The 55865-nt window shown below is 61.2% G+C and carries 57 protein-coding genes and 1 riboswitch (2 of these 58 only partly in view); of the genes, 29 read left to right on the top strand and 28 right to left on the bottom strand.

Translation table 11 applies throughout. The annotated features are described in order from the left end of the window. From hemW to PSH64_RS28300, 9 genes are all read right to left on the bottom strand, one after another. Positions 1–486: the 5' end (the start) of a radical SAM family heme chaperone HemW gene (gene hemW / locus PSH64_RS28340; protein WP_305479304.1), read on the bottom strand. The gene continues 717 nt to the left of window position 1, outside the view; 486 of the gene's 1203 nt are visible here — the first part of the coding sequence; the start codon lies at positions 484–486; its stop codon lies off the left edge, out of view. Next, positions 483–1079 carry an RdgB/HAM1 family non-canonical purine NTP pyrophosphatase gene (gene rdgB / locus PSH64_RS28335; protein ID WP_007939349.1) on the bottom strand — a complete coding sequence of 199 codons (597 nt, stop codon included), beginning with the start codon at positions 1077–1079 and terminating at the stop codon, positions 483–485. Before rdgB ends, hemW begins: the two co-directional genes overlap by 4 nt. Beyond that, positions 1076–1510 (bottom strand): DUF4426 domain-containing protein, encoded by a 435-nt coding sequence (locus PSH64_RS28330; protein ID WP_305479302.1) that lies wholly within the window; start codon positions 1508–1510, stop codon positions 1076–1078. The genes rdgB and PSH64_RS28330 overlap by 4 nt, the downstream gene beginning before the upstream one ends. Before the next feature lie 26 nt (positions 1511–1536). Further along, entirely contained in the window at positions 1537–2157 is a 621-nt protein-coding gene (metW, locus tag PSH64_RS28325; protein WP_105340807.1) for a methionine biosynthesis protein MetW, read from the bottom strand. A gap of 7 nt (positions 2158–2164) precedes the next feature. After that, a complete protein-coding gene (locus PSH64_RS28320; RefSeq protein WP_105340808.1) occupies positions 2165–3304 on the bottom strand; it encodes a homoserine O-acetyltransferase in 1140 nt (379 codons plus the stop codon). A gap of 184 nt (positions 3305–3488) precedes the next feature. Next, complete coding sequence (locus PSH64_RS28315) at positions 3489–3782, bottom strand: DUF167 domain-containing protein (protein WP_105340809.1); 294 nt, start codon at positions 3780–3782, stop codon at positions 3489–3491. A gap of 4 nt (positions 3783–3786) precedes the next feature. After that, positions 3787–4377 carry a YggT family protein gene (locus PSH64_RS28310; RefSeq protein ID WP_105340810.1) on the bottom strand — a complete coding sequence of 197 codons (591 nt, stop codon included), beginning with the start codon at positions 4375–4377 and terminating at the stop codon, positions 3787–3789. A gap of 10 nt (positions 4378–4387) precedes the next feature. After that, positions 4388–5206: a pyrroline-5-carboxylate reductase gene (gene proC / locus PSH64_RS28305; RefSeq protein WP_305479301.1), complete on the bottom strand. Its 819-nt coding sequence runs from the start codon at positions 5204–5206 to the stop codon at positions 4388–4390. Positions 5207–5240: 34 nt separating this feature from the next. Beyond that, a complete protein-coding gene (locus PSH64_RS28300; protein ID WP_105340812.1) occupies positions 5241–5927 on the bottom strand; it encodes a YggS family pyridoxal phosphate-dependent enzyme in 687 nt (228 codons plus the stop codon). A 57-nt stretch (positions 5928–5984) separates the two neighbouring features. Between PSH64_RS28300 and PSH64_RS28295 the strand changes: the two genes are divergently transcribed. Beyond that, positions 5985–7019: a type IV pilus twitching motility protein PilT gene (locus PSH64_RS28295; protein WP_105340813.1), complete on the top strand. Its 1035-nt coding sequence runs from the start codon at positions 5985–5987 to the stop codon at positions 7017–7019. Positions 7020–7162: 143 nt separating this feature from the next. Here the strand turns inward: PSH64_RS28295 and PSH64_RS28290 are convergent, their stop codons facing one another. After that, positions 7163–7780 (bottom strand): C40 family peptidase, encoded by a 618-nt coding sequence (locus PSH64_RS28290; RefSeq protein ID WP_105340814.1) that lies wholly within the window; start codon positions 7778–7780, stop codon positions 7163–7165. A gap of 250 nt (positions 7781–8030) precedes the next feature. On the opposite strand from PSH64_RS28290, the gene PSH64_RS28285 reads away from it, so the two are divergent. Continuing rightward, the gene (locus PSH64_RS28285) at positions 8031–8462 is read left to right on the top strand and encodes a TM2 domain-containing protein (protein ID WP_105340815.1); all 432 of its coding nucleotides are present in this window, start codon (positions 8031–8033) and stop codon (positions 8460–8462) included. 112 nt (positions 8463–8574) lie between these two features. Here PSH64_RS28285 and PSH64_RS28280 read toward each other — a convergent pair whose 3' ends face one another. The 7 genes from PSH64_RS28280 to gshB all read right to left on the bottom strand — a co-directional run bounded on the left by PSH64_RS28280 (position 8575) and on the right by gshB (position 14615). Continuing rightward, the gene (locus tag PSH64_RS28280) at positions 8575–9846 is read right to left on the bottom strand and encodes a dihydroorotase (protein ID WP_105340816.1); all 1272 of its coding nucleotides are present in this window, start codon (positions 9844–9846) and stop codon (positions 8575–8577) included. Continuing rightward, positions 9843–10847, bottom strand: a complete 1005-nt coding sequence (locus PSH64_RS28275; protein ID WP_007939362.1) for an aspartate carbamoyltransferase catalytic subunit — start codon at positions 10845–10847, stop codon at positions 9843–9845. Before PSH64_RS28275 ends, PSH64_RS28280 begins: the two co-directional genes overlap by 4 nt. 27 nt (positions 10848–10874) lie before the next feature. Continuing rightward, positions 10875–11378, bottom strand: coding sequence for a bifunctional pyr operon transcriptional regulator/uracil phosphoribosyltransferase PyrR (gene pyrR, locus PSH64_RS28270; protein ID WP_086944407.1), 504 nt, complete (start codon positions 11376–11378; stop codon positions 10875–10877). A gap of 98 nt (positions 11379–11476) precedes the next feature. Continuing rightward, a complete protein-coding gene (gene ruvX, locus PSH64_RS28265) occupies positions 11477–11923 on the bottom strand; it encodes a Holliday junction resolvase RuvX (RefSeq protein ID WP_105340817.1) in 447 nt (148 codons plus the stop codon). Next, positions 11923–12495, bottom strand: coding sequence for a YqgE/AlgH family protein (locus PSH64_RS28260; protein ID WP_105340818.1), 573 nt, complete (start codon positions 12493–12495; stop codon positions 11923–11925). Before PSH64_RS28260 ends, ruvX begins: the two co-directional genes overlap by 1 nt. A 189-nt stretch (positions 12496–12684) precedes the next feature. Then, entirely contained in the window at positions 12685–13584 is a 900-nt protein-coding gene (locus PSH64_RS28255; RefSeq protein ID WP_105340819.1) for an energy transducer TonB, read from the bottom strand. Positions 13585–13661: 77 nt separating this feature from the next. Continuing rightward, positions 13662–14615 (bottom strand): glutathione synthase, encoded by a 954-nt coding sequence (gshB, locus tag PSH64_RS28250; RefSeq protein WP_305479300.1) that lies wholly within the window; start codon positions 14613–14615, stop codon positions 13662–13664. Between the two features lie 233 nt (positions 14616–14848). On the opposite strand from gshB, the gene pilG reads away from it, so the two are divergent. The 17 genes from pilG to madM all read left to right on the top strand — a co-directional run bounded on the left by pilG (position 14849) and on the right by madM (position 33428). After that, the gene (pilG, locus tag PSH64_RS28245; RefSeq protein WP_038980984.1) at positions 14849–15253 is read left to right on the top strand and encodes a twitching motility response regulator PilG; all 405 of its coding nucleotides are present in this window, start codon (positions 14849–14851) and stop codon (positions 15251–15253) included. A gap of 57 nt (positions 15254–15310) precedes the next feature. Then, a complete protein-coding gene (gene pilH / locus PSH64_RS28240; protein WP_007897961.1) occupies positions 15311–15676 on the top strand; it encodes a twitching motility response regulator PilH in 366 nt (121 codons plus the stop codon). A 10-nt stretch (positions 15677–15686) separates the two neighbouring features. Next, positions 15687–16241: a chemotaxis protein CheW gene (locus tag PSH64_RS28235; RefSeq protein WP_305479299.1), complete on the top strand. Its 555-nt coding sequence runs from the start codon at positions 15687–15689 to the stop codon at positions 16239–16241. A gap of 157 nt (positions 16242–16398) precedes the next feature. Continuing rightward, positions 16399–18456, top strand: coding sequence for a methyl-accepting chemotaxis protein (locus tag PSH64_RS28230; RefSeq protein WP_105340822.1), 2058 nt, complete (start codon positions 16399–16401; stop codon positions 18454–18456). 36 nt (positions 18457–18492) lie between these two features. Next, on the top strand, positions 18493–24396 hold the full coding sequence (locus PSH64_RS28225; RefSeq protein WP_305479298.1) for an Hpt domain-containing protein: 5904 nt from the start codon (positions 18493–18495) through the stop codon (positions 24394–24396). Beyond that, a complete protein-coding gene (locus PSH64_RS28220) occupies positions 24389–24844 on the top strand; it encodes a chemotaxis protein CheW (protein ID WP_019650236.1) in 456 nt (151 codons plus the stop codon). The genes PSH64_RS28225 and PSH64_RS28220 overlap by 8 nt, the downstream gene beginning before the upstream one ends. 114 nt (positions 24845–24958) lie before the next feature. Beyond that, the gene (locus PSH64_RS28215) at positions 24959–25588 is read left to right on the top strand and encodes a nucleotidyltransferase domain-containing protein (RefSeq protein ID WP_305479297.1); all 630 of its coding nucleotides are present in this window, start codon (positions 24959–24961) and stop codon (positions 25586–25588) included. 205 nt (positions 25589–25793) lie between these two features. Continuing rightward, positions 25794–26015: a hypothetical protein gene (locus PSH64_RS28210; RefSeq protein ID WP_064620940.1), complete on the top strand. Its 222-nt coding sequence runs from the start codon at positions 25794–25796 to the stop codon at positions 26013–26015. 153 nt (positions 26016–26168) lie between these two features. Then, on the top strand, positions 26169–27839 hold the full coding sequence (gene mdcA / locus PSH64_RS28205) for a malonate decarboxylase subunit alpha (RefSeq protein ID WP_305479296.1): 1671 nt from the start codon (positions 26169–26171) through the stop codon (positions 27837–27839). Next, positions 27839–28714, top strand: coding sequence for a triphosphoribosyl-dephospho-CoA synthase (locus PSH64_RS28200; RefSeq protein WP_305479295.1), 876 nt, complete (start codon positions 27839–27841; stop codon positions 28712–28714). The genes mdcA and PSH64_RS28200 overlap by 1 nt, the downstream gene beginning before the upstream one ends. Then, positions 28714–29013 (top strand): malonate decarboxylase subunit delta, encoded by a 300-nt coding sequence (locus tag PSH64_RS28195; RefSeq protein ID WP_007941972.1) that lies wholly within the window; start codon positions 28714–28716, stop codon positions 29011–29013. Before PSH64_RS28200 ends, PSH64_RS28195 begins: the two co-directional genes overlap by 1 nt. After that, entirely contained in the window at positions 29006–29857 is an 852-nt protein-coding gene (locus PSH64_RS28190) for a biotin-independent malonate decarboxylase subunit beta (protein ID WP_305479293.1), read from the top strand. The genes PSH64_RS28195 and PSH64_RS28190 overlap by 8 nt, the downstream gene beginning before the upstream one ends. Further along, the gene (mdcE, locus tag PSH64_RS28185) at positions 29854–30657 is read left to right on the top strand and encodes a biotin-independent malonate decarboxylase subunit gamma (protein ID WP_105340828.1); all 804 of its coding nucleotides are present in this window, start codon (positions 29854–29856) and stop codon (positions 30655–30657) included. Before PSH64_RS28190 ends, mdcE begins: the two co-directional genes overlap by 4 nt. Next, entirely contained in the window at positions 30651–31271 is a 621-nt protein-coding gene (locus PSH64_RS28180; protein ID WP_305479291.1) for a malonate decarboxylase holo-ACP synthase, read from the top strand. Before mdcE ends, PSH64_RS28180 begins: the two co-directional genes overlap by 7 nt. Next, entirely contained in the window at positions 31268–32179 is a 912-nt protein-coding gene (gene mdcH, locus PSH64_RS28175; protein ID WP_305479290.1) for a malonate decarboxylase subunit epsilon, read from the top strand. Before PSH64_RS28180 ends, mdcH begins: the two co-directional genes overlap by 4 nt. A gap of 66 nt (positions 32180–32245) precedes the next feature. Beyond that, positions 32246–32662: a malonate transporter subunit MadL gene (gene madL / locus PSH64_RS28170; protein ID WP_105340831.1), complete on the top strand. Its 417-nt coding sequence runs from the start codon at positions 32246–32248 to the stop codon at positions 32660–32662. Between the two features lies 1 nt (position 32663). After that, entirely contained in the window at positions 32664–33428 is a 765-nt protein-coding gene (gene madM, locus PSH64_RS28165) for a malonate transporter subunit MadM (protein ID WP_105340832.1), read from the top strand. Between the two features lie 126 nt (positions 33429–33554). On the opposite strand, the gene PSH64_RS28160 is transcribed toward madM, so the two are convergent. Further along, positions 33555–34469 (bottom strand): LysR substrate-binding domain-containing protein, encoded by a 915-nt coding sequence (locus tag PSH64_RS28160; RefSeq protein WP_105340833.1) that lies wholly within the window; start codon positions 34467–34469, stop codon positions 33555–33557. Positions 34470–34626: 157 nt separating this feature from the next. On the opposite strand from PSH64_RS28160, the gene PSH64_RS28155 reads away from it, so the two are divergent. Next, the gene (locus tag PSH64_RS28155) at positions 34627–35244 is read left to right on the top strand and encodes a hemolysin III family protein (RefSeq protein WP_105340834.1); all 618 of its coding nucleotides are present in this window, start codon (positions 34627–34629) and stop codon (positions 35242–35244) included. A 5-nt stretch (positions 35245–35249) separates the two neighbouring features. Here PSH64_RS28155 and PSH64_RS28150 read toward each other — a convergent pair whose 3' ends face one another. Beyond that, positions 35250–36158 carry a LysR family transcriptional regulator gene (locus PSH64_RS28150; RefSeq protein WP_305479289.1) on the bottom strand — a complete coding sequence of 303 codons (909 nt, stop codon included), beginning with the start codon at positions 36156–36158 and terminating at the stop codon, positions 35250–35252. A gap of 107 nt (positions 36159–36265) precedes the next feature. On the opposite strand from PSH64_RS28150, the gene PSH64_RS28145 reads away from it, so the two are divergent. Then, a complete protein-coding gene (locus tag PSH64_RS28145) occupies positions 36266–37510 on the top strand; it encodes a D-amino acid dehydrogenase (RefSeq protein ID WP_305479288.1) in 1245 nt (414 codons plus the stop codon). 27 nt (positions 37511–37537) lie between these two features. Next, positions 37538–38440 (top strand): transporter substrate-binding domain-containing protein, encoded by a 903-nt coding sequence (locus PSH64_RS28140; protein WP_305479287.1) that lies wholly within the window; start codon positions 37538–37540, stop codon positions 38438–38440. A gap of 137 nt (positions 38441–38577) precedes the next feature. Here PSH64_RS28140 and PSH64_RS28135 read toward each other — a convergent pair whose 3' ends face one another. Both PSH64_RS28135 and PSH64_RS28130 read right to left on the bottom strand, forming a co-directional pair. Then, positions 38578–39297 (bottom strand): 16S rRNA (uracil(1498)-N(3))-methyltransferase, encoded by a 720-nt coding sequence (locus PSH64_RS28135; protein WP_064620925.1) that lies wholly within the window; start codon positions 39295–39297, stop codon positions 38578–38580. 210 nt (positions 39298–39507) lie between these two features. Further along, a complete protein-coding gene (locus PSH64_RS28130; RefSeq protein ID WP_105340838.1) occupies positions 39508–40914 on the bottom strand; it encodes an adenosylmethionine--8-amino-7-oxononanoate transaminase in 1407 nt (468 codons plus the stop codon). A gap of 223 nt (positions 40915–41137) precedes the next feature. On the opposite strand from PSH64_RS28130, the gene PSH64_RS28125 reads away from it, so the two are divergent. Then, positions 41138–43006, top strand: a complete 1869-nt coding sequence (locus PSH64_RS28125) for a flavin monoamine oxidase family protein (RefSeq protein WP_305479286.1) — start codon at positions 41138–41140, stop codon at positions 43004–43006. Positions 43007–43050: 44 nt separating this feature from the next. On the opposite strand, the gene PSH64_RS28120 is transcribed toward PSH64_RS28125, so the two are convergent. Next, positions 43051–43998 carry a YncE family protein gene (locus PSH64_RS28120; protein ID WP_105340840.1) on the bottom strand — a complete coding sequence of 316 codons (948 nt, stop codon included), beginning with the start codon at positions 43996–43998 and terminating at the stop codon, positions 43051–43053. A gap of 284 nt (positions 43999–44282) precedes the next feature. On the opposite strand from PSH64_RS28120, the gene PSH64_RS28115 reads away from it, so the two are divergent. Together PSH64_RS28115 and PSH64_RS28110 are read left to right on the top strand one after the other, a co-directional pair. Further along, the gene (locus PSH64_RS28115) at positions 44283–44834 is read left to right on the top strand and encodes a cytochrome b (protein ID WP_305479285.1); all 552 of its coding nucleotides are present in this window, start codon (positions 44283–44285) and stop codon (positions 44832–44834) included. A gap of 32 nt (positions 44835–44866) precedes the next feature. Further along, positions 44867–45460, top strand: coding sequence for a YceI family protein (locus PSH64_RS28110; RefSeq protein WP_305479284.1), 594 nt, complete (start codon positions 44867–44869; stop codon positions 45458–45460). Positions 45461–45602: 142 nt separating this feature from the next. Here the strand turns inward: PSH64_RS28110 and PSH64_RS28105 are convergent, their stop codons facing one another. The 4 genes from PSH64_RS28105 to ahcY all read right to left on the bottom strand — a co-directional run bounded on the left by PSH64_RS28105 (position 45603) and on the right by ahcY (position 51083). Beyond that, on the bottom strand, positions 45603–47459 hold the full coding sequence (locus tag PSH64_RS28105) for a DEAD/DEAH box helicase (RefSeq protein WP_105340843.1): 1857 nt from the start codon (positions 47457–47459) through the stop codon (positions 45603–45605). A 223-nt stretch (positions 47460–47682) separates the two neighbouring features. Beyond that, positions 47683–48498, bottom strand: coding sequence for an ABC transporter substrate-binding protein (locus PSH64_RS28100; RefSeq protein ID WP_105340844.1), 816 nt, complete (start codon positions 48496–48498; stop codon positions 47683–47685). 169 nt (positions 48499–48667) lie between these two features. Then, positions 48668–49513: a methylenetetrahydrofolate reductase [NAD(P)H] gene (gene metF / locus PSH64_RS28095; protein WP_305479283.1), complete on the bottom strand. Its 846-nt coding sequence runs from the start codon at positions 49511–49513 to the stop codon at positions 48668–48670. A gap of 160 nt (positions 49514–49673) precedes the next feature. Continuing rightward, positions 49674–51083 (bottom strand): adenosylhomocysteinase, encoded by a 1410-nt coding sequence (ahcY, locus tag PSH64_RS28090; protein ID WP_105340846.1) that lies wholly within the window; start codon positions 51081–51083, stop codon positions 49674–49676. 23 nt (positions 51084–51106) lie between these two features. Continuing rightward, a riboswitch (S-adenosyl-L-homocysteine riboswitch) is annotated at positions 51107–51205 on the bottom strand. Between the two features lie 198 nt (positions 51206–51403). Between ahcY and PSH64_RS28085 the strand changes: the two genes are divergently transcribed. Then, positions 51404–51808: an acyl-CoA thioesterase gene (locus tag PSH64_RS28085; protein ID WP_305479281.1), complete on the top strand. Its 405-nt coding sequence runs from the start codon at positions 51404–51406 to the stop codon at positions 51806–51808. A gap of 193 nt (positions 51809–52001) precedes the next feature. Then, positions 52002–52889 carry a formate/nitrite transporter family protein gene (locus PSH64_RS28080; RefSeq protein ID WP_305479280.1) on the top strand — a complete coding sequence of 296 codons (888 nt, stop codon included), beginning with the start codon at positions 52002–52004 and terminating at the stop codon, positions 52887–52889. A 147-nt stretch (positions 52890–53036) separates the two neighbouring features. On the opposite strand, the gene PSH64_RS28075 is transcribed toward PSH64_RS28080, so the two are convergent. Beyond that, positions 53037–54206 (bottom strand): MFS transporter, encoded by a 1170-nt coding sequence (locus tag PSH64_RS28075; RefSeq protein ID WP_105340849.1) that lies wholly within the window; start codon positions 54204–54206, stop codon positions 53037–53039. Between the two features lie 221 nt (positions 54207–54427). On the opposite strand from PSH64_RS28075, the gene PSH64_RS28070 reads away from it, so the two are divergent. Next, a complete protein-coding gene (locus tag PSH64_RS28070) occupies positions 54428–55261 on the top strand; it encodes an EamA family transporter (protein WP_105340850.1) in 834 nt (277 codons plus the stop codon). 50 nt (positions 55262–55311) lie between these two features. After that, positions 55312–55698, top strand: coding sequence for an MAPEG family protein (locus tag PSH64_RS28065; protein ID WP_018928745.1), 387 nt, complete (start codon positions 55312–55314; stop codon positions 55696–55698). Positions 55699–55838: 140 nt separating this feature from the next. Here the strand turns inward: PSH64_RS28065 and PSH64_RS28060 are convergent, their stop codons facing one another. Further along, a protein-coding gene (locus PSH64_RS28060; RefSeq protein WP_305479279.1) for a murein transglycosylase A crosses the window boundary here: on the bottom strand, positions 55839–55865 show its final stretch. The gene runs 1158 nt beyond the window's last position; the window shows 27 of its 1185 coding nt (coding positions 1159–1185); the start codon falls outside the window, past its right edge; its stop codon occupies positions 55839–55841.

The following is a 55865-nucleotide window of genomic DNA, read 5'->3' as shown; positions in this document are numbered from 1 at the left end:
GTTGTGAATCCGCCCCAGGGCCTTGAGTTTTTCTTCCTGGAAACTCTGGATACCGATCGACAGGCGATTGATGCCCAGCGCCCGGTAAGCGCGGAATTTCTCCTGCTCGAACGTCCCGGGGTTGGCTTCCAGGGTGATTTCGATGTCGCTGGCAAACGGAATACGTTGCTCGACACCCTTGAGCAAACGGCCCAACGCCTCGGCGCTGAACAGGCTCGGCGTACCGCCACCAAAGAAGATCGAGCTCAGCTCGCGGCCATAGACCGCATGCAGGTCCTGATCGAGGTCGGCGAGCAAGGCGTCCACATACTCTTGTTCCGGCAGCACCGGGCTGGCGGTGTGGGAGTTGAAGTCGCAATAAGGGCATTTGCGTACACACCACGGAATGTGGATGTACAGCGCCAGGGGCGGCAGCACAGGCAAAGCGGCCCGAGGCGATTGCGCGCCGCCGAAGATCAGCGGCGACGCGGACGATTCAATGGTCATTTCAAGCCCAGACGCTGGCGCAGCAGATCCATTGCACGGGCGCGGTGACTGATCTGGTTCTTGTCGCTGGGCTTAAGCTCGGCACTGGAGCACTCGCGTTCCGGCACCCAGAACAGCGGATCGTAGCCAAAGCCGTGTTCACCGCTGGCCTGGGTCAGGATGCGCCCATGCCACAGGCCTTCGCAGAGGATTGGCAACGGATCGTCGGCATGACGCACCAGCGCCAATACGCAGACGAATTGCGCGCCGCGCTCGGCTTGTGGCACGTCTTTCATGACATCGAGCAGTTTGGCGTTGTTCGCCGCATCGCCTTTGCCGTCAGCGTAACGGGCCGAATAGATACCCGGCGCACCGCCGAGGAAGTCCACCGCCAGCCCCGAATCGTCGGCCAAGGCCGGCAGGCCGGAAATGCGCGAGGCATTGCGGGCCTTGAGAATGGCGTTTTCGACGAACGACAGGCCGGTTTCTTCAGGCTCGACGCTGCTGAACTCGCCGATCGAGCGCAAGTGCACCGATTCGCCGAGCATGGCCTGGAGTTCCTTGAGTTTGCCGGCGTTATGGCTGGCCAATACGAGTTGCGTGAAATTGATCATTCGCCGGGGAAGAGCTCTTGGTTGAAATTGATGGTGTTGATTTTGTCGCCGGTCTGCACCTTGATTTCAAAGGTGCGGATTTCCTGCTGTGGCACCGGGTACTGGGCGATGTAGTAGACCGCGCCGGTTTCGGTGATCTGTTTGAACTTCAACGGGACGCTTTGGCTGGTCAGGTCTTTGACCGTCCCGCTGACTTGCGCCGTTTGCGGTTTGCCGTCCTTGATCACCGACACGTTGATCACGCCCTGGTTCTTGCTGCGGATCAGCTCGGCAGCCTTGGCGATGTCCGGTGTCAGATAAGTCGAGTTGAAGGTGTTGTAGTGCACTGTCACATCGCCAAATGTTTCCTGGCGCTCGCCTTTGATGACGTCGGCGGCCATGGCGGTGACGCTCAGGCAGGCAGTAAGTACAAACAGCGCTAGACGACCCATGATCGTTCTCCTCGAAGTGTCGTGATTCAGACCGCGACCTTGTGGTCCGGCAGACCGGGGCTGCTGACGCGATAGATGCCGATCTCACCTAACAGATTAGGCCATAGCTTACTGGCCCACCCGTGTCGATGCTGTTGATCCACGGCAAGTCGATCAATGACCCTGGCTTCACGTTCGCGACACAGCGCTTCAAAGTCTTCGAAGGTGCAGAAGTGAATGTTTGGCGTGTTGTACCAGGTGTATGGCAGAAACTCCGAAACCGGCATCCGGCCCTTGCTCGCCAGGTACCAGCGGCAGCGCCAGTGACCGAAGTTGGGGAAGGTGATGATGCATTGGCGCCCGACCCGCAGCATTTCGTCGAGGATCTTGTCCGGGTAATGCACGGCTTGCAGGGCCTGGGTCATGACCACGATGTCGAAGCTGTTGCTGGCAAAGTTGCCCAGACCCTTGTCCAGGTCCTGCTCGATGACGTTGATGCCTTTGGCCACGCACTCGGCAATGTTGTCCGGGTCGTTTTCCAGGCCGTAGCCGGTGACCTGCTTGTGGTCGCGCAGCCAGGTCAGCAACTCGCCGTCACCGCAGCCGAGGTCGAGCACGCGGCTGCCGGCGGGGATCCATTCCTGGATGATTTCCAGATCGGCTCTCATGTCTTCCTCAAAGCGCTATACGGTTCATGTAATTGCTGAAGGCCTGCAAGTAACGCGGGATCGGAATCAGGAAGGCGTCGTGGCCTTGCGGAGCATCGATCTCCAGGTAGCAGACGTCTTTCCTGGCCGCCATCAGTGCGTCCACCAGCTCCCGCGAGCGGGCAGGGGAGAAGCGCCAGTCGGTGGTGAAGGACATCACGCAGAACTTGGCCTTCGCGCCTTCGAAGGTTTTCGCCAGGTTATCGTCGAAGTTCGCCGCCGGGTCGAAGTAATCCAGCGCCTTGGTCATCAGCAGGTAGGTGTTGGCGTCGAAACGCCCGGAAAACTCTTCACCCTGATAGCGCAGGTAGCTTTCGACCTGGAACTCGACGCTGTGGAAGTCGTAGTTGAGCTTTTCGCTCTTGAGGCCGCGACCGAATTTCTCGCCCATGGAGTCATCGGACAGGTACGTGATGTGCCCGACCATCCGCGCCAGCATCAGCCCGCGCTTGGGGATCACCCCGTATTCCTGGAACGAACCGCCGTGGAACTCCGGGTCGGTGAGGATCGCCTGACGTGCGACTTCGTTGAACGCGATGTTCTGCGCCGACAGTTTCGGCGCCGAGGCGATGGCCAGGCAGTGCCGCACGCGGTCCGGGTAGGTGATGGTCCACTGCAGGGCCTGCATGCCGCCCAGGCTGCCGCCGATCACCGCCGCCCATTGGTCGATGCCGAGCAGGTCGGCCAGGCGCGCCTGGCTGTGTACCCAGTCTTCCACGGTCAGTACCGGGAAGTCGGCACCGAACGGCTTGCCGGTTTCCGGATTGATGCTGCTGGGGCCGGTGGAACCGTTGCAACCGCCAAGGTTGTTCAGGCTGACCACGAAGAACTTGTTGGTGTCGATCGGTTTGCCGGGGCCGATGCAGCTGTCCCACCAACCGGGTTTGCGGTCGTCGGGGCTGTGGAAGCCGGCGGCGTGATGGTGGCCGGACAAGGCGTGGCAGATCAGCACGGCATTGTTCGCCGTGGCGTTCAGCGTGCCGTAGGTTTCATAGATCAGGTCATAAGCTGGCAGCGAACGGCCACAGGCCAGGGCCAGGGGTTCACTGAAGTGCGCCAGTTGCGGCGTCACCAGACCAACAGAATCGGGGGGGAAGGCAGCTGGCATCGACCCTGCTCTCGTTGAAATGAGGCGTAAGTCTAAAGACCGCTGTGGCTAGCGGCAAGCAAAGGCCGGGCCTGATTTCATTCAGTGCGACCAAGGTGCGCCATTCGCGAGCAAGCCCGCTCCCACAGGGGAACGCATTCCAATGTGGGAGCGGGCTTGCTCGCGAATGCAGCGCCTCGGTAGATCAGTTCTGTCGCACCAACCCAGGCAACTCCGGCAGCTTCTTCGGCGAACAGATCCGCACCCGTTTCTGCCGGTTCAGCTCTCCGCTGATCAAGCTGACCTGGCTCTTGGAAACCCCGAACGCCTTGGCCAGAAACGCCATCAGGTACGCGTTGGCCTTGCCTTCGACAGGCGGTGCGGTCAGGCGGATCTTCAGGCGATCACCGTGCAGCCCGCAGAAATCATCGCTGCGGGCTGCCGGTTGCAGGTGACACTCCAGAATCAGGTCATCACCGTCCCAGCGAAAGTAGCTCACCGGGTCAGATCAGCAGACGCAGGATTTGCGGCATCATGGTCAAGGCCGCGAGGTTGTTGATCACCAGCATGTCGATCAGTTTGATCACCATGAATGCCAGGATCGGCGAGATATCCAGGCCGCCGAGGTTTGGCAGAATCTTGCGAAACGGCGCCAGGGCCGGCTCACAGATCTGGTTCACCAGTTCGGCACCAGGGTTATGGCTGCCCGGTGCGACCCAGGACAGGATCACGCTGATGATCAGGGCATAGAAGAAGATATTCAGGAACAGCGCAGTCACGCCGATCATGGACCAGATCAGCAATTGAAGCGGGTTGCCGGTGGTGCCGAAGGTCAGCAGCAGGGTCAGGGCCATCAACGCCAGTTGCACGAGGATCGCCAGCACCAGCGAGGACATGTCCAGGCCGAACAGGCTCGGGATGATCCGGCGCAGTGGCTTGAGCAGTGGCTGGGTGGCTTTCACGGCGAACTGGCACAGCGGGTTGTAGAAGTTCGCGCGCACCAGTTGCAGCACGAAACGCAGCAGCACGATCAGCAGATACAGGCTGCCGAGGGTTTGCAGCACGTAGACCGCTGCAGTGTTCAATCCAATCATGAATGGCTCCTTATTGACCCAATTGTTCGGCCATCTCGGCCGAGCGGTGCGCGGCGGCGCCGAGTGCTTTTTCCACCAGGGCTTCGAAGCCGCCGGCCTGGAACGCTTTGATCGCCGCTTCCGTGGTGCCCGCAGGCGACGTCACGCGGCGACGCAGTTCAGCGGCGTCGACATCACTGGCGACTGCCATGTGCGCGGCGCCCAGCGCGGTTTGCAGGGTCAGTTGTGCTGCGGTTTCGCGTGGCAGGCCGAGCTTCACGCCAGCGGCGGTCATGGCTTCGATCAGCAGGAAGAAGTAGGCCGGGCCGCTGCCGGAAACGGCGGTGACCGCGTCCAGTTGCTGTTCTTCGTCCAGCCACAACGCGATGCCAACCGCCGACAGCAACTCTTGCGCCTGCTGGCGTTGCTCGGCGCTCACTTGGGCCGTGGCGTACAAACCGCTCACGCCCTGGCGCACCAGCGCCGGGGTGTTGGGCATGCAGCGCACGATGGGCTGGGCGCCCAGCCAGTTGTTCATGCTGGCGCAGGTGATGCCGGCCGCAATCGACACCACCAGCTGATTTGGCTTGAGGCTGGGGCGGATGGCTTCGCAAACGGCTTTCATCGCCTGGGGCTTGACCGCCAGCACGACCACGTCCACGCCGTCGATGGCTTGGGCGTTGTCGGCAAACACTTCGATGCCGTGTTCGGCATGCACGCGGGCACGGGTTTCTTCACCCGGATCGCTGGCGCGGATCTGCGCGGCGTCCAGACCTTTGGCGCGCAGGCCGCCGATCAGGCTGGCGGCCATGTTGCCGGCTCCGATAAAGGCAATACGAGTCTTGCTCATGTCAGGTCCTTATAGAGAGGTGAGTCAGCCATGTTCATGGTCGACTGTAATCGCGGGCGCCAAACAGGGCCGTACCGATACGGACCCAGGTGGCGCCCTGGGCGATGGCCGACTCGAGGTCGTGGCTCATGCCCATGGAAAGTGTGTCGAGTGGCAGGTTCAGGCTGGCTTGCAGGCTCTGCACGGCAGCAAAAGCAGCGTCCTGGGCGGCGCGATCTTCAGTCGGCTCGGGAATCGCCATCAGCCCGCGCAGTTTCAAACGCGGCAGCGCGCTGATGGCATTGGCCAGGGCGGGCAGGTCGGCCGGGGTGCAGCCGGATTTGCTGGCTTCACCACTGACATTGACCTGGATGCAGATGTTCAAGGGCGGCAAATCGGCAGGGCGTTGTTCGGACAGGCGTTGTGCGATTTTCAAGCGATCCACGGAATGCACCCAGTCGAAGTGCTCGGCGATAGCACGAGTCTTGTTCGATTGAATGGGGCCGATGAAGTGCCAGATCAAGGGCAGGTCGGCCAATTCGAGCTGTTTGCCCAAGGCTTCCTGCAAGTAGTTTTCGCCGAAGTCGCGGATCCCGGCGGCATAGGCTTCACGCAGGGCCTCGGCGGGCTTGGTCTTGCTCACGGCCAGCAGCTGGATGTTGTGTTCGTCACGCTTTGCGGCGAGGGCGGCAGCGTGGATGCGTGAACTAACCTGAGCGATGTTGTCTGCTATCGTGGACATTCAAGAGGCGCCAGCGGGTCTGAGGTTCGCGGCATTCTACTGGAATTGAGGAGCGCTATGGATATCACTGAGCTGCTGGCTTTCAGCGCCAAACAAGGCGCGTCCGACCTGCACCTGTCCGCCGGCCTGCCACCGATGATCCGTGTCGACGGTGATGTGCGGCGTATCAACCTGCCGGCCCTGGACCACAAGGAGGTGCATGAGCTGATCTACGCCATCATGAACGACCTCCAGCGGGTGGACTTCGAGAAGCATCTTGAAACCGATTTTTCCTTCGAGGTGCCCGGGGTGGCGCGCTTTCGGGTCAATGCCTTCAACCAGAATCGTGGTGCGGGCGCGGTATTCCGGACCATTCCGTCCAAGGTTCTGAGCATGGACGACCTCGGCATGGGGGAAGTGTTTCGCAAGATTACCGAATCCCCTCGAGGCCTGGTGCTGGTGACCGGCCCGACCGGCTCCGGCAAGTCCACCACCCTGGCGGCGATGATCGATTACCTGAACAGCCATCGCCATCACCACATCCTCACCATCGAAGACCCCATCGAGTTCGTCCACGAATCGCGCAAATGCCTGATCAACCAGCGGGAAGTCCATCGCGATACCCGCAGCTTCGCCACAGCCCTGCGCTCGGCCCTGCGTGAAGACCCGGATGTGATCCTGGTGGGGGAAATGCGTGATCTGGAGACTATTCGGCTGGCGTTGACCGCCGCGGAGACCGGCCACCTGGTGTTTGGCACGCTGCACACCACCTCGGCGGCGAAAACCATCGACCGGGTGGTGGATGTGTTTCCGGGCGACGAAAAATCAATGGTGCGCTCGATGCTCTCCGAATCGTTGCTGGCGGTAGTGTCCCAGGCACTGATCAAGAAAATCGGCGGCGGGCGGGTTGCCGCTCACGAAATCATGCTCGGCACCTCGGCGATCCGTAACCTGATCCGTGAGGACAAGGTGGCGCAGATGTACTCGTCGATTCAGACCGGCGGGTCGCTGGGCATGCAGACGCTGGATATGTGCCTGAAGGATCTGGTGACCAAGGGCCTGATCAGCCGCGAGCATGCGCGGGAGAAGGCGCGGTCGCCGGATAATTTCTGAGGAAGATTTGTAGCGTTTTCCAGGACGCCTTCGCGAGCAAGCCCGCTCCCACAGGGGGGCGCATTCCAAATGTGGGAGCGGGCTTGCTCGCGAAGGGGGCGTCATGTTTCAAGCGGATTTCGGGTCAGCCCCGGAAACTGAAATCAGCGTTGAACAACCCGCAGCGCGTTCGGTTCTTTCGGCAGAACCCGCTTGGCAACCACATAGTGGTTTTCCCAATACGGTTTCTTCAGGGTGTCGATGCTCACCGACTTGCCACGGCGTGGTGCGTGGATGAAGCGGTCGTTGCCCAGGTAGATGGCAACGTGATTGACCCGACGGCTCTTGATATTGAAGAAAATCAGGTCGCCTGGCTTCAGATCGTTACGGTCGACTTTCTCGCCGTGACCGCTGGCCATGGCGTTGGAGGTACGCGGCAGGTCGAACGTGGCGTCATTGAACGCGTATTTCACCAGGCCGCTGCAATCGAAGCCTTTACTGGGGCTGCTGCCGCCCCAACGATAAGGCGTACCGAGGACGTTCACCGCGCGGCTCAGCACGTTGCTGCTTTCCCTGGTCGCCATCGGCGGGACCGACTTGCCGTTGGCACTGCTCAGCTGGGGAGAGCGAAGGGCCTGATTGTTTTTGCTCGAAGGAGCAGAAGCATGGGATTTGGGGGTGTAACCATTAACGTTGGGAAGACGTTGCTCACGATTGGTGGCGTGGGCGGCCAGGGGCAATAATAGGCAAATGGTTAGCCATGTCTTGAAAAATGGACGCATTAGGCAAGGCTCATATGGGTTGGCGCGCAACTTTATAACAGCTTTTTTGGCCCTTCCGAGGCCGTTGGTCGATTCAACCTTGGGGTCAACGGAACCAAATAAGCGGAAAAAGGACGCAATTGTCGGACACAAGTCAGGCGGTACAGGGCTTTGACGGAAGTGAAGGTAGCATTTGCCGTATGTCGGCTGCCTGTAAAAAAGTCACAAAGAATTCAAGAATATTTCTCTATCGCGTGAATCGAGGTCATCCATGAACACCTATCGACAACCCGTTTCACCGCAAGACACGCACAGTAAAGTAATCGGTTACCTGCTGTGGATTTTCGGTTTTACCGGAGCTCACCGCTTCTATTACGGCAGGCCGGTGACCGGAACGATCTGGTTTTTTACCTTCGGCTTGCTGGGTATTGGCTGGTTGATCGACGTGTTTCTGATTCCGGCCATGGATCGTGAGGCGGACCTGCGGTTTACCGCCGGACCTATCGAATACAACGTTGCGTGGATTCTGCTGACGTTTCTGGGGGTGTTCGGCGTACACCGGATGTATCAGGGAAAGTGGATCAGCGGGTTGCTGTACCTGGTGACGGGCGGGTTGTTCTTTCTGGGGGTGTTGTATGACTTCTGGACGTTGAATGACCAGGTTTCGATTCGCAACGCGCAGAACAGAGGCGCCTTCCAGTAAGCTTTCGCGAGCAAGCCCGCTCCCACATGTGATTTCGGTCGTACACAAATTCTGTGTTCGCTGAAGGTCAAATGTGGGAGCGGGCTTGCTCGCGAAGGCAGGCAACGCGGTTCTACGCCTGGTGGCTGATCCGCCCATCCACCAGGGTGTAACGCACCACGCCCGGCAGGCTGTGGCCAATGAATGGGCAGTTTTCGCCCTTGGACAGCCAGGTTTCACCGGCCACGGTCGAGGCCGCCGGGTCGAACAGCACGATGTCCGCCGCACCACCCACCGCCAATTTACCCGCCGGCAGGCGCAACGCCTCGGCAGGACCGGCACTGAGGCGTGCAAGCAGGGTCGGCAGGTCGAGCAAGCCGTCTTCCACCAAGGTCATCGCCAGCGGCAGCAGCAACTCAACACTACTGATGCCCGGTTCGGTCGCTCCGAACGGTGCCAGTTTGGCATCGCGCTCATGGGGTTGGTGGTGGCTGGAAATGGCCGAGACCACCCCGGATTTCACCGCTGCCCGCAGGCCGTCGCGGTCGGCGCGGGTGCGCAGCGGCGGCTGGACGTGATAGAGGCTGCTGAAGTCGATCAGCGCTTCATCGGTGAGGATCAGTTGATACAACGCCACATCCGCCGTGACCTTCAGCCCGCGGGCCTGGGCCTGAGCGATCAGCGCTACGCCGCGCGCGCTGGTGAGCTGGCTGAAGTGCGCACGCACGCCGCTTTGTTCGACCAGCAGCAGGTCCCGGGCCAGGGCCACGGTTTCAGCGGTTTCCGGAATGCCCGGCAGGCCGAGGAAACTCGCGGTCGGGCCTTCATGGGCCAGGCCACCTTCGGCCAAGTCGTGATCCTGCGAGTTGAAAATCACCGTCAGGTCGAACGTCGCCGCGTATTCCAGCGCCCGGCACAGGGTGCGGGTGTTGCGGAAGCTCTCCAGACCGTTGCCGAAGGCCACGCAGCCGGCATCGCGTAGCGCAACGAGTTCTGCAAGCTGTTCGCCATCCAGGCCTTTGCTCAGGGCGCCGATCGGGAACACTTTGGTGTTGCCGGCCTCGCGGGCGCGGTCGAGGATCAATTCAGCCACGGCCGAGGTGTCCAGCACCGGTTTGGTTTTCGGCGGGCAGCACAGGCTGGTCACGCCGCCGGCGGCGGCGGCGCGGGTTTCGCTGGCGATCGAGCCTTTGCGGCTGTAGCCCGGCTCGCGCAGGGCGACGTTCAGGTCAACCAGGCCCGGGGCGGCCACCAGGCCCTTGGCGTCGATGGTGTCGACGGCGACAAAACCGGCCGGAGCGGCGCCCAGGGCGACGATCTTGCAGGCTTCAACATGGATGTCAGTCACTTGATCCAGGCCGCTGGCCGGATCGATAACGCGTGCGCCGAGAATGCTGAGCTTCACTGGGCGTTCTCCTGCTCGAATTGGCGCTGGGCTGTTTGCCCGCTCATGGCCATGGACAGCACGGCCATACGAATCGCGATCCCGTAGGTCACCTGGTTGAGGATCACCGAGTGCGGACCGTCGGCCACCGCCGACTCAATCTCTACCCCACGGTTGATCGGCCCCGGGTGCATCACGATGGCATCGGGTTTGGCACCGGCCAGGCGCGCGGTGGTCAGGCCGAACAGGCGGTAGAACTCGCCTTCGCTCGGCAGCAGGCCGCCGGTCATGCGTTCACGCTGCAGGCGCAGCATGATCACCACGTCGACGTCTTTCAGGCCTTCGGTCATGTCGGTGTAGACCTTCACGCCGTATTGCTCGATGCCGATCGGCAGCAGGGTTTTCGGCGCGATCACACGGATGTCCGGGCAGCCGAGGGTTTTCAGGGCCAGCATGTTCGAGCGCGCCACCCGCGAGTGCAGGATGTCGCCGACGATGGCCACTGAAAGGTTTTCGAAGCCGCCCTTGTGCCGACGAATGGTGAGCATGTCGAGCATGCCCTGGGTCGGGTGGGCATGACGGCCGTCGCCGCCGTTGATGATCGCCACTTGCGGGCAGACATGCTCGGCGATGAAGTGCGCCGCGCCGGAATCACCGTGACGCACGACGAACATGTCGGCGGCCATGGCTTCGAGGTTGCGCAGGGTGTCGAGCAGGGTTTCGCCCTTGCTTGCCGACGACGTTGACACGTTCAGGGTGATCACGTCCGCAGACAGCCGCTGGGCCGCGAGTTCAAAGGTGGTGCGGGTGCGGGTGGAGTTCTCGAAGAACACATTGCACACGGTCTTGCCGCGCAACAACGGGACTTTCTTCACCGCCCGGGCGCCGACTTCGAGGAACGAGTCGGCGGTGTCGAGGATTTCCGTCAGCAACTCGCGGCGCAAACCGTCGAGCGAGAGGAAGTGGCGCAGCTGGCCCTGATCATTGAGCTGCAGCGGGCGCTTGGTTTCTAGAGGCGTCATCGCGAGGGGGACTCTCAATAGGGCGAATTAAAGGGCGAGGTCTTGCAGTTCGAGCTTGAGCTCCGGACCGGACAGCTTCACCCGTTCGTGGGCCGCCAGCGACAGGGTCGCGCCAACCACGTTCGGGCGGATCGGCAGCTCGCCGGCGTCCAGGTCCAGCAGGCACACCAGCGTTACGCTGGCCGGGCGGCCGTAGTCGAACAGTTCGTTCATCGCGGCACGGATCGTCCGACCGCTCATCAGTACGTCGTCGATCAGCACCAGATGCTGGCCTTCGATCTCGAAGGGCAGCGCCGACGGGCGTACTTGCGGGTGCAGGCCGCTCTGGCTGAAGTCGTCGCGGTAGAAGGACACATCGAGGGTGCCCAGCGGTGCGTCGCTGCCCAACTCCTTGAGCAACGCCTGAGCGACCCAGATGCCACCGGTCCGAATCCCGATGTAACGCGGTTCGCTGATGCCACGGTTTTCCAGATAAGCCTTGAGACGGATCGCCATCTGGCTGATCAGTTCGGCGGGATTAGGCAGGCTCATGGTTTGCTCCTTCTTGGTCCCGAGCCCGCTTTGTGGGTATGGCGCGTGGGTAGGGCTCGGGTTGTAGCTAAGGGAGCCGCCGTAGCGACTCTTCGGAATCAGGTGCTTGAGGATTCGAACAGTGCGGTGTTTTCGTCGAGCCAGCCTTGCAGCAGCAGGGCGGCGGCGATGGCATCGACCGGGTTGTCACGGTAACTGCCCTTCTGGCCGCCACGGACCAGGCGCTCGCCCTTGGCCTCGAAGGTGGTGAGGCGCTCGTCGTGAGTATAGAAGGGCACGTTGTAGCGGCCGTTCAGGCGTCGGGCGAATTTTTCCGCCCGCAGGCACATGTCGCTGGGTGTGCCGTCCATGTTCAGGGGCAGGCCGACCACCACGGCGTCGGGTTTCCACTCTTTGATCAGGGCTTCGACCTGATTCCAGTCGGGAATGCCGTTTTGCGCCTTCAAGGTGCACAGCTCGCGGGCTTGGCCGGTAATCACCTGGCCGACCGCAACGCCGATCTGTTTGGTGCCGTAGTCGAAACCCAGAATCAGCCGCAGGGCCATCAGGCGTGCCCCGCCTGGCTGGTGAGCAGGCTGAGGTTGATGCCCAGGTGCTTGGCCGCCGCTTCGAGGCGCAATTCACTGCTGGTGTTGAACAGGATGTCGGCGTCGAATGGGCACGTCAGCCAGGCGTTGTCGGCCAGTTCGGCTTCCAGTTGCCCGGCTTCCCAACCGGCGTAGCCGAGGGTAATCACGCTTTTCGCGGGGCCAACGCCGTCGGCGATGGCGAACAGCACGTCCTGGGAGGTCGACAGCGACAACTCACCTTCCAGATCAACGGTGGCCTGATAGGTTTTTCCCGATGGGTGCAGGACAAAGCCGCGATCGGTTTGCACCGGGCCGCCGATGAAGATCGGCACATGCTGGCAGAGCACCGACGGTTCGATATCGGGGCGCAATTGCTCGAGGATATCGGCCAGGTTCAGGTCCTGCGGACGGTTGACCACCAGCCCCATGGCTCCATTGGCCGTGTGCTCGACGATGTAGGTCAAGGTATGCGCAAAGTTCGGGTCGGCCATGTGAGGCATGGCGATCAGGAAGTGATGCTTGAGGTAGCTGGGGCTGACGTTCTTCATGAGCGCTAGTGTGGCGTTGGAGGGACAAACTGACAAGCCGATGATGCACAGGAAATGCCCCGAATTCCCCTGACAACACGGATCAAGTGTGGGAGCGGGCGTGCTCGCGAAGAGGGCGACACATTCAACATTGATGTCGACTGACCCGACGCCTTCGCGAGCAAGCCCGCTCCCACAGGGTTGCGTTGGTCAATTACTGAACAGCTGATCCCCACGGGCGAATTTCCAGGTGCGGATGATTTCCAGGCGGTCGATGTCCGACAGATCCCCGGTAAACGGTGCGAACGGCGCGGCCAGCCGGACGATGCGCTGCGCGGCCTGGTCCAGCAGTGGTTGGCCGGAGGATTCCAGCACCAGCACTTCATACAGCGAGCCGTCGTGGTTGATCGAGACCATCAGGCGCAAATTGCCGTAAATCTGTTTGCGCCGGGCCTCGTCGGGGTAGTTGAGGTTGCCGATGCGCTCGACCTTCTTGCGCCATTCGTCCTTGTACCAGGCACCCTTGTCACGCATGGTCGAGGCGGCGCTCAAGCGGTGGATGCGCGGGCGCTTGGCGTACAACTGTTGTTCGTTGGCCAGTTCCGCTTCCAGGCTGGCGATGTCGCTGGACAACTGTGAGCTGTCGAAGGTCGGTGCCTCGACCTTGGGCTTGATCTGGGGCTTGACGTCTTCCTGCTTGGTCGCGGCTTTTTTCGGCTTCGGCGCGACGGTCGTCACGGCGGCCTTGGGCGCGGCTTCCTGCACTTGAGGCTTGGCGGTGGGGGGCGGGGTGACCTTCTGTACCTTGTTGTCCTGGAAGGGCGCGACCTCAGTGGTCTTGGGAATCGCCTTTTTCTCCAGGGTGCCGCTGCCTTGCTGATTCTCCTGGGCGAGGAAATCGGCCTTTTTCGGCTTGGTTTCACTTTTGAAGGTGGCGAGGGTGATCTCCAGGGTTTTGCTGATTTGCTTGGGTTCGACCATGGTGAACCCGACGCCCAACAGCAAGGCCAGGTGAATCAGCGCCGCGAGAAACAGGGTAAAGCCGAGGCGATCGGCCGGGCGCACGCCACGATGGGCGAGTTCAGCGGGCAGATCGGACGGGAGTGTCATGACAAGAAAACCAACATCGCGTTTTTTACAAGCCGGCGATGATAACGCAATGTTGGTTGTCTCTTGGCTGTTCTCGATCAACGAGCCTTGAGCTTCTGATCGATGGCATCCATCAACTGGCCACCAATGTCGGTGCCGAACGCGTTATCGATCTCGCGAATGCAGGTCGGGCTGGTGACGTTGATTTCGGTCAGGTGCTCGCCGATCACGTCGAGACCGACGAACAGCAGGCCTTTTTCACGCAGGGTCGGGCCGACCTGCGCGGCGATCCAGCGATCTTTCTCGGTCAGCGGTCGGGCTTCGCCACGGCCGCCGGCGGCGAGGTTGCCACGGGTTTCGCCTGCTGCCGGAATGCGTGCCAGGCAGTAATCCACAGGCTCACCGTCGATCATCAGGATGCGCTTGTCGCCATCAACGATCGCCGGCAGGTAACCCTGGATCATGATCTGCTGCTTGCCATGCAGGGTCAGGGTTTCGAGGATCACCGACAGGTTCGGGTGGCCAGAGGTGTGGCGGAAAATCGACGAACCGCCCATGCCGTCCAGCGGCTTGAGGATCACGTCACCGTGATGGTCGGCGAATTCACGCAACACGTCCGGGCGACGGCTGACGATGGTCGGTGGCGTGCACTGCGGGAACAGCGTGGCGAACAGCTTCTCGTTGCAGTCACGCAGGCTTTGCGGCTTGTTGACCACCAGCACGCCGGCGCGCTCGGCTTGCTCCAGCAGGTAAGTGGAGTAGACGAACTCCATGTCGAACGGCGGATCCTTGCGCATCAGGATCACGTCCAGATCGCTCAGCAGCGTGTCGCTTTCGGTGCCCAGTTCGAACCACTTGTGCGGGTCGGCGAAGACTTTCAGCGGACGCATCCGCGCGCGGGCCTCGCCCTCGGCCTGATACAAATCGCGCTGTTCCATATAGAACAGTTCCCAGCCACGCTTTTGCGCGGCCAGCAGCATGGCCAGCGAGCTATCCTTTTTATAGGAGATGCCGGCGATAGGATCCATGACAATCCCGACGCGAACGCTCATGGGGTTTTCCTCGAAATTGGGGTGGAAAGTGTTGTGAAAAAGTGGCGTCAGAGTGGCGCTGAGTGTGTTCCCGGTCAAGGAAAAACCACCGCCAGGGTCGCCCGATAGATTGGATGGGGAGACTGTGCTAAAAAGGCTGCCATGCCGTCTTGGCCCTTGAGTATCAAGGGTTTCGGGCCACCGATGAGCGGCAAACGGACAAATTGATTCACAAAGGCGACGGTAGAGCCACTATGGAACAGCATTCCAGCGCCTTGAAGGTCATGGTGATCGATGATTCGAAAACGATTCGTCGCACCGCCGAAACGTTGTTGAAAAACGTGGGCTGTGAAGTCATCACCGCAATCGATGGTTTCGATGCCCTGGCCAAGATTGCCGATAATCACCCCGGCATCATCTTTGTCGACATCATGATGCCGCGTCTGGATGGCTATCAGACCTGCGCGTTGATCAAGAACAACAGTGCGTTCAAGTCCACGCCAGTGATTATGCTGTCGTCCAAGGACGGGTTGTTCGACAAGGCCAAGGGGCGGATCGTCGGTTCCGACCAGTTTTTGACCAAACCTTTCAGCAAGGAAGAACTGCTGAACGCGATTCAGGCCCATGTACCGGGCTTTGCCGCCGTTTCGCCGCAGTAGGACACGCACAGTGATGCTCGGCCATGGGGCCTGGTGTCGACAAGAATGGGGAAGACCATGGCACGTATTCTGATCGTCGATGATTCGCCGACTGAGATGTACAAATTGACCGGCATGCTCGAAAAACACGGGCATGAGGTGTTGAAAGCCGAAAACGGCGCCGACGGCGTGGCCCTGGCCCGCCAGGAAAAACCCGATGCGGTGCTGATGGACATCGTCATGCCCGGCCTCAATGGCTTCCAGGCGACCCGTCAGCTGACCAAAGACCCGGAAACCGGGCATATCCCGGTGATCATCATCACCACCAAGGATCAGGAAACCGACAAGGTCTGGGGCACGCGCCAGGGCGCCAAGGACTACCTGACCAAACCGGTCGACGAAGACACCCTGATCAAGACCCTGAACAACGTGCTGGCCGGTTGATCGCCCGGCCATGAGCGAGTCGCTGACGGCCTTCGAACTGCTGCTGCAGATTGACCAGCGCTGTCGTCTGCTGGCAGCGGACCTGCCGTCCCAGCCGACTCGACAGGACAGCTGGAGCGGCATCGGTTTTCGCTTGGGCGAGCATTGGTACGTCGCACCCATGGGTGAAGTCAGCGAAGTTCTGCACGAACCGCGTGTTACCCAATTGCCGGGGGTCAAGCCCTGGGTCAAGGGCGTGGCGAACCTGCGGGGGCGGCTGCTGCCGATCATGGACGTGTACGGTTTCTTTTATGGTTATGAGGCCGGCCATGAACTATCGGCCCTGCGCAAGCAGCGGCGGATTCTGGTGGTGGAGCACAAAGATGTGTTTGCCGGGCTGCTGGTCGATGAAGTCTTCGGCTTGCAGCACTTTGCCCAGGACAGCCTGGAACCGGTGCCGACGGACGCGCTGCAGGGGCCGATCGCGCCGTTTGTCAAAGGCCGGTTTCAGCGTGAGCAGAATTGGCAGGTGTTCAGCCCGTTCGCGTTGGCGCAGTCGCAAGGCTTTATGAACGTCGCCGTGTAACTGGCGCGACACAGATCCAATGTGGGAGCGGGCTTGCTCGCGAAGAGGCCGGCACATCCAGCAATGATGTCGACTGTGACACTGCTTTCGCGAGCAAGCCCGCTCCCACAGGTTTCCCGGCAAGTCCATACAGGATGCTGTTAACAGGCGAGGACCGATGATTAAAGCAAAAGCAGGTACGCCGGAAGGGTCGCGCAGCCGGTCGCAGATCATCGTGCTGTTCATCGCGCTGATCATCTTCATCATGCTGCTGTTCGCCAACTTCGCGTACCTCAACACCCAGGCGAATTACGACAAGCAGTACATCGGCCACGCCGGTGAGCTGCGGGTGCTGTCGCAGCGTATCGCCAAGAACGCCACCGAAGCCGCCGCCGGCAAAGCCGCGGCGTTCAAGCTGCTCAGCGATGCGCGCAACGACTTCGCCCTGCGTTGGGGCTATCTGAAGAAAGGCGATCCCTCCACCGGCCTGCCGCCGGCACCGTCCACCGTGCGCCCGGAAATGCGCGCCGTGCAGCTGGATTGGGAGCGCCTGTTGAAAAACACCGACGCCATTCTCTCCAGCGAACAGACCGTGTTGTCCTTGCATCAAGTCGCCGCGACCCTGGCCGAAACCGTGCCGCAGTTGCAGGTCGAGTATGAAAAGGTCGTCGAAACCCTCCTGCAACGTGGCGCCCCGGCCGCTCAGGTGGCGATGGCCCAGCGTCAGTCGCTGCTGGCCGAGCGGATTCTCGGCGCGGTGAACACCGTGCTGTCCGGCGACGAAAACTCGCAGCAGGCCGCTGATGCCTTCGGTCGCGACGCGGCGCGTTTCGGCCAGGTACTCAACGGCATGCTTCAAGGCAATGCGGCCCTGAAAATCAGCCAGGTCGAAGACCGCGATGCCCGTGCCCGGTTGACCGAGATTTCCGAACTGTTCGAATTCGTATCGGGTTCGGTGGACGAAATCCTCGAAACCTCGCCGGAATTGCTCAAGGTCCGCGAATCGGCCTCCAACATTTTTACCCTGTCGCAAACCCTGCTCGATGAAGCCTCGCACCTGGCCAGCCGTTTCGAAAACCTCGCCGGCGGACGCAATACCGATACCATCGGCGGTTATGTGCTGGGCTTGCTGGCGCTGATGTCGATCATCCTCATCGGCCTGGTGATGGTGCGCGAAACCAACCGACAGCTGCGTGAGACCGCCGAGAAGAACGAGCGCAACCAGAACGCGATCATGCGCCTGCTGGACGAGATCGAAGACCTGGCCGACGGCGACCTGACCGTGACCGCCTCGGTCACCGAAGACTTCACCGGGACCATCGCCGACTCGATCAACTATTCCGTCGACCAACTGCGCGATCTGGTGGCGACCATCAACCTCACCGCCGGCCAGGTCGCCGCCGCCGTGCAGGAAACCCAGGCTACCGCCATGCACCTGGCCCAGGCCTCGGAGCATCAGGCGCAGCAGATCTCCGAAGCGTCCACGGCGATCAACGACATGGCCCAGTCCATCGATCAGGTCTCGGCCAACGCCGCCGAATCCTCAGCGGTGGCCGAACGCTCGGTGGAAATCGCCAACAAGGGCAACGAAGTGGTGCACAACACCATCCACGGCATGGACAATATCCGCGAGCAGATCCAGGACACCGCCAAGCGCATCAAGCGCCTCGGTGAGTCTTCTCAGGAAATCGGCGACATTGTCAGCCTGATCGATGACATTGCCGACCAGACCAACATCCTCGCCCTCAATGCGGCGATTCAGGCGTCCATGGCCGGTGACGCCGGGCGCGGTTTTGCGGTGGTGGCCGACGAAGTGCAACGCCTGGCCGAGCGTTCGTCCGCGGCGACCCGGCAGATCGAAACCCTGGTGCGGGCGATTCAGACCGACACCAACGAAGCGGTGATTTCCATGGAGCAGACCACCACCGAAGTGGTGCGTGGCGCGCGTCTGGCGCAGGATGCCGGAGTGGCCCTGGAAGAAATCGAAGGCGTATCGAAGACCCTCGCGGCACTGATCCAGAGCATTTCCAACGCCGCGCAGCAGCAGACCTCTTCGGCCGGCCAGATTTCCCTGACGATGAACGTGATCCAGCAGATCACCACGCAGACCTCGTCCGGCTCCACCGCCACTGCCGAGAGCATTGGCAACCTGGCGAAAATGGCCAGCCAGCTGCGGCGCTCGGTGTCCGGTTTCACCTTGCCGGCCAAGCCTGCGCAGGCTGCGGACAACGCTTGAACCGCCTCAGGGCGTATGCATTTGATTGGAGTAGTTATGGGTGATCGGCACGACTATGTGGCCCTCGAATGGGTCAAAGGCGAGATTGCCGAAACGCTGAAGCAGGCTCATCAGGCGATCGAAACCCTGATCGACGACCCGCAGGCAACGCACGCCCTGAGTGAGTGCCTGGCCTGTGTCCATCAGGTTCACGGCAGTTTGCAGATGGTCGAGTTCTACGGCGCGGCCCTGCTTGCCGAAGAGATCGAGCAGTTGATCACCGCCTTGCAGCAGAACCGCGTCAACCATCGCGACGAGGCCATCCACCTGTTGCTGCAGGCCTTGGGGCAGTTGCCGACCTACCTCGACCGGGTGCAAGGCGCCCGTCGCGATTTGCCGCTGGTGGTGTTGCCGTTGATCAACGACCTGCGCAGCGCCCGTGGCGACAGCCTGTTATCGGAAACCAGCCTGTTCAGCCCGCAACTCCCTGAACTGCCGCCCCTGAGCGAAGAAGCCCTGGCGCTGCTGGAGCCGTCCGACTTGCCGAACGTGCTGCGCAAATTGCGGCAGATGTTGCAGATGGCGCTGGTCGGCTTGCTGCGCGAGCAGGATGCCGACACTCATTTCGCTTATCTGGCCAGAGTTTTTACCCGTCTCGAAGGACTGTGCGGCAATGCGCCCCTGAGCCCGTTGTGGCAAATCGCTTCGGCGCTGGTCGAAGGCCTGCGCAATGGCTCGATCGCCAACAGCCCCGCGTTGCGCAGTCTGTTCAAGGACGCCGACAAAGAACTCAAGCGTGTACTCGAACAAGGCATGCCCGCGATCAATCAACCGGCACCGCCAGAGCTGCTCAAGAGTTTGTTGTTCTATATTGCCAAGGCCGAACACCCCACCGGGCAGATGCTGACCATGAAAGATCGTTACTCACTGGACGACGCATTACCCGACAGCGCGATGGTCGATGCAGAACGGGCACGGCTGGCCGGCCCTGATCGCGACGCCATGCGCTCGGTATTGGCGGCGTTGTGCGAAGAGCTGGTGCGGGTCAAGGAGCGCCTGGACCTGTTCGTGCGCAGCGACCGCCAACACATCTCGGACCTGGATAGCCTGCTGGCGCCCCTACGGCAAATCGCCGACACCCTCGCGGTGCTGGGTTTCGGCCAGCCGCGCAAGGTCATCATCGATCAACTGGCGGTGGTGCTGAGCCTTGCCCAGGGCCAGCGCGAGCCCAACGACGCAACCCTCATGGACGTCGCCGGGGCCTTGCTCTATGTCGAAGCGACCCTGGCCGGCATGGTCGGCACCGTGGAGCCGCAAAGCCAGGAAGACAGCCGTCTGCCGACCACGGACCTGACGCAGATTCATCAGATCGTGATCAAGGAAGCGCGCATCTGCCTGCAACAGGCCAAGGACATGATCGTCGACTACATCGACGCCGACTGGGACCGCCAGCATCTGCAACCCTTGCCGGCGTTGCTGACGCAAGTGCGCGGGGCGCTGGCGATGATTCCGTTGGCCCGCGCGGCGAGCCTGGTCGAGGCGTGTAACGGCTTCATCCGCGAGCATCTGCTGGTGGACCCGGGCCAGCCCGGCTGGCAGCAACTGGACAGCCTGGCCGACGTCATCACCAGCATCGAGTATTACCTGGAGCGCCTCAGCGACGACCCTGAAGCGCCGGGGGAACAACTGCTCGATGTCGCGGAAAAAGGCCTGGCCGCACTCGGCTGCTTCCCCAGCGAACAGCATGTGCCGATGCTTGAGGATGTGCTCAGCCCCAGTGAAGCCCTGGTGATGCAGGACATGCAGGAACTGGACGATCCCCAGACCGTCCAGTCGTTGGCCGATGTGCTGGCCAGCCCGGTGTCGTCCGTCAACCCGCCGGCACTGACGATGCCGGGCAGTCTGTTGCCGCCACCGGCGGGTGAAGAACCGGTGGACGACGAGCTGCGGGACGTCTTCCTCGAAGAGACCGATGAAGTACTGGACATCCTCCGGGAGTACCTGCCGCGCTGGTCGGCCAATCCAGACAGCACCTCGGCGCTGAGTGAATTGCGCCGCGCGTTCCACACCCTCAAAGGCAGTGGCCGGATGGTCCGCGCGCTGGTGCTGGGCGAACTGGCCTGGGCAGTGGAAAACCTGCTCAACCGCGTGCTTGAACACAGCGTTGCACCTGGGCCGGCAGTGCAGCAACTGGTAGGCGATGCACTGAAACTACTGCCGGAACTGGTGGCCGAGTTCGCCGCCAACGCCCAGCGCCAGCGCAACGATGTCGACCAGTTGGCCGCCCGCGCCCATGCGCTTGCCAAGGGGGATAAGCCGCTGTCCGATGAGGACGCTCAGGATGTCGCGGCGCTCGATCCACTGTTGCTGGAGATCTTCCGCAACGAAGCCGAAACCCATCTGAACAGCCTCAATCGCTTTCTCGAGCAAGCCGCCGAGCATGTGCCGCTGCAGGCCAGCGACGAGTTGCAGCGAGCCTTGCACACCCTCAAGGGCAGTGCCTCGATGGCGGGTGTGCTGCCGATTGCCGAATTGGCGGCGTCGCTGGATCAACTGGCCCGGGAATACAAGGCGCACCGGATTGCCCTCGACCTGGACGAAGTCGAATTGCTGCTGGAAGCCGAAGGCTTGTTCCGCCGTGGGCTGCGACAGCTCAAGAGCGACCCGCTGGCCGACATCCCCGGCGCCCGTTCGTTGATCGAGCGCACCCAGGCAATGCTGACCGAGCGTCTGCAAAGCCTGTTGGACGCGCCCAACACAGGGCTGCGGGTCAAGCGCGATCCGCAATTGATCAACAACTTCCTCGCCCAGGGCATGGACATCCTGCTGGACGCCGAAAGCCTGTTGCAGCGCTGGCAGCAGCATCCCGGCGAACGCCAGGAACTCAGCGCGCTGCTGGACGAATTGACCACCCTCGGCGAAGGCGCGCACCTGGCCGATCTGCATCCGGTGGATGAGCTCTGCGAAGCGTTGCTCGACCTGTATGGCGCCGTGGAAGAAAGCAGCCTGGCGGTCAGCGACAGGTTTTTCCACGAGGCGCAAAGTGCCCACGAAGCGCTGATCAACATGCTCGACGAACTGGCCGCCGGCCAGGAAGTCACTGCGCAACCGCAGCGGGTGCGGGCGTTGCGCGGTTTGCTCGATGAGAGTCTCGATCCTTCGTCCATGGGCCTGATCCGCAGTGACGGCAGCCGTACCCTGAGCATTCGAGAGCTGGGCAGCGCCACGGCCGAGCTGGAGCAGACCGCGACTCAGGTGGAGCTGGACGACGAAATCGTTTCGATCTTTCTTGAAGAAGCGGTGGATATTCTCGAGAGCGCCGGCCAGGCCTTGCAGCGCTGGTTGAGCGAACCGGACAACGCCGCGCCGCTCCTGTCCTTGCAGCGCGACTTGCACACCCTCAAAGGTGGCGCGCGGATGGCCGAGGTCGAGCCGGTCGGCGATCTGGCCCATGAACTGGAAAGCCTTTACGAAGGCCTGGTGGACCGCCGTTACAGCTACAGCGAAGCGCTGGCGCAGTTGCTGCAACAGAGCCATGACCGACTGGCCGAGTTCCTCGAACAGTTGCGGCACAATCGTCCGTTGGGCGACCCGGGCGAATTGATCAAGGCTATTCGAGCGTTTCGCCTGGGCAATGCCAGCAGCGCCGAGGTGATCGAACCGGCGGCCAGCAACGATTCAGCGAGCCATGATTCCGAGCTTCTGGACATCTTCCTCGAAGAAGGTTTCGACATCATCGAAAACTCCGGCGCGGCACTGCTGCGCTGGCAGGCCGAGCCTTCGAATCGCCAGGAAGTGGAAACCCTGCTGCGCGACCTGCACACCCTCAAGGGCGGCGCGCGGATGGTGGAAATCGCGCCGATCGGCGACCTGGCCCATGAGCTGGAATTCCTCTACGAAGGCTTGTCGGCTGGTGTGCTGCAACCGACCGCGGCGCTGTTCACGCTATTGCAAAGCAGCCATGACCGACTGGCGCAGATGCTCGACGCCACCCGCGCCGGTGAGCCACTGCCACCGGCCGATCGGCTGATCGAGGCGATCAAGAATTTCAGCCATCCGGCGGTGCCCGAAACACCGACACCGGTGGCGATGCCCGCGGCGCCCAAAGCCGAGCCCGCCACGCTGCAACCGGAAGGCGCCGACACGGTCAAGGTCTCGGCGGAGTTGCTCGACGACCTGGTCAATCTGGCGGGTGAAACCTCGATCTTCCGTGGCCGCATCGAACAACAGGTCAACGATGCACGGGTGGCCCTGAGCGAAATGGAAACCACCATCGAGCGCATGCGCGACCAGTTGCGCCGCCTCGATACCGAAACCCAGGGGCGGATTCTCAGCCGTCAGCAAGTCGACGCCGAGCGCCTTGGCTACGAAGAGTTCGACCCGTTGGAGATGGACCGTCACTCGCAGTTGCAACAGCTGTCGCGGGCGCTGTTCGAGTCCGCCTCCGACCTGCTCGACCTCAAGGAAACCCTCGACCGGCGCAATCAGGACGCGGAAAACCTGCTGCAACAGCAGGGCCGCATCAACACCGAATTGCAGGAAGGCCTGATGCGCACGCGCATGGTGCCGTTCGAGCGGATGCTGCCACGGTTGAAGCGTATCGTGCGTCAGGTTGCCAGCGAGCTGGGCAAGGACGTGGACTTCGTCGTTGGCAACGCCGAAGGCGAGATGGACCGCAACGTCCTCGAACGCATGGCCGCGCCGCTGGAACACATGCTGCGCAACGCCGTCGACCATGGGCTGGAATCGGCCGAGGTGCGGATCGCGGCCGGTAAACCGGCCCAGGGCAAGATCACCCTCGACTTGTCGCGAGAGGGTGGCGACATCATTTTCGACATCTGCGACGACGGCGCCGGCGTGCCGCTGGACGCCGTGCGGCGCAAGGCGATCAAGCGCGGGCTGCTCGCCCCGGACAGCGACATCAGTGATCGCGACGTGCTGCAATTCATCCTGCAACCGGGGTTTTCCACCGCCGAGAAAATCACCCAGATCTCCGGGCGTGGCGTGGGCATGGACGTGGTTCACGAAGAAGTCCGGCAGCTCGGCGGCAGCATGACCATCGACTCTGTGCCTGGGCAGGGCGTGCATTTCCGGATTCGCCTGCCATTCACCGTGTCGGTCAACCGCGCGTTGATGGTGCAATGCGGGGAGGATCAATACGCGATCCCGTTGAACACCATCGACGGCATCGTTCGGGTGTTGCCCAACGAACTGGAAGGGCATTACCGGCTTGATCCACCGACCTACGAGTACGCCGGGCAACGTTATGAGCTGTGCTATCTCGGCGAGCTGCTGAAAACCAGCACGCGCCCGAAACTGCTGGGCCAGAGCCTGCCGTTGCCGGTGTTGCTGGTGCAGTGCAACGAACGGCACGTCGCGGTGCGGGTGGACGCCATGGCCGGCACCCGGGAAATCGTGGTCAAAAGCCTCGGCCCGCAGTTCGCCGCGGTGCAGGGGTTGTCCGGCGCGACGATCCTGGGCGATGGCCGGGTGGTGCTGATTCTCGACTTGCTGGCGCCGATCCGCGGGATGCAAACGCGGGTGCCGCAACGGCCGGTGACACAGGACGTCGAGCCCGAATCGCAACGGCCGTTGCTGGTGCTGGTGGTCGATGATTCGGTCACCGTGCGCAAGGTCACCAGCCGCCTGCTGGAACGCCACGGCATGAACGTGCTGACCGCCAAGGACGGTGTCGACGCCATGCTGCTGCTGGAAGAACACATGCCCGACCTGATGCTGCTGGACATCGAAATGCCGCGCATGGACGGCTTTGAAGTGGCCACCCAAGTGCGCGCCGACGAGCGCTTGCGGCATCTGCCGATCATCATGATCACCTCCCGCACCGGCCAGAAACACCGCGACCGCGCCATGGCCATCGGCGTCAACGACTACCTCGGCAAGCCGTATCAGGAATCGGTGCTGCTCGACAGCATCGCCCGGTGGAGCAAAACCCATGCATGAACACCGTTCCAGCAACCTCACGGGGTTGCTGCTGCCCCTGGCCGACCGCAACCTGATCCTGCCCAACGTTGCCGTCGCCGAACTCATCGACTATCAGCCGGGGGCTTTCGATCTCGATACACCGCCGTGGTACCTGGGGCGGGTGACCTGGCGCGAACGGCAGATTCCACTGCTCAGTTTCGAGTCGGCGTGTGGCAACAAAGTGGTGATCGGGGAACGGGCGCGGATCGTCATCCTCAATGCCCTCGGTGGGCGGCCTGAGCTTAAGTTCATTGCGTTATTGGTGCAGGGGATTCCACGGTCTTACAAGCTCGACAGTCAGTTGAGTTATGTCGACGTGCCGTTGTGTTCGCTGGAGAAGGCGGCGGTGCAGGTGGGGGAGCAAGTGGCGAAGGTGCCTGACTTGCTCGCGCTGGAGGAACTGCTTGTAAGTGCGGGTCTGGTCTGACCGGATCCCTGTGGCGAGGGGGCAAGCCCCCTCGCCACAAAGGTTTCTGCATTAGGTTGAAGATTCCCAAAAAGGGACCTATCGTTCCTTTTTTGGGACTTATCGGTCGTTGCCGTGAAAAACCTGTCATTGAGCGAAGCCTTGTTCACCACCACCCAGCAAAAAGTGCTCGGCCTGCTGTTTGGTAAACCCGACCGAAGTTTTTACGCCAACGAGATCGCCCGCTGGGCTCAAGTGGGTAAAGGCAGCCTCATGCGCGAGCTGGATCGGTTGCAGCGGGCAGGCGTGCTGATCATGACCCGTCAGGGCAACCAGACCCACTATCAAGCCAATCCCGACTGCCCGATCTATGCCGAACTGCTGGGCATTGCCCGCAAAACCTTTGGTATTACCGAGCCTCTGCGTCAGGCGCTTCAACCCTTTGCCGAACAGATCACCTGGGCATTTGTGTACGGCTCTATCGCCAAGGATCAGGCAAACGTATCCAGTGACATTGATCTCATGCTGATCGGCGAGGGCCTGCACTACAGTGAAGTGATGGAGCGGCTTATACCAATGGAGGAGCAGTTGGGCCGCGTCCTCAACCCGACGCTCTACACCCCCGACGACTGGGCCGCAAAACTGGCGGCTGAAAATAGTTTTGTCGTGCGGGTAGCGCAGCAGGACAAGATCAATCTGATGGGGGGAAACCCTGTAGGAGCTGCCGAAGGCTGCGATCTTTTGATCTTCCGGTGCGAGCAATGACGTAAAGATCAAAAGATCGCAGCCTTCGGCAGCTCCTACAGTGAGATTGGTGTCACTCTCAAAACCTGTGGGAGCGGGCTTGCCCGCGAAGAACGATAACGCGGTCCGTCTGACAGACCGCTAAAGCCTGTATTACGACTTAAGTGACTGGCATTAGGCCTCTCACCTATCCTTCTGGTCCTCACTCTTCAGTCTGGTCAATACGATGGCAAACGGTATCACTCCGTTGGTGCTTGAAAAGAACGCATACCAGGAATTCCATGCAATGCATCGTGCAGGAAACTTCAGCGGCCAGCGGCTTGGGCAAGCGTTCTACAACCACTTCAAACTGCACCGTCTTTCTGACCAGCAGCAATTGAAAGGTTTGTATGAAGCTGACGGGAAGTCGGCTCTCAAGATCATCGAACGAGTATTCACGCTCAGTTAGTACCTTTTTATGCCTGCGAGAGATTGGTTGGCTGTCGGGGCGCATCGAGACAACCATTACCCTGACCGTAACGATCCAACACTCTGCTTGATTGATGCCCTACACCCAACACTCCTAAGGTGACTCCCACGACAGCGAACCCGTGGAGTGGTCATGACAACAACAATATCCCCCGACTCGCGCTGGACGCGGCGGCGCAGCGAAAAGCAGCGGCGTCTCGAGATGGTGCGGGGCCTTGCCGACGGTGTGGTGCTGCCCACCGACAAGATCGTGGCGGCGCTGGAGGCGTTGATTCTGCCCGGCGACCGTGTGGTGCTGGAGGGCAATAACCAGAAGCAGGCGGACTTCCTGTCCCGCTCCCTGGCCAAGGCCGATCCGGGCAAGCTGCATGACTTGCACATGATCATGCCCAGCGTCGGGCGCTCCGAGCACCTGGACCTGTTCGAACGCGGCATCGCACGCAAGCTCGACTTCTCGTTCGCCGGTACCCAGAGCCTGCGCATCAGCCAATTGCTAGAAGACGGTTTGCTGGAAATCGGCGCGATCCACACCTACATCGAGCTCTATGCGCGGCTGGTGGTCGACCTGATTCCCAACGTCGTGCTCTCGGCCGGTTTCATGGCCGACCGCGCCGGCAACATCTACACCGGCCCGAGCACCGAAGACACGCCCGCGTTGATTGAACCGGCGGCCTTCAGTGACGGCATCGTCATCGTTCAGGTCAATCAACTGGTGGACGATGTCAGCGACCTGCCTCGCGTGGATATCCCCGCGTCCTGGGTCGATTTCGTCGTGGTGGCGGACAAGCCGTTCTACATCGAGCCGCTGTTCACCCGAGACCCACGGCACATCAAGCCTGTGCACGTGTTGATGGCGATGATGGCGATCCGCGGGATCTACGAAAAACACAACGTTCAGTCGCTCAACCACGGTATCGGCTTCAACACCGCCGCCATCGAACTGATCCTGCCGACCTACGGCGAATCCCTCGGTTTGAAGGGCAAGATCTGCCGCAACTGGACGCTCAACCCGCACCCGACCCTGATCCCGGCCATCGAAAGCGGCTGGGTCGAAAGCGTGCATTGCTTCGGCACCGAACTGGGCATGGAAAACTACATCGCCGCCCGGCCTGACGTGTTCTTCACCGGCCGCGATGGCTCCCTGCGCTCCAACCGGATGTTCAGTCAGCTCGCCGGACAATACGCGGTGGACCTGTTCATCGGCGCGACCCTGCAAGTCGATGGCGACGGTCATTCCTCCACCGTGACTCGCGGCCGCCTGGCCGGTTTCGGTGGTGCGCCGAACATGGGCCACGACCCGCGTGGTCGCCGTCACGGCACACCCGCCTGGCTCGACATGCGCCACACCGACGTCGCCGAGCCGATGCTCGAACGCGGCAAGAAACTCGTGGTGCAGATGGTCGAGACCTTCCAGGAGGGCGGTAAACCGACCTTCGTCGAAACCCTCGACGCGGTGGAGGTGGCGAAGAAAAGCGGCATGCCGCTGGCGCCGATCATGATCTATGGCGACGACGTCACCCACCTGCTCACCGAAGAAGGCATCGCCTACTTGTACAAGGCCCGTTCCCTCGAAGAACGCCAGGCGATGATCGCTGCCGTCGCCGGGGTGACCGCCATCGGCCTGCGCCACAACCCCAAAGACACCGCGCGCATGCGCCGCGAAGGCCTGATCGCCTTGCCCGAAGACCTCGGCATCCGCCGCACCGACGCCACTCGCGAACTGCTCGCAGCGAAAAGCGTGGCCGATCTGGTGGAGTGGTCCGGTGGCCTCTACAACCCGCCCGCCAAGTTCAGGAGCTGGTAATGCACGCATTCAACCTGCAACCGAAAACCCTCACCCTGGCTGAGCGGCTGGCGGATCTGGCGGTGGACGCGCTGATCGACGAAGCCGACCTGTCGCCGAAACCGGCGCTGGTGGACCGTCGCGGCAATGGCGCGCACACCGATTTGCACCTAGGGCTGATGCACGCTTCGGCGTTGTCCCTGTGGCCGGCGTTCAAGGCAATGGCGGACGCGGCCATCGAGTTTAGTGAAGTCGGTTTACCGCTGCGCGAAACCGTTGGGCGGATTGGTCGTGAAGGGGAGCAAGTGATGCTCGCTACCACGGGCGGCGTGAACACTCATCGTGGGGCAATCTGGGCCTTGGGGCTTTTGGTCACGGCCGTCGCGCTGGAACCTGAGTCCAGTGCCGCAAGCGCCATCACCTTGCGCGCTGCGCGCCTGGCCCTTCTCGACGACCGTTACGCCCCGCGTCCGCTCAGCCACGGCGCGCAAGTCGCACAGCGTTACGGCGCACGCGGTGCCCGTGAAGAAGCACAGCTCGGTTTCCCGGCGGTGATTCAACGCGCACTGCCGCAACTCAAACGCAGCCGCGACGCAGGCCATGCCGAACAGAACGCCCGGCTCGATGCCTTGCTGGCGATCATGACGACACTGGCCGACACCTGTGTGCTCTACCGCGCCGGCGAAACCGGCCTGCACGCCATGCAACTCGGCGCTCAAGCCGTGCTCGACGCCGGCGGCAGCGCCAGCCTCGCCGGTCGCCGTCGTTTGCATGAGCTGGACCAACAATTAATCGCGTTGAATGCCTCGCCCGGCGGCGCTGCGGACTTGCTCGCAGCCTGTCTGTTCATCGACCGCATCGAGTCGCGCGACGGCATCTTCCAGGGAGCGTTTTGATGGAAACCTTATCCTTTGAATTCCCCGCCGGGCAGCCGCCTCGGGGCAGGGCGCTGGTGGGCTGCGTGGGCTCGGGCGATCTGGAAGTGCTGATCGAACCGGGGCTGGCGGGCAAGTTGACGATCCAGGTGCAGACCTCGGTCAATGGCAGCGAACAACGCTGGCAGCATCTGTTCGCACGGATGTTCGATGGCCAGACGCCGCCGGCGATGGCGATCGATATCCACGATTTCGGCGCCACCCCCGGCGTGGTGCGCTTGCGCCTGGAACAGGGCTTTGAGGAGATCGGTCATGACTGATAGCGCAGCCTTGTTGAATAAACACAGCTTCGTCGAACTCGGTGCGCGGCAACGCGCCAAGGCCTTGCTCGACGTTGGCACCTTCCGCGAACTGCTCGACCCGTTTCAGCGAATCATGTCGCCCTGGCTGTCGCGCCAGGGCGTGGTGCCGCAAGCCGATGACGGCGTGGTGATCGCCAAGGGCAGCATTGGCGGTTTGCCGGTGGTGATCGCGGCCATCGAAGGCGCGTTTCAGGGCGGCAGCCTGGGTGAAGTCGGCGGGGCGAAGATTGCCGGTGCGCTGGAACTGGCCGCCGAGGACAACCGCAAAGGCATTCCCACCCGTGCCGTGTTGCTGCTGGAAACCGGTGGCGTGCGTTTGCAGGAAGCCAATCTCGGGCTGGCGGCGATTGCCGATATTCATGCGGCGATCATCGATCTGCGCCAGTACCAGCCGGTAATCGGCGTGGTCGCCGGCAGCGTTGGCTGTTTTGGTGGGATGTCGATTGCCGCCGGGTTGTGCAGCTATTTACTGGTAACCCAGGAAGCACGCCTTGGCCTCAACGGCCCGCAGGTGATCGAGCAGGAAGCCGGGCTTGAGGAATACGACTCCCGTGATCGCCCGTTTATCTGGAGCCTGACCGGCGGCGAGCAACGGTTCGCCAGTGGCTTGGTGGATCGCTATGTCGAGGACGACGTGGCGCAGATTCAGCAGCAGGTCGGCGAATTGCTCAAGCAAGGTTTGCCGGACCAACAACGTAGCTGTCAGGCCGAATGGTTCTTGCAACGGCTGGCGCGTCTGGACGCCGAACCGCAAATCGAGCCGTCAGTGGTTCGCGATCTGTATCAAGGAGAGCGCTCATGAGTTCGTATTCCCTGAGGGGCTTGAACTGGTTCAACGCCTTGAGTGCCGAGGCCAAATCGGTTGAGGGTTTGCCGGCTTCGCTGAAAGTCGCCGACGCTGTATTGGGCGATCAACCTGTGCGTTTTATCGCGGTGGTGGCCGACCCCGACAACCGCTTCGTCCGTGCCCGCAATGGCGAGGTTGGTCTGCTGGAAGGTTGGGGCCTGGCCAAAGCGGTGGATGAGGTGATCGAAGCCGATCGGGATAAGCCGCACAAACGGGCGTTGATCGCCATCGTCGATGTGCCGAGCCAGGCTTACGGTCGGCGCGAAGAAGCGCTCGGCATTCATCAGGCCTTGGCCGGTGCGGCGGACAGTTATGCCCGCGCTCGACTGGCCGGCCATGCGGTGATCGGTTTGCTGGTGGGCAAGGCGATGTCCGGGGCGTTTCTCGCCCATGGGTATCAGGCCAACCGGTTGATCGCGTTGCGCGATCCGGGTGTGATGGTGCATGCGATGGGCAAAGCGTCGGCGGCGCGGGTGACGTTGCGCAGTGTCGAAGAACTGGAGGCGTTGGCCGCCAGCGTGCCGCCGATGGCCTATGACATCGACAGCTATGCCAGCCTGGGCTTGCTCTGGGAAACCTTGTCGGTGGAGCAGATCGAGCAGCCGACGACGGCGGATCTGGCGCGCGTGACGGAGTGCCTGAGCCAGGCGATTGGCGATGTCGCTGCCAACGGTCGCGATCTGAGCCGCCGCCTGGGGGCGAGTAACCGCGCCGCGTCGAGCAAGGTTCGCCAGTTGTTGAGAGCGCAGTGGTGAACAGGTTTCGGCCCCACGACCTGCTTTGGGGGATGACCCCGGAGCAGTTGCCTGTGGATGCGCCCGGGTGGGTGATCGAGTCGGTCGGCGCCGGTCAGCCGGTGGTGGTTCGGCGCGCGACGACTGCGCCGGGTCAAATCGCGGTCGGAGTGCGTGGGCGCTTGCGTGAGCAGCGTTATGCAACGTCGATGGCGATCACGGCGATTTCGCGTCGCGTGATGCCGGAAGACCTCTGTCATGTCGCCCCGGCTCACGACCTGCCGGCCCTGCGAGCGCTGGCGCACCTGCGGCCGCTGCTCGACGCCTGCGGTTGGGTGTGGGGTGTCAGCGGCAGCGCCGGGTTTGAATTGGCCAGTGGTTTTGCGGCGCTCCATGAGCGCAGCGATCTCGACTTGATCCTGCGTACTGCGCAGCCGCTGAGCCGATCTCAAGCGCAGGTGTTGATGATGCTGATCGGCACCGCCGAGTGTTTGGTGGACATGCAATTGCAGACGCCGAATGGCGCTGTCGCCCTGCGCGAATGGGCGGGTCCGTCGCAACGGGTTCTACTCAAGAACGCCCATCAAGCGTGTCTGGTGTCCGATCCGTGGAACCCGCAGGAGCAAGCAGCGTGAGCAGCTTGCTGGTGTTCCCCGGCCAGGGCGCGCAACAACCGGGCATGCTCCATCGCTTGCCTCGGGAAACGCTGATCGAGGCGAGCGAGGTGCTGGGCGAAGATGTCTTGCTGCTCGATTCTGCCGAGGCGTTGCAGTCAACGAGGGCGGTTCAGTTATGCCTGCTGATCGCTGGAGTGGCTGCTTCACGTCAGTTATCAATGGCGCCGGATTACGTGGCCGGATTGTCCATCGGCGCCTACCCGGCGGCGGTGGTGGCCGGCGCCTTGAGGTTCAGCGATGCACTGCATCTGGTCAGCCTGCGCGGTGAACTGATGCAGCAGGCATATCCTCAGGGCTACGGCATGACCGCGATCATCGGTCTGGAATTGGCGACGGTGGAAGGGTTGCTGGCGCAGGTTCACAGTGTTGATACACCGGTTTACCTGGCCAACATCAACGCCGATAACCAGGTGGTGATTGCTGGCAGTGATTCGGCGATGAAAGCAGTTGCCGACCTGGCGCGCAGCCGTGGCGCCGGTCTGGCCAGGCGTCTGGCGGTCAGCGTGCCGTCCCATTGTCCGCTGCTGGAAACACCGGCGAAAACCCTGGCCGAAGCCTTCGCCAAGGTGCAATTGAAAACGCCGGCCCTGGGTTACCTGAGCGGCAGTCGAGCCCGGCCCGTCATCAACACGGATGCCTTGCGCGACGACCTGGCGTTCAACATGTGCCGCGTCGTCGATTGGCGCGGTACGGTGCAAAGCGCTTACGAGCGCGGCGTGCGTTTACAGATCGAACTGCCGCCCGGCGCGGTGTTGACCGGGCTGGCGCGCCGGGTGTTCGAGCAGGGCACCGTGATTGCCTTCGACGGTGCCCGGCTCGATACCTTGCAGGCGCTGTTGCGTGAGGAGGGAGGCCGCCAACCCTAGACCACCGACTCAGGTTGCGAACTACAAAAACAACAATTTCGACGATGCACTTTGAGGACTACAACAATGATTATTTACGGTGTGGCGCTGTTGGCGATCTGTACGCTGGCAGGGGTGATCATGGGTGACATGCTCGGCGCGTTGCTGGGGGTGAAATCCAACGTCGGCGGGGTCGGGATCGCGATGATCCTGCTGATTTGCGCACGGTTGTGGATGCAAAAACGCGGCGGCATGACCAAGGATTGTGAACTGGGCGTCGGCTTCTGGGGCGCCATGTACATTCCGGTGGTGGTTGCCATGGCGGCGCAACAGAACGTCGTCACTGCCCTGCACGGCGGCCCGGTGGCGGTGCTGGCGGCGATCGGTTCGGTGGTGCTCTGCGGTTGCACCATTGCCCTGATCAGCCGGAGCCACAAAGGCGAACCCTTGCCCGATGAGCCAGTGGAAGTCACCCCGGTCGGCACGCCAGTAGGAGGTCGCTGATATGTGGGAACTCATTGAGAAAGGCCTGGTAAATAACAGTCTGGTCACGGCGTTCGCGTTCGTTGGCGTGATCATGTGGGTGTCGGTGGTGTTGTCCAAACGCCTGACTTTCGGGCGGATTCACGGCTCGGCGATTGCCATCGTCATCGGCCTGGTGCTGGCCTGGGTCGGCGGCACCATGACCGGCGGGCAAAAAGGCCTGGCGGATTTGTCACTGTTTTCCGGCATCGGTTTGATGGGCGGCGCCATGCTGCGTGACTTCGCCATCGTCGCCACGGCGTTCGAGGTGCAGGCCACCGAAGCGAAAAAGGCCGGGATGATTGGCGCTATCGCGCTGCTGCTGGGGACGATTCTGCCGTTCATTGTCGGGGCGAGCATTGCCTGGATGTTCGGCTATCGCGATGCGATCAGCATGACCACCATTGGCGCGGGCGCGGTGACGTACATCGTTGGGCCAGTGACGGGTGCGGCGATCGGGGCCTCATCCGATGTGATGGCGCTGTCGATTGCTACCGGGTTGATCAAGGCGATTCTGGTGATGGTCGGCACGCCGATGGCCGCGCGCTGGATGGGCCTGGATAACCCACGTTCGGCCATGGTATTTGGCGGGTTGGCCGGGACTGTCAGCGGTGTGACGGCCGGGTTGGCGGCGACGGATCGGCGGCTGGTGCCCTATGGTGCGTTGACGGCGACGTTCCATACCGGGCTTGGGTGCTTGCTTGGGCCTTCGTTGCTGTACTTCATTGTTCGCGGGATTGTTGGCTAGGTTACGATTCGATTCGCCTGTTCTGACGCCTTCGCGAGCAAGCCCGCTCCCACAGTTGACCGAGTTCTTGGTAACTACTCGATCTAATGTGGGAGCGGGCTTGCTCGCGAAGGGAGCGACACGGTCTCAAACCTGCCGATTGGCATACATCCGACACTCCGCCAACAGCGCCAGCAAATTCGGGTCGCGCTCCTTGGCCTTGAGAAACACCACGCCAATGTGCTGCTGCAACCGGTACTTTTCCTGCAATGGGATCAGCTTCACCCGGTTCTCATACACCGCCGCAATCCGCCCCGGCAGCAACGCATAACCCACCCCCGAGCTGACCATGCTCAGCAGGGTGAAGATGTCGTTGACCTGCATCGCCACCTTCGGCTCGAACCCCGCCTGCTTGAACACCCGAATACCGTCCTGGTGCGTGGCGAAGCCTTGGGTCAAGGTGATGAACGTTTCGTCACGGACCTCGGCCAGATCGACTTCGGTCCGCTGGGCAAAGGGCGAGTCCGCCGGGGTGGCGAGGAAGATGTCATCGGAAAACAGCGGGATCTGTTCGCAGTCCGGGTCGTTGACGCTGTCGTCCAGCGATACCAGGATCGCGTCGACTTCCATGTTCTTGAGCTTGTACAGCAGGTCGATGTTCGAACCCAGAATCAGGTCGATATTGAGTTCGCTGCGGCGGATTTTCAGGCCCATGATCAGCTGCGGCACGGTCTTCACCGTCAGCGAATACAGCGAGCCGAGTTTGAAGCGTTCGGCGGAGAACCCGGCGGCTTCGCGGGTCAGACGCACGGTTTCGAGCACGTCCTGAATCAGCTTCTGCGCCCGCTCTTCCAGCACATAAGCACTTTCCAACGGGGTCAGGTTGCGGCCTTCGTGCTTGAATAGCGGGCAGCGCAGGGCGCTTTCCAGGGAGTGGATGGCGCGATGCACGCTGACGTTGCTGGTCTGCAACTCGACGGCGGCGCGGGCCAGGTTGCCGGTGCGCATGAAGGCCAGGAACACCTCGAGTTTTTTCAGGGTCAACTCTTCATCGATCAACATGGGCCAGACTCTTATTCGAATGTCCCGATTGTGCCCAATTGGCTGACGTTTGGCTTGATGGCTTTCGTAGGGGGCATTGTGTTCTGAAACATTGCGCTTTTAACCTTGAGGCCTGAGCCTTGCGCGCGGCGTTAATGAACGTAGAGGTGAGCAATACATGTATCACGGGGAAAGATTGAACGCCTGGACGCATTTGGTCGGGGCTGTCGCAGCATTTGTCGGGGGCGTGTGGCTGCTGGTGATCGCCAGTATGGACGGCAGCCCGTGGAAGATCGTCAGCGTGGCGATTTACGCATTCACCTTGCTGGTGCTGTACAGCGCCTCGACCGTTTACCACAGCGTGCGTGGGCGCAAGAAAGCGATCATGCAGAAGGTCGATCACTTTTCGATCTACCTGCTGATCGCCGGCAGTTACACGCCTTTTTGTCTGGTAACCCTGCGCGGGCCGTGGGGCTGGACCCTGTTCGGGATTGTCTGGGGGCTGGCGCTGATCGGCATCCTGCAGGAGATCAAACCGCGCTCGGAAGCGCGGATTCTGTCGATCGTGATCTACGCGGTGATGGGCTGGATCGTGCTGGTGGCGGTCAAGCCGCTGCTGGCGGCACTGGGCCCTGTCGGCTTTGCCTGGCTGGCGTCGGGTGGGGTGCTCTATACCGTAGGGATTATCTTTTTCGCCCTCGACCATCGCCTGCGCCACGCCCATGGGATCTGGCATCTATTCGTGATCGCCGGGAGTTTGCTGCACTTTGTGGCGATTTGGTTTTATGTGCTTTGAGGCCTTTACGGGGGTAAATGATCCAGTTGCGCCTGCGCCCGTCGGCTGAACACCTGCAATAAATCGTTCAAGGTATGCGGCGGCGGTTCGTCGGCGCGGGTCACTGCGTACAAGGTGATCGGTAGCGCTGGTGCCAGGGGGCGAATCGCCGTGGTGGAGGGGGATGCGCCGAGGGCGGTGAACGGATCGATCACCGCCAACCCGGCCCCGGATTCAACCATCGCCCGCGCCAGCGAATAGGTCTGCACGGCGATGCGTACTTTTGGCGGCGGCTCGACCGCCTCAAGGTAGCTGTCGAGCCGGGCGGCCAACGGGTCGGCGCTGGACAGGCCGATCAGCGGCGCACCGGCCAGTTCGATCAACGGCAATGGTTTACCGTGAGTGTCGTCGGCCCAATAGCCCTTCGGCGCCAGCGCCACCAACATTCCACAGGCCAGGGTCTGTGCCTTCAAGCCCGGATGATCCGGCGGTTGCAGCGTCAGGGCGACATCCACTTCGCGCATCAACAGGTTCTGCATCAGCTCACGGCTGTGGGCGCTGGACAGTTCGCAGACGATTTCCGGGTAGCGTTGCGTCCATTCGTTGATCGCCGGCGGCAGCAGCGACAAGGCCAGCGCCGGGATTGCGCCGATCCGCACACTGTGGCCCGGTTCGCGGCGCAGGCTCTGGGCCAGGCGGCGCACGCCTTGCAGGCTTTCAGTAACCTTATCGACCTCGCGCTCAAGCTCCAGGGCTTCGGGCGTCGGCTGCAATTTACCGCGCACCCGCAGGAATAACGCAAAGCCCAGTTGCTGTTCGGCGTGTTGCAGCACTTTGCTCACCGCCGGCTGCGACACGTGCAGTAACTGGGCGGCGCCACTGACCGAACCGGTCTGGCGAATGGCCTGGAAAATCTCGATGTGTCGCAGTCGCATGGCAAGTCCATAACCTTTGTTTATGGGTCAGGCATCTTTATGCATTGTTCAACGCCTGTCACCTGGTCCTAACCTGAGGCATGTTCCAACAACGCTTAAGGACAGACATGGCTCAGCGGGTTTGCATTATCGGTGGCGGCGTCATCGGGCTGACGACGGCTTACGCACTGGTTCGCGACGGCATCGACGTGACGCTCATCGAGGCCCGGGAATCGTTTGCCAGCGAAACCAGCTTCGCCAACGGCGGCCAGTTGTCCTACCGCTATGTCGCGCCACTGGCGGATGCCGGTGTGCCGTTGCAGGCGCTGGGCTGGATATTGCGCGGTGATTCGCCCTTGAAGCTGCGCCCGCGCCTGGACCCGGCGCAATGGCGCTGGATGGCGTCCTTTGTGGCGGCCTGCCGGCGTTCGGTGAATCAGCGCAATGGCGCGCATCTGCTGCGTCTGGCGTTGCTGAGCCAGGCCACGTTGCAAGACTGGCGCGACGCAGACCTCCTCGACGGTTTCGACTGGCGGCGCAACGGCAAACTGGTGACGTTTCGTGAGATCGCGAGTTTCGAGCGTGCGCGCCAAGGTCTGACGGATCCGCGACAGCAACAGGTGTTGTCCCAGGCCGAGTGTGTACAGCTGGAGCCGGCACTTGCCGAGGCGCCGTTCGTGGGGGCGATCTACACGCCCGATGAAGAAGTCGCCGATTGCCATGCGTTCTGCCAGCAACTGGTGGCCCGGCTCAAGGCGTCGGGGCGTTGCGAGTTTTTGCCGGGCCGCACGGTCACCGGCATTCGCCACGGGGACGGCGCGGTGCAGGCCGTCGAAATGGGCGCGCAGGTGCTGCCGGTCGAGCAACTGGTGATCGCTGCCGGTCATCGCAGCCCGGCGCTGGCATTGCCGGGCATGAACCTGCCGCTGTACCCGCTCAAGGGCTACAGCCTGACCGTGCCGATCCGCGCCGAATACCATGCGCCGCAGCTGAGCATCACCGATTACAACCGCAAGATCGTTTACGCCCGCATTGGTGCGCAATTGCGCGTGGCGGCGATGGTCGACATTGTCGGCTTCGACCCGGCGCTCGATCCCAAACGCCTGGCGCTGATCAAGCGCCAGGCCCGGGAAACCTTGCCCAATGCCGGCGATTACGACGCGGCCATCGAATGGGCCGGGATGCGCCCGGCCACGCCCAGCGGCGTGCCGTTGATTGGCGCCACGGCCTACCGCAACCTCTGGCTCAACCTCGGCCATGGTGCCCTCGGCTTCACCCTGGCCTGCGGCAGCGCTCGGCTGCTGGGTGATTTGATTGCCCGGCGCGTACCCTCGATCGACATGCAGGGCCTGACACCTCCGCATCACCGCTAATCGCCTTACCCACAACGGAGAATAACAATGCAAAAAATCACGTTGATCGGCTGCACCCTCGGCCTGCTGCTCGGCAGTCAGGTTCAGGCCAATGAAGCGCCACTGACCGGCACGCTGAGCAAGGTCGCCAATGCCAACAGCATCACGCTGGGTTATCGCGACGCGTCAGTACCGTTCTCCTACGTGGGTGACCAAAGCGGGCAGCCGATGGGCTATTCGGTGGATCTGGCGAGCAAGATTGTCGAGCGCATCAAGCAAAGGCTTGCGCGGCCGGATCTGCAGGTGAAGTACAACCTGGTGACCTCGCAAACGCGCATTCCGCTGGTGCAGAACGGCACGGTCGACCTTGAATGCGGCTCTACCGGCGTGACCGCCGAGCGCCTGCAGCAAGTGGCGTTTTCTTACGGGTTCATCTACGTGAAAGGGCAGTTGCTGACGGCGAAGGACAGCGGCATCAAGCGCTTCGCCGACTTGCGTGGCAAGAACGTCGTGACCACCGCCGGCACCACCAACGAGCGGTTTCTGAAGAGCTACAACGTCGATCACAAGATCGATATGTTCGTGATCAGCGCCAAGGACCATGGCGAAGCGTTCCAGATGCTGCAGTCGGGAAGGGCGGCGGCGTTCTACATGGACGACGCGCTGCTCTACGGTGAACGGGCCAAGGCTCGCGATCCGCATAAGTGGGTGGTGGTGGGCGAGGAGCAATCGCGGGAAATCTACAGTTGCATGGTGCGCAAGGACGATCCGCAATTTCTTGAGTTGGTGAATGCGACGCTCGCCGATTTGTACAGCTCGGGGGAAATCAATGGCATCTACAACCGCTGGTTCCAGCAGCCGATTCCGCCCAAGGGGTTGAACCTTGAGTTTTCGATGACCAGCGAGTTGAAGGCGATTATCGCCAAGCCGGTGAGTGAGCCGGTGCAGTAGTTTTTGTTTTTTATGTGTTGTAGACCGCGTCGCCGGCCTTCGCGAGCAAGCCCGCTCCCACCTTAGATCTGCGGCCAACACAGAATCTGTGAACACCCGAGATCAAATGTGGGAGCGGGCTTGCTCGCGAAGAGGCCCTAGAAGTCACCCCACAACTGCTGGGCCACTGCCAACGCCACCACCGGCGCGGTTTCGGTGCGCAGCACGCGCGGGCCGAGGCGGGCGGCGTGGAAACCGCCAGCCTTGGCCTGCTCGACTTCAACGTCGGACAAGCCGCCTTCCGGGCCGATCAGGAACGCCAGGCTTGCAGGTTTGGCGTGACTCACCAACGGCTCGGCCACTGGATGCAGCACCAGTTTCAATTCGGCCGCCGTCTGCTTCAACCAGTCGGCCAACAGCAGCGGCGGATGAATCACCGGCACCCGTGAACGCCCGCACTGCTCGCAAGCGCTGATCGCCACCTGACGCCAGTGCATCAGGCGTTTGTCGGCGCGCTCGTCCTTGAGGCGGACTTCGCAGCGGTCGGTGAAAATCGGGGTGATTTCAGTGACGCCCAGTTCGGTGGCTTTCTGAATCGCCCAGTCCATCCGCTCGCCACGGGACAAGCCCTGGCCGAGATGGACCGCCAGCGACGACTCGACCTGACCGGTGAAGCTTTCGTCGATTTGCACCACCACGCGCTTCTTGCCGACTTCCACCAGCGTGCCGCGAAACTCATGGCCCGAGCCGTCGAACAATTGCACCGCATCACCCTCGGCCATGCGCAGCACACGGCCGATGTAATGCGCCTGGGCTTCGGGCAACTCGTGTTCGCCGGTGCTCAAAGGGGCGTCGATAAAGAAGCGGGACAGTCTCATCTTGGGTCTCTACTGAATCAGAAATTTGGATCGAGTCGCTTTTGTGGCGAGGGGGCTTGCCCCCGTTGGGCCGCGAAGCGACCCCAAAACCTGCAACTGCGCTATTCCAGTGAAAACGTATCAACCGGATTTACGACTGCTTCGCAGCCGAACGGGGGCAAGCCCCCTCGCCACAGTTAAGCTCTTTCACACAGGGATCTGGGCAAGGCTTCAACCCGGATCGCGATAGCCCGGATGAAAGTCCTTCGGTACCGCCACGCTGACGCTGTCACGGGTGGCGATGTCGATGCCTTCGCTGGCCACTTCGGCCAGAAAATCGATCTGCTCCGGGGTAATCACGTAAGGCGGCAGGAAATACACCACGCTGCCCAATGGCCTCAGTAAAGCACCTCGTTGCAGGGCATGCTGGAACACCGTCAAACCACGACGTTCCTGCCACGGGTAAGCAGTCTTGCTGGCCTTGTCCTTGACCATCTCGATCGCCAGCACCATGCCGGTCTGGCGCACTTCGGCAACGTTCGGGTGATCGACCAGGTGCGCGGTGGAAGAGGCCATGCGCTGAGCCAGGGCCTTGTTGTTCTCGATGACGTTGTCTTCTTCGAAGATATCCAGCGTCGCCAAGGCCGCCGCGCAGGCCAGCGGATTGCCGGTGTAGCTGTGGGAATGCAGGAAGGCGCGCAGGGTCGGGTAGTCGTCGTAGAACGCGCTATACACCTCATCGGTGGTCAGGCAGGCCGCCAACGGCAGGTAACCACCGGTCAGGGCCTTGGACAGGCAGAGGAAGTCCGGGCGGATGCCGGCCTGTTCGCAGGCGAACATCGTGCCGGTACGACCGAAGCCGACGGCGATCTCATCGTGGATCAGGTGCACGCCATAACGATCACAGGCGTCGCGCAGCAGCTTGAGGTACACCGGGTGATACATGCGCATGCCGCCGGCGCCCTGAATCAGCGGTTCCAGAATCACGGCTGCCACGGTGTCGTGGTGGTCGGCCAGGGTCTGCTCCATGGCGGCGAACATGTTGCGCGAGTGTTCTTCCCAGCTCATGCCCTCGGGGCGCAGGTAGCAATCGGGGCTCGGCACCTTGATGGTGTCCATCAGCAGGGCTTTGTAGGTTTCGGTAAACAGCGGCACGTCGCCCACCGCCATCGCTGCCATGGTTTCGCCGTGGTAGCCGTTGGTGAGGGTGACGAAGCGCTTCTTGTTCGGCTGGCCGCGGTTGAGCCAGTAGTGAAAGCTCATTTTCAGCGCGACTTCGATGCACGACGAACCGTTATCGGCATAGAAGCATCGGGTCAGGCCCTCGGGCGTCATCTTCACCAGTCGCTCGGACAGCTCGATCACCGGCTGATGGCTGAAACCGGCGAGGATCACGTGTTCCAGCTGATCGACCTGATCCTTGATGCGCTGGTTGATCCGCGGGTTGGCGTGGCCGAACACATTGACCCACCAGGAGCTGACGGCGTCGAGGTAGCGTTTGCCTTCGAAGTCTTCCAGCCACACGCCTTCACCGCGCTTGATCGGGATCAGCGGCAGCTGTTCGTGGTCTTTCATCTGGGTGCAGGGATGCCACAACACGGCGAGATCGCGTTCCATCCACTGTTTATTCAGGCCCATTTTCTGTCTCCTCGAGGCTACCCGTGACGTAGGCGGGTAAACAATCGCGCAAGCCTATGCAATGCGCGTCACTGGGACAACCCATTGTGTCGATTGAGCTACTTTGTATAGGACGATAGACGTCGCTGGCGGCGTTTTGATGGCTGACGTATTCTTCGCGGCTCTTTGAGTCGTCTGACTCGTAAAAACCGCTATTTCCTCGTGTATTTCCGGAGTTCGCTGAATGTCTGCTGGTTGGCTGCGCGCCTGTGCGCTGGTGATGTTGGGGCTGTTCAGCGTTTCGGCGCTGGCCAAGGATAAAACGGCGATCGTGGTCGGCGGCGGGCTTTCGGGCCTCACCGCGGCGTACGAACTGCAGAACAAAGGCTGGCAGGTCACCCTGCTGGAAGCCAAACCGACCCTGGGCGGTCGTTCCGGCATGGCCACCAGTGAGTGGATCGGCAACGACAAGACCCAACCGGTGTTGAACAAGTACATCTCGACGTTCAAGCTGAGCACCACGCCAGCCCCTGAGTTCGTGCGGACACCGGGTTACCTGATCGACGGTGAATACTTCAGCGCCGCCGATCTGGCGACTAAACAGCCGGCCACCAGCGACGCGCTGAAACGCTACGAAAAAACCCTGGATGACCTGGCGCGTTCGATCGAAGACCCGCAGAACCCGGCAGCCAACAGCACGCTGTTCGCCCTGGACCAGATCAACGTGGCCAACTGGCTCGATCGCCTGAACCTGCCGGCCACTGCGCGTCAGTTGGTGAATCAGGAGATTCGTACCCGTTACGACGAACCTTCACGCCTGTCGTTGCTGTACTTCGCTCAACAGAGCCGCGTCTACCGTGGCGTTGCCGACCGTGACCTGCGGGCCTCGCGCCTGCCCGGCGGCAGCCCGGTGCTGGCCCAGGCCATCGTTAAACAACTGAAAACCATCAAGACCGGTTCCCCGGTTTCGTCCATTACCCAGGACAAGGACGGCGTGACTGTCAAGGTCGGCAGTGTTGGCTATCAGGCGGACTACGTCGTGCTGGCCGTGCCATTGCGCGCACTGAGCAAGATCCAGATGACTCCCGCGCTGGACGCCCAGCACATGGGTGCCATCAAGGGCACCAACTACGGCTGGCGTGACCAGATCATGCTGAAGTTCAAGGCGCCGGTTTGGGAAAGCAAGGCGCGCATGTCTGGCGAGATCTACAGCAACGCCGGTCTGGGCATGTTGTGGATCGAGCCGGCCTTGAAGGGCGGCGCCAACGTGGTCATCAATATCTCCGGCGACAACGCGCGGGTGATGCAAGCCTTCGGCGACAAGCAGATGGCCGATCAGGTGCTGATTCGTCTGCATGCCTTTTATCCACAGGCACGCGGTTCGTTCACCGGTTATGAAATCCGCCGTTACAGCACCGACCCGTCGATGGGTGGCGCTTACCTGGCCTTCGGTCCGGGCCAGATCAGCAAATACTGGCGCCTGTGGGAGCGTCCGCTGCAACGGGTAGCCTTTGCCGGCGAGCATACCGACACCTTGTACCCGGGCACTTTGGAAGGCGCCTTGCGCACCGGTCAGCGTGCAGCCAGTCAGCTGGAAGACCTGGCGGCGGGCAAGTCGTTTGAACCTGTGAAGGTTGTGCCGGCGGCAACCGCTGCGGCAGCAGGCGCGGTCGTGGCGAAGAAAGGCAACTTCTTCAGCAACATGTTCGGTGGTTCGTCCGATAAAGCGGCCGATAAAGCAGAACCGGCCAAGGTTGAAGCGAAAGCTGAAGAGACCAAACCTGGCTTCTTCTCGCGGATGTTCGGTGGCGGTTCCGACAAGGCTCCGGCCAAGGCGCCAGACCCCGCGGCTCCTGTTGCCCCAGCACCTGCTCCAGTCGCTGCGCCAGCCCCGGCACCTGCACCGGTTGAGGCACCGAAGCCCGTGGTGCCAGTGCAGGCCGAGCCTGCCAAGAAAGCACCGGCCAAGGCGCCAGTGAAAAAGCCTGCCGCCAAAACCGAGGCCAAAAAGGCTCCGGCCAAGGCGCCGGCGAAAAAGGCTGAGCCGGTGAAGAAGCCAGCGGCCAGCCCCGCTGCAACGACTACGGCAGCGACTGAAACCAAGACGCAGTAAGTCTTGGGATCAAAAAAAAGCGCGGCACGGATGCCGCGCTTTTTTTATATGTATTTTTGGCACTCAGGTAGATCGACAATATGGACTTCGTCGCTTTGGTAGTCGCTGATATAGGCCCGGTTGTGCTGATCAAGAACCATGTCATACGGTTCGACAGCGCGAGGGATGGGAACTCTGCCAACAATCTCATAGGTGCTGGTATTAATTTCCACGACCTCTTTTCCGCTTTGATCGACGGCATAAGCGTTCTTTTCGCCGAATACTATTTTCCCTTCGCAAGTCACAAAGTCGAAATGCCGGGTGATCGATGACACAGTGTCCAGTACCGTCAGTTTTCGAGCGTCCAGACACACGATATATACCTTCCTGCCGTCGGGACTGACGGTAACCGTCGACGGATATTGTTCGGTTTTGATGATGTTGACGATTTCGAAAGTCTTGCTGCTGATGATCGTGAGCGCGTCCTGATAAGGGCCGGCGGGGACGTTGGTGCTGGAAATATACAGGCGCGAATCGTCCTGGCTGATGTCCGCGCTGATGGAGGGCGAGGGTAGGCCTCGCACTCTGCTCACCGCATAAGTGCGGGTGTCAATAATTGCCAACCACTCTTTATCCTGTCGAACGGTGACGTAAACATGCTTCCCGTCTCGGCTCGCGACGACCCCCCAAGGGTGTTTTCCTACTGTGATGTTACCCACCGCGTATGTCGTGGTATCGATAACCGAAACCGAACCGGAACCGTAGTTGGTCACGTAAGCCCTTTTCCCCCTATGGGTAAGGATGATGTTCTGGGGGTATTGTTCGACTGCAATGGTGCGAATGACCTTTTTGTTCCGGGTGTTGATCACTGACACAGTGCCCGAGATGTAATTGCAAACAAAAACCCGTGATCCATCATCGCTGATGGCTATCCCTCGTGGCCCTTCCCCTACGGCTATCGAATTGGACTGGTTGTGCATTATCACGGGGGATGAGCTCGAATTGTGACTCATGGTAGAACTCCTGTTCAGACGCTCGGAATAAGATCCGGGTTCAAGTCCATCAATGACCTGCAATGTTGGCTACTGTCAGATATGACAGTTCTGACAAGTGGCAAAGGCACTTGAAAGCGACGAAGGGGGCGGCAACTGCAGGTTTTTTTATTCGGTTAACACTCTCTTAACCTCTCGCCCCCAAGGTCTTGATCGTATTTCTCGATATTTCAGAGCGAAATTTTCCGCTTTAAATCGATAGATAACTCGATAGTCTTGGGCGCAGTTCTTACAGGATTTGGGCAATGCAGCTACGTAACTCTTCTTCCCGCTACGGTTGGGTCAGCATCTTCATGCACTGGGGTGTGGCGTTGACCGTCTTCGGCCTGTTTGCGTTGGGGTTGTGGATGGTCGGTCTTGATTACTACAGCACCTGGCGCAAAGACGCGCCGGATCTGCACAAGAGTATTGGTCTGGTGTTATTTGCCGTGATGTTGCTGCGGGTAGTGTGGCGCTTCATCAGCCCACCGCCGCCGCTCCTGCCAAGCTATAGCCGCGTGACCCGCCTTGGCGCCAAATTCGGCCATTCCTTCCTTTATCTCAGTCTGTTCGCTGTGATGATTGCCGGTTACCTGATTTCCACCGCAGACGGTGTCGGGATTCCGGTGTTTGGCCTGTTTGAAATTCCTGCACTGGTTTCCGGACTACCGGACCAGGCAGACACCGCGGGTGTGATCCATTTGTACCTGGCCTGGGTGCTGGTAATTTTTTCCGGTCTCCATGCGTTGGCAGCATTGAAACACCATTTTATCGATCGTGATGCGACCCTGGCGCGAATGCTGGGGCGCAAAGCCTGATGTTCAACCTCGACTCCAAAGGAATAGAAAGCATGTTGAAAAAGACGCTCGCCGCTCTGGCAATCGGTTCTGCTCTGCTGTCGGCTAACGTGATGGCGGCCGATTACGTGGTCGACAAAGAAGGTCAGCACGCCTTCGTTGACTTCAAGATCAGCCACCTGGGCTACAGCTACATCATCGGTACCTTCAAGGATATCGACGGCAAGTTCAGCTTCGACGCTGCCAAGCCTGAAGACAGCAAGATCGAGTTCAATGTGCGCACCGCCAGCGTGTTCACCAACCACGCCGAACGCGACAAGCACATCGCCAGCGGTGACTTCCTGAACGTGGGCAAATTCGCCGACGCCAAGTTCGTCTCCACCAGCGTCAAACCTACCGGTAAAAACGCCGCAGGCAAAGACACGGCCGACGTGACGGGTAACCTGACCCTTCTGGGCGTGACCAAGCCAATCGTGGTCAAGGCCACGTTCCTGGGTGAAGGCAAGGATCCATGGGGCGGCTACCGTGCCGGCTTCGAAGGCACCACCAGCATCAAGCGTTCGGATTTCGGCAAGCAGAAAGACTTGGGCCCAGCGTCCGACGCGGTCGAGCTGTACGTGACGTTTGAAGGTGTCAAAGCGAAATAAATTTCGCGCCTGACACAAAAACGCCCCCGATCTCACGATCGCGGGCGTTTTTTATGGTCGGAGAAAATCTGCAGGGATGTTCTCAGCTGAAATGAAAATGCCCCGATCGCAAGATCAGGGCATTTTTTATAACGGTGCTAACTCAGCGGTTGCGGGTCAGCAACGCTGGTTTTTCGCCGCGCGGACGGCCTGGCAGTTGATCCAGTTGCTCAGGTGTCGGGAAGCGATCGCTTTTCGACTCCTTGTGAATGATCTTCGGTGCCGGGCCCCGCGGGTTTTGCACGGCCGGTTCCGAACGAGGCTGGTCGTCACGGGCCGGGCGGCGGTTGCGGGACTCTTCACGACGGGCCTGGCCATCACGTGGAGCGCCGTTGCGTGGGCCGCTGCGCTTGGCCGGCGGCGTGCCGGTGGTAGCGCCGCTGCTGTTGCGCGGACCGTTCTGGCGACCTTGTGGCTGACCCGTGCGCGGAGCGCCTGCGCCTTGTGCCGGAGCCCCCGGACGGCGGCCACGGCCCTGAGCCGGTTTGGCTTGAGGCACGTAGTCGACGCGGTTACCGAAGTTATCGATATCGTCGTCCAGGAACTCGTCCGGAGCACGGTCGGCGGCGGCGCGAGGGGCCGGGCGCTGTTGTTCGCGGGCCGGGGTGCCTTCGCGTGGCTTGTGTTCACGGGCCGGGCGCTCGCCACGGCCAGCGGCAGGTTTTTCCTTGCCGCCCTTGTCCTTGCCTTTGTCTTTACGACCGCCACCACCACCGCTGCCGTTCGGGCCGTCGCCGCGCGGGCCACGTGGGTTGCGCGGGTTACGCACATCCGGACGCTCGCGGACTTCCGGTTTTTCGGCTTCCACGGCGCTGGAATCGAAGCCCATCAGGTCGCCATCGGCGATTTTCTGCTTGGTCATGCGCTCGATGCTTTTGAGCAGCTTCTCTTCGTCCGGAGCCACCAGCGAGATCGCCTCGCCCGAACGACCGGCACGGCCGGTACGACCGATACGGTGCACGTAATCTTCGTCGACGTTCGGCAGTTCGAAGTTGACCACGTGAGGCAACTGGTCGATGTCCAGGCCGCGCGCGGCGATGTCGGTGGCGACCAGGATGCGCACTTCACCGGCCTTGAAGTCGGCCAGGGCTTTGGTGCGGGCGTTCTGGCTCTTGTTACCGTGGATCGCGACGGCGGCGAGGCCGTGTTTGTCCAGGTACTCGGCCAGGCGGTTGGCGCCGTGCTTGGTGCGGGTGAATACCAGCACCTGTTCCCAGGCGCCTGCGGTGATCAGGTGCGCCAGCAGCGAACGCTTGTGGTTGGCCGGCAGACGGAATACGCGCTGTTCGATGCGCTCGACCGTGGTGTTCGGCGGCGTGACTTCGATGCGTTCCGGGTTGTGCAGCAGCTTGCCGGCGAGGTCGGTGATGTCTTTGGAGAAGGTCGCCGAGAACAACAGGTTCTGCCGTTTGGCCGGGAGGCGGGCGAGGACCTTTTTCACGTCATGGACAAAGCCCATGTCGAGCATGCGGTCGGCTTCGTCCAGCACGAGGATTTCCACGTGGGACAAATCGACACTGCCCTGGCCGGCGAGGTCGAGCAGGCGACCGGGGCAGGCCACCAGCACGTCGACACCACGGGACATGGCTTGAACCTGCGGGTTCATGCCGACGCCACCGAAGATGCAGGCGCTGACGAATTTCAGGTCACGGGCATAGACCTTGAAGCTTTCGTGTACCTGGGCCGCAAGTTCGCGGGTTGGGGTCAGGACCAGTACGCGGGGTTGGCGCGGACCGTGACGCTGGGATTTGTCCGGGTGACCGTTGGGAAACAACCGCTCCAGAATCGGAAGGGCGAAGCCGCCGGTTTTACCAGTACCTGTCTGAGCCGCAACCATCAGGTCGCGACCTTGCAACACGGCGGGAATGGCCCGCTGTTGCACCGGAGTAGGCTCGGTATAGCCCGCTGCCTCGATGGCGCGGACTAAAGCCTCGGAGAGACCGAGGGAAGCAAAGGACATGAGTAATCCTGTTTTAGTTAGGGCTTGGCCCAATGGGAGTCTTGCCTGGCGCGAATGGCGTTTAAGAGGACGCAATCCCGTCCGGTCCTGCTGGGCCTCGAAGGCTCGTCTGGAGCGCTCGCGCGGGCTGGTAAAGCTGCGCTGTAGCGGGATCGAGATGCCTTGAACAAGTCCGAGCGTCCGGGCGTGAGCCTGGCGGGAAGGCCGGAGTATAACAGAGCAATCACTGTGCGCCGCTTTCCTGCTGCTCAACGGTTTTTTCGCCGGTTGCGGTGGCGTGGGCGCCCCGTGCTTCGGTGGCCGGGCCGGCACCATAGCGGGCGCTCAGTTCGGCGTAGGCGGGCTCGCGCTTGAAGCGCTTGAGTTCGGCCCCGAACCGCTGCACCAGCAAATCCATCCCGGCATTGCGGCGTACCGCCAGATACTGGCTCTGCTGGCTGATGACGGTCGGGTTCTCGGTGATCTTGTCGCGGATGTTCAGTTGATCGAGCAAGTACTGGCCGACCCGGCGATCGGTGATCAGCAGGTCGATCCGCCCGCGTACCAGTTTGCCGAAGTTGGCTTCATGAGTGGGCGCGGGCTCCTGGGTGAACAGCCTCGATTCGCTGAAGTCCTTGCTGTACAGGTAGCCCGGCGAGGTGCCGATGGTCAGGCCTTTCAGATCCTCCAGGGTGCGAAACGGGAACGGTCGCTCGTTGGCGTAGAACATCACGAATTCCACTTGCGAGAGCGGTTCGCTGGGGTAGAGCAGAGTCGCTTCGCGTTCATCGCTATGGAAAATATCCAGCGCACCGTCTGCCTGACCCTGCTCCAGCATCGACAGGCAGCGTTTCCAGGGCAGGAACTGCCATTCCACGTCGATCCCCAGGCGCTTGAAGACAATGGCCGTGGTTTCGTAGTCGAGCCCCAGCGCCGTGCCGTTTTCCTCATACACGTAAGGCGCCCAGGGTTCGGTGACAATACGCAGCTTCTCGCCCCGAGCGGTGAAGCTCAGGCAAGTGAATAGAAGCACGGTCAGTAACTGGGCGATCAGGGGCATGGCTTGAGATTACGACGAGAAATCATAAAGAGCCAGAAACCGGATCCAGAAGCTCTGGATCGGGCATTAAAAGCAAAAGATCGCAGCCTTCGGCGGCGCCTGCAGAGGTACATATTCCTCTGGAGGCGCTGCCGAAGACTGCGATCTCTTGATCTTGCGTTAACGGCTATTAGCGCGGCAACTTCAGGTTATTCCACACCGCCAGGCTCGGTTCAGCCTGGTTCAGTGTGTAGAAGTGCAGCCCCGGTGCGCCACCTTGCAACAGGTGTTCGCACATCTCGGTGATGACTTGCTCACCAAAGCTTTGAATGCTCTGGGTGTCGTCGCCGTAGGCTTCCAGTTGCTTGCGGATCCAGCGCGGGATTTCCGCTCCGCAAGCATCGGAGAAGCGCGCCAGCTTGCTGTAGTTGGTGATCGGCATGATCCCCGGCACGATCGGGATGTTCACACCCTTGGCCCGTACACGCTCGACGAAGTAGAAATAGCTGTCGGCGTTGAAGAAGTACTGGGTGATCGCACTGTTGGCGCCGGCGTTGGCCTTGCGCACGAAGTTGTTGAGATCGTCTTCGAAGTTGCGCGCTTGCGGATGCATTTCCGGGTAAGCGGCGACTTCGATATGGAAATGATCGCCGGTCTCTTCACGAATGAATTCAACCAGGTCATTGGCGTGACGCAACTCGCCGCTGGCCATGCCCATGCCCGAGGGCAGGTCACCGCGAAGCGCAACGATTCGCTGGATGCCGGCTGCCTTGTACTGGGTCAGCAGGCCGCGCAGGTCGTCCTTGCTGTCGCCCACGCAAGACAAATGCGGTGCGGCAGGGACTTTGACTTCACTTTCCAGCTGCAACACGGTGTTGAGGGTGCGATCACGGGTCGAACCGCCAGCGCCGTAGGTGCAGGAGAAGAAATCGGGATTGTAGGTCGCCAGCTGACGGGCAGTGGCGATCAGTTTTTCATGCCCAGCATCGGTCTTCGTCGGGAAGAATTCGAAGCTGTAGCGACGTTCTTGGGACATGGTCATATCCTTGGAAGCACGTAAGCCGGAGAGGCTTGCACATCCCATGTGGGAGCGGGCTTGCTCGCGAAAACGGTGGGTCAGTCGACATCAATGTTGAATGATAAATCGTCTTCGCGAGCAAGCCCGCTCCCACAAGGAGAGCAGGCGGCAGGACCGATCAGTAGCGGTAAGCGTGCGGCTTGAACGGGCCTTCGACGGTGACGCCGATGTAGTCAGCCTGTTGCTTGGTCAGTTGAGTGACCACGCCGCCGAAACCGCGGACCATTTCCAGGGCCACTTCTTCGTCGAGTTTCTTCGGCAGTACTTCAACGGTCAGGCGCTCGGCTTTCTGGGCTGGCGACAGGTCGGCGTATTTCTGGCCGAACAGGAAGATCTGCGCCAGAACCTGGTTGGCGAACGAACCGTCCATGATGCGGCTTGGGTGACCAGTGGCGTTGCCCAGGTTAACCAGACGGCCTTCGGCCAGCAGGATCAGGTAGTCGTCGTTCTGAGCGTCGAACGCGCCCGGGCCGGTGCGGTGAACCTTGTGAACCTGTGGCTTCACTTCTTCCCATGCCCAGTTCTTGCGCATGAAAGCGGTGTCGATTTCGTTGTCGAAGTGACCGATGTTGCAGACCACAGCGCGTTTCTTCAGGGCTTTGAGCATGTTGGCGTCGCAAACATTGACGTTGCCGGTGGTGGTCACGATCAGGTCGATCTTGCCCAGCAGCGCTTTGTCGATGCTCGCTTCGGTACCGTTGTTGATACCGTCGATGAACGGCGAAACCAGTTCGAAACCGTCCATGCAGGCTTGCATGGCGCAGATCGGGTCGACTTCGGAGACTTTAACGATCATGCCTTCCTGACGCAGGGACTGGGCCGAACCCTTGCCCACGTCACCGTAACCGATGACCAGCGCTTGCTTGCCGGACAGCAGGTGGTCGGTGCCGCGCTTGATCGCGTCGTTCAGGCTGTGACGGCAGCCGTACTTGTTGTCGTTCTTGCTCTTGGTCACCGAGTCGTTGACGTTGATGGCCGGGATTTTCAGCTCGCCCTTGGCCAGCATGTCCAGCAGACGGTGAACGCCGGTGGTGGTTTCTTCGGTGACGCCGTGAACACGGTCCAGTACTTGTGGGTACTTCTTGTGCAGCAGTTCGGTCAGGTCGCCGCCATCGTCGAGGATCATGTTGGCATCCCAAGGCTGGCCATCCTTGAGGATGGTTTGCTCCAGGCACCACTCGTACTCTTCTTCAGTCTCGCCCTTCCAGGCGAACACCGGGATGCCGGCAGCGGCGATGGAAGCGGCGGCCTGATCCTGAGTCGAGAAAATGTTGCAGGACGACCAGCGTACTTCGGCACCCAGGGCAACCAGGGTTTCGATCAGCACGGCAGTCTGAATGGTCATGTGGATGCAGCCGAGGATCTTCGCGCCCTTGAGCGGTTGCTCGACGGAGTACTTGCGGCGCAGACCCATCAGGGCCGGCATTTCGGATTCGGCGATGATGGTTTCGCGACGGCCCCAGGCAGCCAGGGACATGTCGGCGACTTTGTAATCGGTAAAATCTGCAGGCGTGATAACAGCGCTCATGAAGAGCCTCCATTCGTAATGTATGCGAATGGGCGCCGTTGTGCGTTTAGTGTCCGGCCGTGGCCAGTCAACGCCCCATCCGAGCCTGACAGGTTGAACCTGCTGCAGCGCCCCTCGGACAGGTGGCGGGAAAACGGTAGCAAGTGAAGGTTACCGTTTTGAAACGGGGGCGATTATAGCGGGCTATGCTGATCTTCCAAAGCGTTTCTGTTGGTCAATGTCCGAACGGTAATCGAGACCATAGTCGATGCTTAATAGAGCTCTAGTCCGGGCTCTGCCATGATGGCCGGCATCAATCGGCAAGACGGTCAGGAGTGAGTATGAATTTCCACACCCGCAAATGGGTAAAACCCGAAGACCTCAACCCCAACGGCACGCTGTTCGGCGGCAGCCTGCTGCGCTGGATCGACGAAGAGGCGGCGATCTACGCCATCGTCCAGCTGGGTAATCAGCGCGTGGTCACCAAGTACATTTCCGAAATCAACTTCGTCAGCGCCTCGCGCCAGGGCGACATCATCGAGTTAGGCATTACCGCCACCGAGTTCGGTCGCACCTCGATCACCCTGACCTGCGAAGTGCGCAACAAGATCACCCGCAAGAGCATCCTGACGGTAGAGAAGATGGTGTTCGTGAACCTTGGTGAAGACGGCCTGCCCATGCTGCACGGCCGGACCGAGATCAGGTACGTCAAAGACCAGTTCAAGGATGATGACATCGGCGGGTGAAATCGGCGGTTTCGCGAGCAAGCCGCTCCCACATTTGCCTCAGTGAGCAGAAACTTTGTGCACGACGCAGATCCAGTGTGGGAGCGGGCTTGCCCGCGAAAGCGGTCTATCGGTCAGCGATGATTTAACGCACCACTGAACAGCTCTGAACCCCGCGTGTCGTACCTAGACACGCAACCGGTTCAGGAACTCTATGGACACGCCCAAAGACGGCAAGACCCCGGACCTCTCGGCACAGGAACGGCGCGAGGTCGACAAAAACCAGCCCCCGCGCGCGGCGGTGCTGCACGAAATCATTCGCACCCAAGGCGATCAGGAACTTGAGCGCAGTGTTGCGGCGCTATGGTGGTCGGCCCTGGCCGCCGGCCTGACCATGGGCTTGTCACTGATGGGCATGGGATTGCTCAACTCGCGCCTGCCGGACGGTGAAGGCTTCAAGGTGATCGCCAGCTTCGGGTACTGCGCCGGTTTTCTCGCAGTGATACTCGCCCGGCAACAACTCTTCACCGAAAATACCCTGACCGCCGTGCTGCCGATCATGAGCAAGCCCACGCTGGGTAACTTCGGTCGGCTGTTGCGGCTGTGGACGGTAGTGCTGGTGGGCAACCTCTGCGGCACCTTGCTGGTGGCGTATGTGATGCTGCACCTGCCGATTTTCGACACCAAGACCGATCTGGCCTTCCTCGACATCGGGCGCAAGGTCATGGAAAACGACGCCAGCAAAATGTTCGCCAAAGGCATCATCTCCGGCTGGATGATCGCCACCATGGTCTGGATGATTCCGTCCATGGAGAGCGCCAAGATGTGGATCATCATCCTCATCACCTATTTCATGGCGCTGGGGGACTTTACCCACATCGTGGTCGGATCGGTCGAGGTCTCGTACCTGGTGTTCGCCGGCGAATTGCCGTGGAAGGATTTCTGGCTGGTGTTCGCCGGTCCCACGCTGGCGGGGAACATCATCGGCGGCAGTTTTATCTTCGCGCTGATCAGTCACGCGCAGATTCGCAGTGAAAGCGGGCCGCCGAAGACCTCTGCGCAGCGGGCCCAGGAATCCGAACCGCAAAAGATCGAAAAGTGAAGGTAGAAGAACCTGATGCCAGCGCAATTCAATGTGGGAGCGGGCTTGCTCGCGAAGACGGCGGCACATTCAAGATTGATGTCGCCTGACTCACCGCCTTCGCGAGCAAGCCCGCTCCCATAGGTTTCGTAATTTCACCGACTGGCATTAATCGGACGCGCTGACCACGGCAGCACTGCGACGTTGCAGGTAGATGAAAAATAGCGCCGTCAGCACCGTTAACCCGCTGACCAGTGCGCCGGTCCACGGCAAGTCCGCCAGGTCCGCGCCACTGGCGACAACCAGCCCGCCAATCCACGCTCCGGCGGCGTTGCCGAGATTGAATGCGCTTTGATTCAACGTCGAGCCGAGGTTCGGTGCCTCATGAGCCTCATCAATGATCAGCAACTGCAGGATCGGGCACAACGCGAACGCGAAAACACCCCACAACACCAGCGTGATCGCTGCCGGGATCACCGAATGGCTGGTCTGGCTGAAAGCGGCCAGCACCACGGCCACGGCCAACGCCATGCCTACCAGTGAAGGCAGCAAGCGACTGTCCGCCAATCGGCCGCCCAGCATACTGCCCGCCGTCAGACCGACGCCGAACAACAGCAGCATGATCGTCACGCCATGGGGGCTGACGCCGGTAATGTCTTGCAGGATCGGCGCGATATAGGTGAATACGCTGAACAGGCTGGTGGACGCCAGCACGCTCATGCCCAGCGCCAGCAGCACGTTGACCTTGCCCAGCACTTTGAACTCGCTGGCCAGGTTGGCCTTGTCCATGGGAATTTCCTTGGGCAGCCAGACCCACTGCGCGATCGCCGCAATTACGCCAATCACCGACACCGCCCAGAAAGTCGAGCGCCAGCCGGCGTATTGCCCCAGCGCAGTGCCCAATGGCACGCCCAGCACGTTGGCCAGGGTCAGGCCGGTGAACATCATGGCAATCGCCTGGGCTCGTTTGTTCGGTGCCACCAGACTGGCCGCTACCACTGAACCGATGCCGAAAAACGCGCCATGGCACAGCGCGGTGATCACTCGTGCGGCCATCAATGTGGCGTAGTTCGGCGCCAGGGCGCAGAGGATGTTGCCGAGAATGAACATCATCGTCATGCCCAGCAGCGTGGCTTTGCGCGGCATGTTGGCGGTGCCGACCGCGAGGATCGGCGCACCGAACACCACGCCCAGGGCGTATCCAGTGATGAGCAGGCCGGCGTGAGGAATGCTCACGGCGAGGTCGCGGGCGACATCGGGCAGTAAACCCATGATGACGAACTCAGTGGTGCCGATGCCGAAAGCGGCAACGGCCAGTGCAAGCAAGGCGAGTGGCATGCGCAAGGTCTCTGTCGGTAGTCTTGACGCTTTGATCAGGCATACGCAGGCCGACGACCGTTCTCCATGAGAGCGGGCAGAGGCAGGAATTATTGGTATTAGTCTGTGCGCAACTGAGTGCGGCGTGGTCGCTTGCAGTATAAACAGCTGCGGACATATGGCGAATCAAATATCTGCCTCACCCCTGTAGGGGGAGGGCGTGGCGAAATAGGGAGTGTGCCGTGCTTGCGACGGTTCTGGTGTTGGTGGCGGCGCTATTGCACGCGGCGTGGAATACCCTGATCAAGTTCAGTGCGGAGCGGCTGTTGGTGGTGGCCTGCATGGACAGCGTGGCGCTGCTGTTTGTTGCGCTGATGCTGCCATTCGTGGCGTTGCCGCCACTGGAGATGTGGCCGTGGATTCTCGCGTCGGCGGCATTCGAGTTGCTCTATCGCTACCTGTTGATCCAGGCCTATCGGGTCGGCGATCTCGGCCTGGTCTATCCCTTGATGCGTGGCCTGTCGCCGCTGGTGGTGCTGGCATTGACGTTGATCTTCGCCGGTGAAGTGCTGACGGCTCAGCAGATCTTCGGGATTTTGCTCATTCCGTTCGGCATGTTGTGCCTGCTCTGGCAGGGCGGGGGCGGGGTGCGTCTGCCGTGGTCGATGCTGCCGGTGGTGGCGCTGATCGGCTTGTGCATCGGCTGCTACACCTTCATCGATGGCCAGGCCTTGCGACGCTGGTCCCATCCGCTGGATTACCTGGTATGGGTCACCGTGCTCAGTGCCTGGCCGTTCCCCTTGCTGGCGCTGGTGCGCAAACGCCCGGCGTTCATGTTGTTCTGGCGCGAACAGTGGCGGTTGGGGTTGGCGGTCGGGTTCTGCGTCTTGTTCAGCTACGCTTTGGTGCTTTGGGCCATGCAGCTCGGTTCAATTGCCGAAGCTGCGGCGCTGCGCGAGATCAGCGTGATTCTGGTGGTGCTGTTCGGTATGCGCTACCTCAAAGAACCTTTTGGCGGGCCACGACTCTTAGCCTGCGCACTGGTTTTGATCGGCATGTTGGTGATGAAATTTTAGTCGCCGCTGATGGAATTCGATTCTCTACAACTTAAAGAAGGGACTGCGTTATGACGGTTGCTCTGTGGTGCATTTTGATTGCGATCTGCTTGCCTTATCTGTGCACAGGCGTCGCCAAGTTCAGCAATGGCAAGTTCGGGCTGAAACAGAATCACGACCCAAGGGCGTTTCTGGATTCGCTCGAAGGCGTGGCCAGGCGTGCGCATTCGGCGCAGTTGAACAGCTTCGAAGTGACCCCGGCGTTTGCCGCGGCGGTGATCGTGGCGCATCTGGCCGGCAATGCCGAACTGGTGACGATCAATGTGCTGTCGGTGCTGTTCATCACCAGTCGGCTGCTGTACATCATTTGCTATCTGGCGGACTGGGCGATTCTGCGGTCGCTGGTGTGGGCCATTGGCATGGGGCTGATTGTCAGTTTCTTTGTGGTATCTGTCTGAGAGCATTGTTTTTGCTGACCTCTTCGCGAGCAAGCCCGCTCCCACATTTGATCCTCAGTGAACACAGACTTTGTGTGCCGCAGAGATCCAATGTGGGAGCGGGCTTGCTCGCGAATGCAGTAGTGTTGCCGACACAACGCTTAAGGATTGGCTTTAACCGTATCGGC

It is taken from the genome of Pseudomonas sp. FP1742, from assembly GCF_030687145.1.
In the GTDB taxonomy this organism is placed as follows: Bacteria; Pseudomonadota; Gammaproteobacteria; order Pseudomonadales; family Pseudomonadaceae; genus Aquipseudomonas; species Aquipseudomonas frederiksbergensis_D.
The sequence above is the reverse complement of the archived record's forward strand: the minus strand, read 5'-3'. Positions and strand labels throughout refer to the sequence as shown.

Bases quoted from the DNA above. Each gene is read 5' to 3' on its own strand.
- rdgB (WP_007939349.1), bottom strand. From the start codon at position 1,079: ATGATCAATTTCACGCAACTCGTATTGGCCAGCCATAACGCCGGCAAA.
- PSH64_RS28330 (WP_305479302.1), bottom strand. From the start codon at position 1,510: ATGGGTCGTCTAGCGCTGTTTGTACTTACTGCCTGCCTGAGCGTCACC.
- metW (WP_105340807.1), bottom strand. From the start codon at position 2,157: ATGAGAGCCGATCTGGAAATCATCCAGGAATGGATCCCCGCCGGCAGC.
- PSH64_RS28320 (WP_105340808.1), bottom strand. From the start codon at position 3,304: ATGCCAGCTGCCTTCCCCCCCGATTCTGTTGGTCTGGTGACGCCGCAA.
- PSH64_RS28310 (WP_105340810.1), bottom strand. From the start codon at position 4,377: ATGATTGGATTGAACACTGCAGCGGTCTACGTGCTGCAAACCCTCGGC.
- proC (WP_305479301.1), bottom strand. From the start codon at position 5,206: ATGAGCAAGACTCGTATTGCCTTTATCGGAGCCGGCAACATGGCCGCC.
- PSH64_RS28300 (WP_105340812.1), bottom strand. From the start codon at position 5,927: ATGTCCACGATAGCAGACAACATCGCTCAGGTTAGTTCACGCATCCAC.
- PSH64_RS28295 (WP_105340813.1), top strand. From the start codon at position 5,985: ATGGATATCACTGAGCTGCTGGCTTTCAGCGCCAAACAAGGCGCGTCC.
- PSH64_RS28290 (WP_105340814.1), bottom strand. From the start codon at position 7,780: ATGCGTCCATTTTTCAAGACATGGCTAACCATTTGCCTATTATTGCCC.
- PSH64_RS28285 (WP_105340815.1), top strand. From the start codon at position 8,031: ATGAACACCTATCGACAACCCGTTTCACCGCAAGACACGCACAGTAAA.
- PSH64_RS28275 (WP_007939362.1), bottom strand. From the start codon at position 10,847: ATGACGCCTCTAGAAACCAAGCGCCCGCTGCAGCTCAATGATCAGGGC.
- pyrR (WP_086944407.1), bottom strand. From the start codon at position 11,378: ATGAGCCTGCCTAATCCCGCCGAACTGATCAGCCAGATGGCGATCCGT.
- ruvX (WP_105340817.1), bottom strand. From the start codon at position 11,923: ATGGCCCTGCGGCTGATTCTGGGTTTCGACTACGGCACCAAACAGATC.
- PSH64_RS28260 (WP_105340818.1), bottom strand. From the start codon at position 12,495: ATGAAGAACGTCAGCCCCAGCTACCTCAAGCATCACTTCCTGATCGCC.
- PSH64_RS28255 (WP_105340819.1), bottom strand. From the start codon at position 13,584: ATGACACTCCCGTCCGATCTGCCCGCTGAACTCGCCCATCGTGGCGTG.
- gshB (WP_305479300.1), bottom strand. From the start codon at position 14,615: ATGAGCGTTCGCGTCGGGATTGTCATGGATCCTATCGCCGGCATCTCC.
- pilG (WP_038980984.1), top strand. From the start codon at position 14,849: ATGGAACAGCATTCCAGCGCCTTGAAGGTCATGGTGATCGATGATTCG.
- pilH (WP_007897961.1), top strand. From the start codon at position 15,311: ATGGCACGTATTCTGATCGTCGATGATTCGCCGACTGAGATGTACAAA.
- PSH64_RS28235 (WP_305479299.1), top strand. From the start codon at position 15,687: ATGAGCGAGTCGCTGACGGCCTTCGAACTGCTGCTGCAGATTGACCAG.
- PSH64_RS28230 (WP_105340822.1), top strand. From the start codon at position 16,399: ATGATTAAAGCAAAAGCAGGTACGCCGGAAGGGTCGCGCAGCCGGTCG.
- PSH64_RS28225 (WP_305479298.1), top strand. From the start codon at position 18,493: ATGGGTGATCGGCACGACTATGTGGCCCTCGAATGGGTCAAAGGCGAG.
- PSH64_RS28220 (WP_019650236.1), top strand. From the start codon at position 24,389: ATGCATGAACACCGTTCCAGCAACCTCACGGGGTTGCTGCTGCCCCTG.
- PSH64_RS28210 (WP_064620940.1), top strand. From the start codon at position 25,794: ATGGCAAACGGTATCACTCCGTTGGTGCTTGAAAAGAACGCATACCAG.
- mdcA (WP_305479296.1), top strand. From the start codon at position 26,169: ATGACAACAACAATATCCCCCGACTCGCGCTGGACGCGGCGGCGCAGC.
- PSH64_RS28200 (WP_305479295.1), top strand. From the start codon at position 27,839: ATGCACGCATTCAACCTGCAACCGAAAACCCTCACCCTGGCTGAGCGG.
- PSH64_RS28195 (WP_007941972.1), top strand. From the start codon at position 28,714: ATGGAAACCTTATCCTTTGAATTCCCCGCCGGGCAGCCGCCTCGGGGC.
- PSH64_RS28190 (WP_305479293.1), top strand. From the start codon at position 29,006: ATGACTGATAGCGCAGCCTTGTTGAATAAACACAGCTTCGTCGAACTC.
- mdcE (WP_105340828.1), top strand. From the start codon at position 29,854: ATGAGTTCGTATTCCCTGAGGGGCTTGAACTGGTTCAACGCCTTGAGT.
- madL (WP_105340831.1), top strand. From the start codon at position 32,246: ATGATTATTTACGGTGTGGCGCTGTTGGCGATCTGTACGCTGGCAGGG.
- madM (WP_105340832.1), top strand. From the start codon at position 32,664: ATGTGGGAACTCATTGAGAAAGGCCTGGTAAATAACAGTCTGGTCACG.
- PSH64_RS28160 (WP_105340833.1), bottom strand. From the start codon at position 34,469: ATGTTGATCGATGAAGAGTTGACCCTGAAAAAACTCGAGGTGTTCCTG.
- PSH64_RS28155 (WP_105340834.1), top strand. From the start codon at position 34,627: ATGTATCACGGGGAAAGATTGAACGCCTGGACGCATTTGGTCGGGGCT.
- PSH64_RS28150 (WP_305479289.1), bottom strand. From the start codon at position 36,158: ATGCGACTGCGACACATCGAGATTTTCCAGGCCATTCGCCAGACCGGT.
- PSH64_RS28145 (WP_305479288.1), top strand. From the start codon at position 36,266: ATGGCTCAGCGGGTTTGCATTATCGGTGGCGGCGTCATCGGGCTGACG.
- PSH64_RS28140 (WP_305479287.1), top strand. From the start codon at position 37,538: ATGCAAAAAATCACGTTGATCGGCTGCACCCTCGGCCTGCTGCTCGGC.
- PSH64_RS28135 (WP_064620925.1), bottom strand. From the start codon at position 39,297: ATGAGACTGTCCCGCTTCTTTATCGACGCCCCTTTGAGCACCGGCGAA.
- PSH64_RS28130 (WP_105340838.1), bottom strand. From the start codon at position 40,914: ATGGGCCTGAATAAACAGTGGATGGAACGCGATCTCGCCGTGTTGTGG.
- PSH64_RS28125 (WP_305479286.1), top strand. From the start codon at position 41,138: ATGTCTGCTGGTTGGCTGCGCGCCTGTGCGCTGGTGATGTTGGGGCTG.
- PSH64_RS28120 (WP_105340840.1), bottom strand. From the start codon at position 43,998: ATGAGTCACAATTCGAGCTCATCCCCCGTGATAATGCACAACCAGTCC.
- PSH64_RS28115 (WP_305479285.1), top strand. From the start codon at position 44,283: ATGCAGCTACGTAACTCTTCTTCCCGCTACGGTTGGGTCAGCATCTTC.
- PSH64_RS28110 (WP_305479284.1), top strand. From the start codon at position 44,867: ATGTTGAAAAAGACGCTCGCCGCTCTGGCAATCGGTTCTGCTCTGCTG.
- PSH64_RS28105 (WP_105340843.1), bottom strand. From the start codon at position 47,459: ATGTCCTTTGCTTCCCTCGGTCTCTCCGAGGCTTTAGTCCGCGCCATC.
- PSH64_RS28100 (WP_105340844.1), bottom strand. From the start codon at position 48,498: ATGCCCCTGATCGCCCAGTTACTGACCGTGCTTCTATTCACTTGCCTG.
- metF (WP_305479283.1), bottom strand. From the start codon at position 49,513: ATGTCCCAAGAACGTCGCTACAGCTTCGAATTCTTCCCGACGAAGACC.
- ahcY (WP_105340846.1), bottom strand. From the start codon at position 51,083: ATGAGCGCTGTTATCACGCCTGCAGATTTTACCGATTACAAAGTCGCC.
- PSH64_RS28085 (WP_305479281.1), top strand. From the start codon at position 51,404: ATGAATTTCCACACCCGCAAATGGGTAAAACCCGAAGACCTCAACCCC.
- PSH64_RS28080 (WP_305479280.1), top strand. From the start codon at position 52,002: ATGGACACGCCCAAAGACGGCAAGACCCCGGACCTCTCGGCACAGGAA.
- PSH64_RS28075 (WP_105340849.1), bottom strand. From the start codon at position 54,206: ATGCCACTCGCCTTGCTTGCACTGGCCGTTGCCGCTTTCGGCATCGGC.
- PSH64_RS28065 (WP_018928745.1), top strand. From the start codon at position 55,312: ATGACGGTTGCTCTGTGGTGCATTTTGATTGCGATCTGCTTGCCTTAT.